Below are 56,985 nucleotides of genomic sequence, written 5' to 3' on the forward strand. Positions count from 1 at the left end.
GAGGTCGCCGGGCATCAGGCTGCAGGTTATGACAAAAATGGCGACCAGTATTACGACCTCATCAGTGCAGTGCATAAGTCCATTCGTGGCTCGGCGCCGGATGCCGCCCTCTACTGGTTTTGCCGCATTCTTGAAGGCGGCGGCGATCCCTTGTATGTGGCAAGGCGTCTTCTTGCCATTGCCTCGGAAGACATTGGCAATGCCGACCCCAATGCCATGACAGTCGCTCTGAATGCCTGGGACTGTTTTCACCGCGTCGGACCAGCCGAGGGGGAACGCGCTATCGCTCAGGCGGTGATTTACCTTGCCAGCGCGCCAAAAAGTAACGCCGTCTACACCGCCTTTAAGGCCGCCCGGGTCCTTGCCAGAGAAACAGGCAACGCGCCTGTGCCCAATCATTTGCGTAACGCCCCCACCAAGCTCATGAGTGAACTTGGCGTCGGCGAAGGTTATCGTTATGCCCACGATGAGGATGGGGCCTTTGCCGCGGGGGAAAATTATTTTCCCGAAGTCCTGCAGCACAGCCGAATTTACCAGCCCACCGCGCGGGGTTTTGAAAAGCGCATTCGAGATAAACTTGCTCATCTCGACGCACTGAATCAACAAAGTGGGCGAAAACGCTATGAATAACGTGCTCTATATTGCCGCGGGAGGTGCTATAGGTGCAGTTTTGCGCTATTCCATCTCGATTCTTGCGTTACAACTCTTTGGCACCGGATTTCCTTTTGGTACACTCATCGTCAACGTGGCGGGATCCTTTTTAATGGGATGCATATACGCCCTGGCGGAGCTCAGCCATATTGGTCCTGAGTGGAAAGCCCTGATTGGTGTTGGCCTTCTGGGTGCTTTAACGACGTTTTCCACCTTCTCAAACGAAACCTTGCTGCTGTTGCAGCAGGGTGAACTTGTGAAGGCGAGCCTGAATGTGCTTCTGAACCTGATACTTTGCCTGACCGTGGTGTATCTAGGGCAGCAGCTGATTTATTCCCGCGTTTAACTTATAAGACAACAAGTATGTTAGATACCAAATATCTCCGTAATGAACTGGAATTCACCAAAGAGCGTCTGGCCGCACGCGGCTTCGCGCTGGACATCGATCATCTCAAAGCGCTGGAAGAAAAGCGCAAGTCGCTGCAGGTCGCCACTGAAGAGCTGCAGGCCAGTCGCAACGCAATTTCCAAATCCATCGGTCAGGCAAAGTCCCGTGGTGAAGACGTCGCGCCCATCATGGCTCAGGTAGGTAACCTGGGTACCGAGCTTGAGGCCAAAAAAATCGAATTGGCAGCGCTGCTGGAAGAAATCAACGCCATTGCCATGTCAGTGCCCAACCTGCCTGATGAGTCAGTGCCTGTTGGGAAAGACGAAAGTGAAAACGTTGAAATTCGCCGTTGGGGCGAGCCACGCAGCTTTGATTTTGCAGTTAAAGATCATGTGGATCTGGGTGAAACCCTGGGTGGTTTGGATTTCAAGAGCGCGGTTAAGATCACCGGCTCACGCTTTATCGTTATGAAAGGCCAGATTGCCCGCATGCACCGCGCACTGGCGCAGTTTATGCTGGATCTGCATACCATTGAGCACGGTTATACTGAGGCCTATGTGCCTTTGCTGGTAAACACAGACAGTTTACTGGGTACTGGTCAGTTACCCAAGTTCAGTGAAGACCTGTTCAACCTCAAGCCTGCGACCGAAGAAGGTCAGGCACTGAGCCTGATCCCAACGGCAGAAGTACCAGTGACCAACCTGGTGCGTGATACCATCCTTGATGAGGCCGACCTGCCTATCAAGATTACCGCACACACGGCATGCTTCCGCTCCGAAGCCGGTTCATACGGTAAAGATACCCGTGGTCTTATCCGTCAGCACCAGTTCGACAAAGTGGAAATGGTGCAGATAGTTAAGCCCGAAAACTCCATGGATGCCCTTGAGCAAATGGTTGGCCACGCCGAAAACGTACTGAAAAAGCTGGGTCTGCCATACCGCACAGTGGTGCTTTGCACCGGCGACATGGGCTTTGGTGCCGCCAAGACCTACGACATTGAAGTATGGCTGCCTGCGCAGAACACCTATCGTGAAATCTCTTCGTGCTCTAACGTGAAGGATTTCCAGGCCCGCCGTATGCAAGCCCGCTATCGCAGCAAAGAAGACAACAAGCCTGCACTGGTTCACACCCTCAATGGTTCAGGTCTTGCGGTAGGTCGTACTCTGGTAGCGATTCTGGAGAACTATCAGAATGCCGATGGTACAGTTACCGTGCCTGAAGCCCTGCGCCCATATATGGGTGGTATTGAGCAACTCGGTTAATAACAAGACACTATTTTTCAAGGTTATATGGATAACGGTCAACGCTACTTACGTTGGCTTTCATACGTGGCAGTGATAGCGGTGTTTGTCGGTATCATGTTCGCTACCTTGGGGAAGGCCTTCTTGATTGTGTTAGATAACGTCTAACAGTTAAAAGCCCCGCAATAGCGGGGCTTTTTGTATTCTGTCTTAATCGGCGCCTGTTAAATGCACTTGGCAGGTTTGGGCAAACCGGCAATTTTGGTGGCTTGCTTGGCTGGACCTATCGGGAACAGGGTGTAGAGATATTTGGAATTGCCTTTATCCGGGCCAAACTTTTGCCCCATGGCTTTGACCAGCGCGCGGATAGCTGGGCTGGTTTTGTACTCCAAATAAAAATCCCGAACGAAGTTGACTACTTCCCAGTGGGCTTCTGTCATCACGATGGACTCAGACTCCGCCAGCACAAGCGCGAGTTCGGGGCTCCAGTCGTTAACCGACAGCAGATAGCCATTTTTATCGACTTCAATCTGCTGGCCCTTAAACAAAATCGAATCTACCACGTAATCACCTTGTCAAACGTTAAAGAGAGTTTTACCCAGTCGTGGTAATCAACCAACTTCGCATCAGGGTAACGTGCTGTAATCATGGCTGTCAGCCCCCGGGCATGGACATCTTCATCTAAAAAATACACAGTTTTGCCGGCAAGTTTTGCCTGCCAACTGGCATGAAGCAGGGAGCCTGTGGCATTGCCACTGATTATCAGCGCATCCTGCTTACCCGCATAGCGAAGGGCGAGGCGAAGACCGGCGCTTTGCGCAGATGAGCTTTGAATATGATGCAAAATCATCAGTACACCACCACTTCATCGACCGAGCCGAAATGTTCACGGATATCACTGTTTGTCAGCACTTGAACATCCAGGGGCAGAGCGCTTGGCGCTATCGCGAATTCCTTCAGGCTTTCCTCACACACGTAAAGGTTTTCGATATCGTAAAACTCCAGCGCACCAAAGGTGGCTATGTAGTCGCGGCAACCGATGGATTCCGGCTCTTGATTAGAGATCAGGTGCAGTACGCCTTCATCGGTGAACAGTAAACTGGTTTCTAAATCATAACTAGCTGCCAGCATGGCAAAATCCAGTGCCTCCCGGCCAGCAGCATTGCTGTGGGGCGACGTTGAAAACACAACACAGAGTTTTTTCACTGTCACTCCTTAGAAACAGATGAGCCGGTCGGCTTTGGCGATGCCACTTACCAACTCGCCCAGGCCGCCGTTAGTGAAATGTTCATCCACATTCCAATGACTGAGCCCTTGGGTTTCAGCTTCTTCTTTCGCCACCATGCCTCGTCTTAAGGCCGCAGACACGCAATTGACCAGTTCAACATTGTGTAGTTTGGCCAGTTTTTGCCAAGCCTGATACACGTTGAACTCATCGGATGCTGGCGAACCGAGGCTCGATGCGTTAAACACGCCATCCTGATAAAAAAATACCTGAAGAATGTGGTGGCCTTCGTCGATTGCGGCCTTGGCAAACCTGAGCGCGTGCACGGGCGCTGCGCTACCATAGGCTTTACCTGATACCTGAAGAATAAATGTGCTCATAATAAAAAAATGGCCCTCGAAGTGGGCCATTTTACCTTAACTCTGTGGAATGTTTAATCGTCGTTGTTCATGCCAAGAATGCGCAAAATAGCGAGGAACAAATTGAGGAAGTCCAGATACAGCGACACAGTGGCGCGAATATAGTTGGTTTCGCCGCCGTTTACGATGCGACTGGTATCAAACAGAATAAGACCGGTAAACACCAAAGCGGTTGCCCAGGACAGCAGCATGTACGCGGTGCTGTTGCCAACGAACAAATTAATCAGGCCACCAATCACAATCACAATTAAACCGGCGAACAAAAAGCCACCCATAAAAGAGAAGTCTTTTTTAGTGGTGAGGGCATACATGGACAAGCCGATAAAAATGGCTGACGTGAGGCCGAATGCTTGCATGATAAGTTCAGGGCCATTGGCCATGCCCGCATAGTGGTTCAGGATAAAACCGAGTGAAGCGCCTTCCATACCAGTAAAGGCAAATACCCAAAACAGACCTGCTGCGGTGTCGGCTTTACGCAGGGTGACAAACAGCAGAATGAATCCGCCGATGGCAAAACCCAGAGACATCAAAGGCGAAATGCCCATCGCCGTGGCAATCCAGGCGCACAGCGCTGAAAATGCCAGTGTCATGGAAAGCAACATATAGGTGTTTTTGATGAGCTTGTTGACTTCCAGTGTCGACTGCTTGGAAACCAGAATTTCCTGTGACATTTCAATGTCTCCTTAATGTATGACTATCTTGGCTATCATAACTGAATTCCCGGCGGAAACCACACTTATGCCAGCCATTCGCGGTGCAGCTTTTCACTGTCGCCGAGGTAATCAAGCACCCAACTGAGTGCAGGCGAGGGCGCATCACCGTTCCACGCCAGACAGCAAGGACTGGGCGCCTTTGGCTGCTCAAGTGTTTTTTCCATCAACAATCCGGCCTGAATAAAGGGCGCCGCAAGGTGTCTTGGCATGTAACCTATTCCCAAGCCGTTGGTGAAACAGTTAATGGCACGGATCCAGTCCGGCACAACCAGCCGACGTTGATTGTCCAAAAGCCAGGTCGTACGTTTGGGAATTTCCCGCGATGTATCTTCAAGACAAATGGAGGGGAATGGCCTTAGCATATCATCGCTTAACGGTGCCTCTATGGACGCAAGAGGGTGATTTTTAGACACCAAAAACGCCCAGTCGATAACCCCCATGTCCCGGTATTGGAATACGCCACCAACGGGAATGGCCGTTGTAGCGCCAATGGCAATGTGGCTGCGTCCTGTAGCAAGTGCTTCCCATACACCGTTGAATACTTCGATGCGTATGATTAACTCGACATCCTGAAAATGCCTGTAAAAATCAGCGATTAACACGCTTATCTTGTCTGCTCGGACAATGTTGTCCAGCGCGATGGACAGGGTTGGTTGCCAGCCATTGGCAATACGCTGTGTTCCGCGCTTGAGTTCATCCATTTGCGATAGCATGGCGCGGGCTTCACGGACGAAGTGCTCACCGGCTACCGTCAGACTCACGCTACGGTGATGGCGGTTAAACAGTACCACACCCAATTCGTCTTCGATTTGCTTGATTGCATAGCTGACCGCGGAAGGCACCTTGTGCAACTTTGCCGCTGCAGCGGTAAAACTACCGACCTGAGCAACGATATCGACCAACTCCAGCGATTGTTCCGACAGCATGGTGAATTTCCTGATGTAAGAAGGGCACTTTGCCATGAATTATTTTGGTTACAGTATGCAAAATTAACCGTTTCACAGCGGTAAAACAAGTTATTAGACTCCACGGCGCTAAGATAAATCTAAATCGTGGAGGTATGTTTGATTTCCAATTCACTGACTAAACGCAGAAGTTTAGTATTCTTCCCCTATCTTGCGCTGCTGAGTATGCTCGGATTTTTGGCCACAGACATGTATCTTCCTGCATTCAATCAGATTGAATCTAGTTTGAACACGTCCGCCAGTTTGGTGGCCATGACCCTTACCTGCTTTTTGGGTGGTCTCGCCATTGGGCAACTGGCATATGGCAGCCTTTGCGACAAATTTGGCAAGCGAAACACACTAATGGCTGGCCTTGGTGTATTTGCTGTAAGCAGCATTTTGCTGGGGTTTACCGAAAATATCAGTGTCTTTTTTGTGCTCAGGGTTATTCAAGCATTCGGTGCATGCAGTGCCGCCGTCATCTGGCAAGCACTGGTGATGGAAAAATTTGACGAAGGCGAGGCGAGAAAGGTGTTTTCGTCGATTATGCCCTTGGTTGCTCTGTCTCCAGCACTGGCGCCTTTGATGGGAGCCTGGGTCAGCGAGCAGTTTGGCTGGCGTGCCATCTTCATCATCCTGGCCATTGTTGGGCTATTACTGGCCGCCATGACACCAGCGCTGGCGAAAGAATCCCGCACTCGCAGCCAATCCGAGCCTATTCTTGTTAAGAACATCCTGAAAAACCGTGCTTTTCAGAATAACGTGGCGATATTTGGGGCCTGCAGTGCTGCCTTCTTTTGCTATCTGACATTGTGGCCTGCTGTGATGCAACACCATGGCTACGCTGCTGCAGAAATTGGGCTCAGTTTTATTCCTCAAACCCTGGCATTTATGCTGGGCGGGTTTGCCTGCAAAAAAGCATTGCACTCCCATAGCCCTGAAGCTATCAAGAACATGCTCATCACAGGGTTTGTGGTGTTGTCTCTGGTGCTTTTTCTGTTAACGCAACTCGGTGCGGGGATCCTGGCCGTGCTTTGGGTGTTTGCAGCCCTTGCCGCAATTAATGGTGCTGTTTATCCCTTGCTGGTAACTGACGCCCTGGCGCCATTCTCCAACAACGCTACCAAGGCTGCCGGTTGGCAAAACTTCCTGCAATTGGGTATGGCGTTTATTGCGTCAGCAGCTGTAGCCCTGATTGCCCATTGGTTTGAAAAGGCTATCGGCACCGGTATTCTCGTGTGCGCTGCCATAGTGCTCGTGGCGTGGTGGCGTATGAACTGGAGTACCTGGCGTGGTAGTTGGTGTTTCCCGGACCCCGCCAGAATGGGGGTCCTACGGACTGAAAAGCGTGAACATTCCGATAACGACACTAAAACGCACGGTGTCTGCAACGTCAGTAGTCAACAGAAAGACACTGACTGACAGAGGTGTCAGAGGTCACAGTGTAACGCTATTGGTTGCCATTTGGTTTATATGACCCCCTTGAGTAAGCTGCCCGGCTTTGGCTAGGCGCCTTACTCAATTTACTCAGGAATTGCGCTTTGTAGGGGCCATTCATATCAGAATAAGGATAAGTGTCTGAAGCTTAGGAAATGAGCGCTAAACGGAAAACCGACACTGATGCCGGACGTCGATTGGGCGGGTTGCCACGTTTAGGTTAGCAAGGTCTGTTAATCCGGTTTTGCGAGCTTTTGCAAAATACTACAGTGTGGATTTTCATCCCCACAGCAACTTTCTGCCAGCTCTGTGAGTATGAGCTGCATATGTTGCAACTCGCTGATTTTCATTTTTATGTCGTCCAGGTGCTGGGTTGCGAGTTGTTTGACCAATCGGCTTTCCCTGTTTGGGTCTTGCCACAGGCCAAGGAGGGATTGGATGTCATTCAATGAAAATCCCAGGTTTCGGGCTTGCCTGATAAATCTGAGCTGATTGATTTGCTCGTTGTTATACAGGCGATATCCCGAGTCAGTTCGGGGGGATTTCTTCAGTAATCCTGTTTGCTCATAGTGACGTATCATCTTGGTAGAGAGTCCACTCGTTTTGGCAGCCTCTCCAATAGTCAGTAGGGTACTCATCTTACACCTCCTAGAAGCTTTTACGCTGCAGGCGTAAAGCATTACTGATTACCAATACACTGCTACATGCCATAGCTGCACCAGCAATAACCGGGTTCAGATAGCCCATTGCCGCCAGCGGGATGCCCACCGTGTTGAATGCGAAGGCCCAGAACAGGTTTTGCTGAATATTTCTGTAAGTAGCAGATGCCAGATTAAGTGACGATGCAACCAACTCAGGATTGCCTCGCATCAGGGTAATGGCGGCAGCACTGACTGCCACTTCAGTACCTGTGGCCATCGCAATGCCAAGGTCTGACTGGGCGAGGGCAGGTGCGTCATTAATACCATCACCCACCATGGCTACCTTAAAGCCTTGTTGCTGATATTGTGCGACAGCCTCCGCTTTTCCCTGGGGCAATACTTCCGCCTGATAATTGTCCAGGTTAAGTTCTGCCGCTATCTGCGCTGCACTGTCGTTGGAATCACCCGTGAGCATCGCAACTTTGATCCCCCGTTGCTGGAGTGCTTTAACGGCTTGCTTTGATTCAGGTTTGGCTTTATCTGCAAAGCAGAATAAGCCTGCCAGAATAACCCCAGCATCAGTTAATTCGGCGAGCCAGGATATGGATGCGCCTTTAATTTGAATCTTGTCGGTGGGCAGAGACAGACCCAACTCGCGCATCCAGTGGCTACTACCAAACATTAACTTGCGACCGTGGATTTCACCTTTTACTCCTTTGCCGGCGACAACGGTGAATTGGGTTACTTCGGGTAGAGAAACCTGATGACGAATAGCGTAGCTGATAACTGCTTTTGCCAACGGGTGCTCACTGTGTTGCTGAAGCCCATAAGCATGTTCCAATAACACATTCTCTGCATCGTCAAAAGCCGTGATCTGAACGAGTTCGGGTTTGCCTTCGGTAAGCGTACCTGTTTTATCGAACACGACGTAGTCAATCTTGGTTGCTTGCTCAAGTGCAATGGCATCTTTAACCAATATGCCGTGTCGTGCTGCGGTGCCTGTTCCAGCCATGATGGCGGCAGGCGTTGCCAACCCCAGAGCACAGGGACAAGCAATCACCAATACTGCTACAGCATGCAAAATACCCTGTGACCAATCCCCAAAATATAAACCCCATGTCAGTACGGTGATTGTCGCGATTAGCAGGACAACTGGTACAAAAATGCTGCTGATTTTGTCGACCAGAGCCTGAACAGGTGCTTTGGCGCCCTGGGCCTGCTCTACCAAACGGATGATTTTAGATAGGGTAGATTCAGAGCCCACCGCAGTGGCTTTTATCTCCAACACGCCGTCAAGATTTACTGAACCACCGGTAACTTTTTGGTCTAGAGATTTATGCAGTGGAATACTCTCACCACTGATTAGTGCTTCGTCAACATGGCTGCTTCCCTTGATAACCAGGCCATCCACGGGAATGCGATCGCCGGGTAGCACTTTTACCACGTCACCTGAGACCAGCTGTGCGGCAGGCATTGATTGCCACTGCGCATCACGTAATACCGTCGCTGTAGTTGGTTTTAAATTTTCAAGCGCATGCAATGCGTCAGTAGTCCGGCGTTTTGCCCTTTTTTCCAATAATTTTCCGAGCAAGACCAGAGTGAGCACCGCAGCACTGCTTTCAAAATACAGGTGTGGCGCACCATGGTGACCGTCAAAGCTATACCAGAGGTATAACGACAAACCATAAGCAGCGCTGGTACCAATGGCAACCAGGAGGTCCATGTTACCGCTACCGGCTTTCAGTGCGCTCCAGCCAGCTTTATAGAAGCGTGAACCAAAATAGAATTGTACTGGTGTCGCAAGCAGCCATTGCCAAAAAGCGGGCAGCATCCAATCAGCCCCAAACAACATACCTATCATAGGGAGCACTAAGGGTAGGGTGAGGATGGCTGAACCAATGACAGGCCAACTGTCTTTCTGATAGAAAGCGAGGCGTTTGTCCTGCTTTGGTTCTGATTGAGCAGGCTCGTCTGCGGTAATGAGTTCATACCCCGCATCTCTGACAGCGGCAACTAACGTATCATTGGTAATGTTTTCCAACAGCGAGATGCTTACCTGTTCTGTTGCCAGGTTGACGTTGGCGCTGCCGACTCCGCTTATTTTCATCAACGCCTTTTCAACGCGCCCTGCACAGGACGCGCAGGTCATTCCTTTTACCTCAAATTGACGTGATTCCAACTCAACATCATAACCGGCGTTAATAATGGCCGACTTGATATCACCAGTGCTGGCGACACCTTCGATAGTTGCAGTTTCTGTGGCAAGGTTAACCGTGGCATTAACAACGCCGTTTACCTTAAGCAGTGCCTTTTCTATGCGTGAGGCGCAGGATACGCATGTCATCCCCTTGACTGCAATGTGCATGGTTGTTGACATTTCCTTACTCCTGATTGGGATTGTTGTTGCGATAGTTAAAGGCTAAACCTTGCCATTATGGGAAGGTCAAGTGGTCAACGCAAAAAGTTTCAAAATCTATTGACATTACCACAGTGGCAACTCTTATCGTGACAATCAGACTTACAACCGGAGATATAAAATGATTGAATTTAATGTAGAAAATATGACCTGCGGACATTGTGCTGGAGTAGTAAATAAAGCCATTGTACAACTCCAGTCCGATGCCAGGGTTGAAGTTGACCTGGTGGCAATGAAGATAAAAGTGTTCAGCGGTCTGACTTCAGACGAAATTATCGAGGCATTGGAAGAGGCAGGCTATCCAGCGAGCGAAGTCAAAGCCACTTGCTTTAGTCCTCAGAATTCTTTCCATAATTGACACTAGAGGCCACTTCAGGTGGCCTTAATTCTCAATTTGCAGCTCACTTGGAGTAGGCAGGCAAAATATTCAACCTGGACAAACTAAATATACGAAAGTAATTGGTGAGTTAGGAATGGACTGGTCGGTGAGATGTCGCTGTCCGCGTCGTTAAACTGAGTTATTTGACTTGTTGGGCCAAGTGTTCTGTAGTGGCCAATGCTGAAAAACATCTATTCCCAAATTTGCTTAGTAGTAGGAGTGGTCGCGGCCTGCATATACAGTTCGAGGGAAGAGCTAAGTCCTAAGTCCGTGAAAGTGGTAATAAGTAAAAATGGTATTTAACATAATATACATTGTGCGCATTTAGATGTGGCGCTGTTTACGTGCTTGGGGCTTTGGCTCTGCTGTCGTCCTCATTAATCCATGGCTGTAATAGCTACATTTAACATAAGGCCTCAACGCGTTAGTCGTACATCAGCGCTGATTACTGATAAAACAAAACCGTAGCTCTAAACCGCTAGCACCAGATAAGCACTGCGCCCAATCAACGATACCAAGGTGTGCGCGCTAACCAAAGCCTTCTCACGCTGCTAATCCCTATGTTTACTGCAAGCATGCAGGCATCCAGTGCATTCATCTTGCGATACCTCGTTATCACTTTCCAAAGGTCCGCCGTTTACAGGCAATTCGTTACACCGCTGGGCGTCGTGCACATCAGATTTTCCAACGACGTTCGCTGTGGTAATTAACTGTGCGGTCTTTTTACAATCTACCCGTTGTTTACAGGCCCATAGGCAAAGCTGCCAAAGTTGCTGTTTACTCTCTGCATCGAGGCACTTTATGTCGGCGGCACAGAGCTGACCTTCATAGAGAAGTTGTGCCAGCACAGGCACAGGAACACCAAGATTGACGTACTTCATGCCTCCTCCTTTTTCATAGCTAAAAAAACACAAATGAGAATAGTTATCATATATAGATTTTGCCTCTCTGTTAAAGGAAAAAATCCACTTACATGAAATACTTGATCTACACTCAAATGGAACAAACCTACCCGCGTTTTTAGCTTGAGGCCTGCGAATGCTCATTGATATGGCAAAGAAAAGTCCCTTGTTTTCGGGCAAAAAAAAGGTTGAATCAGAGGATTCGGGTCCAGCATGGAAGATCCTGGTTGTCGACGATGAGCCCGATGTCCACACAGTGACCAAACTCGCCCTGTCCAGATTCAAATTGGAAGGCCGCTCTCTGGCTTTCATCAACGCTTACAGCGGGGAGCAAGCCAAAGAAATTCTCAACAACGAAACCGACGTGGCCGTAGCCTTTATCGATGTAGTGATGGAAAGCGACCACGCTGGCCTGGAGTTGGTACGCTGGATACGTGAAGAACTTAAAAACCGAACCATGAGAATAGTACTGAGGACTGGCCAACCCGGTCAGGCCCCTGAAGAAGACGTTATTGTCAATTACGACATTAATGACTACAAAGCCAAGGCCGAACTTGACTCTCGCAAACTCGTGACCAGTGTTTACTCTTCCCTGCGCTCCTACCGCGACATTATGGAAATCGAACAGTCACGTCAGGTTCAGTTCAAGCACCGTAAAGGACTTGAGCGGGTGCTGGAAGCCACTTCAGGTTTGTTCGAACTCAGAACCTTACACAAGTTTGCCGACGGGTTACTGACCCAGGTGGCAAGCCTGTTGAATCTTGACACTGAAACCTTGCTTCTTTCCTGTAATGCCATGGATGCCATCAGTGGAAAAATCGGTGCCCACGACCTTGAAATCCTCGCTGGCACAGGGCAATTTGCCGCCCACCATGACCGAGCCCTCGCACCCAATATTCTGGCACTACTGAAAGAAGCGCTTTCACAGAAACGATGCCTCTATGAACAGAACTGCTTCGTCGGATACTTCCCCACCAAGAGTGGGTTAATCAATCTGCTGTATATGGACGGTATCGACAGAATAAGTGACCTTGACAAGCAGCTTATTGATATTTTTGCAATAAATGTTGGTGTGGCTTTTGAGAACCTACTGTTGAACCAGGAGGTAGAAGACACTCAATCAGAACTCATTTTACGTTTGGGTGACGTTGTAGAAAGCCGCTCGAAGGAAGCGGCGAACCACGTCAAACGCATGGCCGCCTACTGCCATGAGCTGGCTCTGCTGGCAGGGCTTGCAGATCATGAAGCTGATTTATTGAAACGAGCCGCGCCAATGCACGATATTGGCAAGATAGCCATTCCAGATGCTGTGCTTTTGAAACCCGGCAAGCTGGACAATGACGAGTGGCAAATCATGCGGCAGCACCCGGTGATCGGGCATCAAATTTTGGCGAATTCAGAGCGGCCTATTCTCAATGCTGCCGCGACTATCTCGTTGCAGCATCACGAAAAATTTGACGGCAGTGGTTATCCTGGAGGCCTCAGAGGAGATGATATTCATATTTACGCACGCATAGTGGCCATTGCTGACGTGTTTGATGCCCTGTCCCATGCCCGCTGCTACAAAGAAGCCTGGCCACTGGACAAGGTTTTGGAGGAAATGAAAAATTGCTCAGGAACCCACTTCGATCCTGTATTGCTGCAACTCTTTATCGATAACGTTCAGACCTTCGTTGCCATCAAAGAGTGCTGGAGAGACAGCGGCGAGTGATATCAGTCGTTATCGGCGAGAAAATCAAACCAAATCTGCTGTGACTGGCCGGCCTCGTTTGACACACTAAGCCAAAGTCGCCACACCATATAGTCACTGGAACAGCTGCCGTACACAGCGGTAGCGTTAAAGGTGTTTTCATCCATTTGTTGCCACTTTAACGGGATGACGCCCATAAACATGTCTCTGCCCTCAATCCGGCTACTGGCAATAACGAGTTTATCCGTGCTTTTTAATTGGAAATTCAGTGGTTTTTCACTGGGGGCATTTGCAGGACTCAAACTTAGCCTGATGATATTTTCACCAAGAGAATGTTGGCATTCCCCCGCATGAAAATCACATAATCCAGGTTCTTTCACTGACCTTTGGGTGGAAATTTGATTCTGATCACATCCCGACAGGAAAATCAGGCTCAAAAGCATGCTCGCCAGTGCGAGATTACGTACGCCTAGCACAATAAATCACCTTATGCTGCAAGATGTTAACATTCTATTGTTCCGATTGATCCAGATCAACAAACCCACGGCCATCCAGGTATCTTTTTTGACACAGCTCAAGTATCATTGCAAAGCCTTGCGGTTGGTAACAATTCCGCAGGCACAGGCATTGACAGCCAGTGTACAGCCCGATAGGGAACGCGCTGAATGTCATTTAAAAAAAACCGGTAGAGCTCGTCTTTACTCACATTACAAGTAAAAGTAATAAGCAGTGGAAGCACTATGATGAACCATTCCCAGCCACACGGCGCTGATTACAATTACACTGTCGTGCGCCAATTCGCTTTAACCACAGTTCTGTGGGGCATTGTTGGTATGTCCGTCGGTGTACTGATTGCGGCTCAGTTAATCTGGCCCCAGCTGAACTTCGATACCCCTTGGTTAACCTACAGCCGCTTGCGGCCATTACACACCAATGCGGTGATCTTCGCGTTCGGTACCTCAGCGCTTTTCGCCACCTCCTATTATGTTGTTCAACGTACTTGTCAAACCCGTCTGTTTGCGCCAGCTTTGGCGTCATTCACCTTCTGGGGTTGGCAAGCTATCATTCTGGCTGCCGCCATCACTCTGCCACTGGGTATTACCAGCGGCAAAGAATATGCCGAGCTGGAATGGCCAATCGACATCGCTATCGCCGTTGTATGGGTCAGCTATGCGATTGTGTTCTTCGGTACTATCGTAAAGCGCAAGACTTCCCACATTTATGTGGCGAACTGGTTCTTCGGTGCCTTCATCATCACGGTAGCTGTTCTGCACATCGTAAACTCCATGGCTGTGCCTGTTAGCCTGTGGAAGTCTTACTCCATTTATGCCGGTGCGGTAGATGCTATGGTGCAGTGGTGGTATGGCCACAACGCCGTAGGCTTCCTGCTGACCGCTGGCTTCCTGGGTATGATGTACTACTTCGTGCCTAAGCAAGCGGGTCGTCCAGTTTACTCTTACCGTCTGTCCATCGTGCACTTCTGGGCACTGATCGCACTGTACATCTGGGCCGGTCCTCACCACCTGCACTACACTGCCCTGCCCGACTGGACTCAGTCTCTGGGTATGGTGATGTCACTGATCCTGTTCGCACCTTCATGGGGCGGTATGATCAACGGTATCATGACCCTGTCAGGCGCCTGGCACAAACTGCGCACTGATCCAGTGCTGCGCTTCCTGGTGGTATCTCTGTCCTTCTACGGTATGTCTACCTTCGAAGGTCCTATGATGGCCATCAAGACAGTAAACGCGCTGTCTCACTACACTGACTGGACCGTGGGTCACGTACACTCTGGTGCCCTGGGTTGGGTAGCCATGGTGTCTATCGGTTCTCTGTATCACCTGATCCCTAACCTGTTCGGTCATGGCCGCATGTACTCTACCTCTTTGGTAAACGTACACTTCTGGCTGGCCACTATCGGCACCGTGCTGTACATCGTTGCCATGTGGATCTCCGGTGTAATGCAGGGTTTGATGTGGCGTGCAGTGAACTCGGACGGCACCCTGACCTACAGCTTCGTAGAAAGTCTGGAAGCCTCTTATCCGTTCTACTTCGTACGTTTCCTGGGCGGCTGCTTCTTCGTAACCGGTATGCTGATCATGGCTTACAACGTATTCCGCACTGTGAAGGCACCTAAAGATTCACTGCCTGCACTGTCTGAAGCCAAAGCTGCATAAGGAGTAGACACGATGAAATTCAACCATGAATTAATTGAGAAAAACATCGGTTTGCTCGGTATCTTCACCGTGCTGGTGATCAGCATCGGTGGTCTGGTGCAAATCACACCTCTGCTGTTCCAGAAAGATACCACTGAGCCAGTAAAAGGCCTGCGTCCTTACACTGCACTCGAGCTCGAAGGCCGTGACATCTATATCCGTGAAGGTTGTTACAACTGTCACAGCCAGATGATCCGTCCCCTGCGTGCTGAAACTGAACGTTACGGTCACTACTCTGTAGCCGGCGAATCTGTATGGGATCACCCCTTCCAGTGGGGCTCCAAGCGTACTGGTCCTGACCTGGCCCGAGTAGGCGGTCGTTACAGCGATAAATGGCACGAAGTTCACCTGATTGACCCTCGCGCTGTGGTTCCTCAGTCAAACATGCCTGGCTTCCCATGGCTGGCAGACAACAAGCTCGATGGCAAGTTGACTGCACAGAAAATGGAAGTCTTCCGTGGATTTGGCGTTCCCTACACCGATGCTGACATTGCCAACGCTCAGAAAGCCGTAGAAGGCAAAACTGAGATGGAAGCCATCATCGCGTACTTGCAGTCTCTGGGACACGCACTCAAATAAGGAGGCAACTATATGGATTACGGCACATTACACGGGATTGTAACCATTGTTGTAATGCTGACCTTCGTCGGTATATTTGCTTGGGCATATAGCTCCCGTCGTAAAAAGAGTTTCGACGAGGCTGCTAACCTTGTGTTCTCCGATGAGGAGACCAAGGCAATGAAGGACTCAGGAGAGCAAAAATAATGTTGATGAGTAACTTCTGGAGTATGTGGATTAGCATACTCACTATCCTGGTGATCATAGGCTGCTTCGTGCTGCTGAGGATCTGTTCCAAGAACACGACGCCTGATATTAAAGAAGGCGAGTCAATGGGCCACAGTTTCGATGGTATCGAAGAGCTGAATAACCCACTGCCTAAGTGGTGGAGCTACATGTTCTACATCACTATCGTGTTTGGTGTGATTTATCTGGCGCTGTATCCAGGTCTGGGTAACTTCAAAGGTTTCCTGGGTTGGAGCAGCTCTAACCAGAGCATTGGTACTGAGCAAGGTATTAAAGCCGACTCTAAAGCCGCCATTGAAAACGCAGCCAAAGAAGGTCGCTGGGTTCAGTACGATGTTGAAGTGAAGAGTGCTGACGACAAATACGGTCACATTTTCAAAGAATACGCGGCAACGCCACTGGAAGAACTGGTGAAAAACCCAGAAGCGCTGAAAGTGGGGGGTCGTCTGTTCCTGCAAAACTGTGCCCAGTGTCACGGCTCTGACGCCCGCGGTAGCACTGGCTTCCCTAACCTGACCGATGCCGATTGGCTGTACGGTGGCGATCTGGCTACCATCAAGGCCAGTATCATGAATGGTCGTCGTGGCATGATGCCTCCAAAGGGTGGCTTGCCTATCGATGACAGTGAAATCCCAGGCCTGGCTGAGTATGTCGTCAGCCTGTCCGGTGGTGAGCACGATGCTGCGCTTGCCGCTCAAGGTCAGGGTTCTTTCATGAAGGGCTGTTTTGCCTGTCACGGTATGGATGCCAAAGGCAACAAGTTCATGGGCGCGCCTAACCTGACAGACAACGTATGGCTCTATGGCAGCAGCCGCGGCAAGATTGAAGAATCAATCAAATTCGGCCGCGCCGGCGTAATGCCTGCATGGAAAGACGTTCTGGGCGAAGAAAAAGTCCACGTCATCACTGCCTACGTTTACAGCTTGTCTAACAAGTAATTAACGTCAGTAAAATCAAGGCCCCGAGATAATATCGGGGCCTTTTTTTAAGTGATAACTCAGACATTAAACGATAGAATATCGCTAACGAATCGACCTTTGGTATTACACAATGAATGAGCAGCAAGCCTGGTATAAGCAGTTCTGGCCCTGGTTTTTAATTATCCTTCCCATGTGCGCCGTGATCGCAAGTTTTGCCACCCTGAAAATTGCCATGGATAACTCTGATTCGTTGGTAGCCGAGGAATATTACAAAAAGGGCAAGGCCATCAATATGGACCTGTCTAAAATCCAATATGCGCGCCAGATTGGTATGCAGTTTTTGGTCTCGGTTAACGATGGCGCCATCACCCTCGAGCAGCATGGCGGCCCAGCCTATGACGCCGCGCTCAATACCAGCTTTTATCACCCTACCCTTGCCGATCGCGATTTTGCCGGTCTGCTTACCCAGGATGCAACCAAGCTTTATCGTATTATTCCTTCACAACCAATTTCAGGTTTTTGGGAAGTTCGCATTGAGAGTTTCGATGGCAAGTGGCGACTGCAAAAGCGTCTGGAACTTGCTGAGGGCAAAGAGCACTGGCTGAACTGAGTCAGATATGTCCAAGCAACCCTGTTTTCACTGTAACGAACCTGTCTTGACCGGCAGCCAATTCATCACCCAAATCGATGGCGTTGATCAGGTGATGTGCTGCCCAGGATGTCAGGCGGTTTCCCAGGCCATCGTCGATGCTGGCCTGCTTTCCTATTACAAATACCGCACCGAGCCCGGCAGTCGCCAAACGGCGTTGATCCCCGAAAGCCTGAATCATTTCAGCGCATACGATTTGCCAGAAGTACAGCAGGATTTCGTTCAGGAACGGGATGGCCGGGAAGAAGTCACGCTCAGCATCGATGGCATTACCTGCGCTGCCTGTGCCTGGCTGATTGAACATAAGCTACAAAAGCTTGACGGCGTCGAGCGTATTCAGGTGAACTCCACCACCCAGCGCGCGTTTATTCGCTGGCAACCGGCTTTGGTGAAATTAAGCTATATCCTGTCCGCCATCGGCAGCATAGGCTATAACGCCGCGCCCTTTCAGTTAGACGACCAGGAAGTCATCAGTAAACGTAACAGCCGCCGCTTTTTGCTCCGGTTGGGGCTGGCGGGTTTCGCCACCATGCAGGTGATGATGTTTGCCCTGGCACTTTATGCCGGCTACTTTACCGATTTGGAAACTGAGTTTCGTGATTATTTCCGCTGGGTCAGCATGATATTTGCGGCTCCTGTGGTGTTCTACTCGGCGCAACCATTCTATTTCAGCGCCATACGCGCCATCCTGAGTGGCAAGCTCAATATGGATGTATCCGTTTCCATTGCCATTTGCGGAGCCTATATCGCAAGTTGCGTCGCCACCATTCAGGGTACGGGTGAGGTCTATTTTGAATCTGTGTCCATGTTTACCTTTTTCTTGCTGCTTGGCCGCTATTTTGAGCAGAATGCCCGTCAAAAGGCTTCTGTCAGCTCAAGCAACTTGCATAAATTGGTGCCCCTCACTGCGTCACTCGTTACCGCGCAAGGAATAGAAGAAGTCCCTGCCAAGAAGCTTCAGGTCGGCGACATCATTTTGGTCAGCCCGGGTGACGTGGTCGCAGCCGATGGCAAGATAGTGGAAGGCATATCCGGCATTAATGAATCCATGCTTACCGGAGAGCAGCTGCCGATATCCAAGGCGCCGGGAGCAGAAGTGTTTGCAGGTACCATCAACCTGGAACAGCCCATCAGAGTGGAAGTCACCGCCATAGGCCAGGACCAGCTGGTTGCAGAAATTATCCGACTGCAGGAGCTTGCTTCCAACGCCAAACCGGCAATAGCACTGACGGCAGATAAGCTTGCGCGTTATTTCTCGGCCACCATACTGACCATTGCCGCCATGACCTATGTTGTGTGGCGTCAATTTGCACCCGAAGATGCCTTTTGGGTAACACTTTCTGTGTTGGTTGCGACCTGCCCTTGCGCACTAGCCCTTGCCACCCCTACCGCTGTGACCTGTGCAACCGGACTCTTTACCCGATTGGGGATCATTTCCCGTAATGGCAGTGTCTTTGAGAAACTTCCCAAGATAAAGACGGTGGTATTTGATAAGACAGGAACTCTCACCTGTGGCAGTTTCAGTTTTGGCGATATCAAACTGTTTGAGGGGTTGGAGAAATCCCGTGCACTGGCTATCGCTTCAGCGTTGGAGCAAGGATCCTTGCATCCCATCGCAAGATTGTTTGCCAGGATACCGACAAAACTCGAGGTCACCAGGCAACATCATCTGGTTGGGGCCGGCGTTGAGGGTATCATCGAAGGTATCCGTTATCTCATTGGCAGTGCCGAATACCTGAAGGTGCCATCAGAAATGATTTTTCCGGGGCAATGGGTGTATCTGGGTACCAGAAACAATGTGCTGGCGGCTTTTGAGATCCAGGACAAGCTGAGAGACGATGCCAAAGAGACCGTTGCCGCCCTGAAAGCAAAACACATCGAACTGCAGATAGCCAGCGGTGATACCTCGGCTCATCTGCAGCAGGTGGCATCAACGCTCGGTATAACCAAGGTAAATGGCGGTCTCAAGCCAAAAGGCAAGCTTGAGCTGGTCGAGTCCCTTCGGAGCAACAACACACTGGTTGCTATGTTCGGTGATGGCATTAATGATGCGCCCGTGCTCGCAGGTGCCGATTTATCGGTGGCCATGGGCAGTGGCAGCGCCATAGCCAAAAACAGTGCCGATCTTATTTTACTCGGTGACCACCTGCACCGATTTGTTGAAGCCATGAATATTGCGGTGAAAACCAACCAAATAATCAGGCAGAATCTTGCCTGGGCATTGGGGTACAATATGCTCATCTTACCCCTTGCCGTCACCGGCCATGTTGTACCCTATATCGCGGCCATAGGCATGTCTGCCAGTTCCCTGATTGTGGTGGGTAACAGCCTGAGGCTACTGAGGTTAAAACCATGAGTATCATCTACATCCTCATTCCCATTGCCATGTTGTTTGTGCTGATTGCAGTCGGGGTCTTTTTTTGGGCTGTCCGAACCGAACAATTCGACGATCTAGACCGCCAGGGCGCGTCAATCCTGTTTGAAGAAGAAACCCCTAAAGCGCCACTCTCTGGCAAGTCTTCTTCAAACAACAATGAAGCGGACAAGCGCTGATGGACTACAGCCTTTCAGGCGCCTTTTTGGTCGGATTGATGGGCGGAGTTCACTGCTTTGGCATGTGTGGCGGCCTGTTGGGTGCCTTTTCCAGCCAAATCCCAGCGCCGCCCCGTCATGAAAACCCCCTCGCCCATCGGCTCGGCTTCCTTTTGTCTTACAATAGCGGCCGTATCGCCAGCTACACTCTCGCTGGCGCCATCGCCGGTGGTGCCTCAGGCGGCTTAAGCCTGCTGTTTGATGCGGGCCATCTTACGCTGTTTCTGCGTTTTCTGGCCGGACTCATGATGATTCTTCTGGGGTTATACGTTGCCAAAATCTGGTCTGGTGTTGTGTTCATCGAAACGCTCGGCAAAGGACTGTGGCGTGTAATTCAGCCTTTTGGAAAACGCCTTCTGCCCATAGACACCCGCGCCAAAGCCGTTCTTGCTGGCAGCGTATGGGGCTGGTTGCCCTGCGGTTTGGTGTATTCCACCCTGACCTGGTCTGTCGCCAGTGCCAATCCACTGGATGGTGCCCTTATCATGCTGTTTTTCGGTCTGGGCACCTTGCCTGCACTCCTGAGTGTGGGCGTGGCGGCAAAGTCGCTGATGGGGTGGTTACAACGCCGTGCTGTTCGCTGGTTATCGGGTGCACTGCTCATAGCCTTTGGGATTCAAACCTTATATATTGGTGTCGCCCAGCTTGGCTAGCCCGGCAGGTGCAATTGAGTTAACATGTAGTTAATCAACAGGTTTGGGAACGAATAATGCCAATCGAACAAAACAAACATCGCCGCCCCGCCGCCACCGGTTGCACCATCCATTGCCACGATTGTAGTATGGGAACCCTATGTATTCCGTTCACGCTCAACGCCAACGAATTGGATCAATTGGATAATATTATTGAGCGTAAAAAGCCTATCCAGAAAGGCGAGCAAATTTTCAAATCCGGCGACTCTCTCAAATCTCTGTATGCCATTCGTTCCGGCACCATTAAAAGCTATACCATCACCGAACAGGGTGACGAGCAGATAACCGGTTTCCATCTTGCCGGTGATGTTATCGGTTTCGACGGTATTCATGCCAACACTCATCAAAGTTTTGCCCAGGCGCTTGAAACCTCCATGGTGTGCGAAATTCCCTTCAATACGCTGGACGAACTCTCAGGTTCCATGCCCAAGCTTCGCCAGCAGATCATGCGTTTAATGAGCAATGAAATTATGTCGGATCAGGAAATGATCCTGCTGCTCAGCAAGAAGAACGCTGAAGAGCGTCTGGCTGCATTTATCGCCAACCTTGCCACCCGCTATGGTAACCGCGGTTTTTCCCAGCGAGAGTTCCGTTTGACCATGACCCGCGGCGACATAGGTAATTATCTGGGGTTAACAGTAGAAACCATCAGCCGTTTGTTGGGGCGTTTCCAGAAATCCGAACTTATCGAAGTCAAAGGCAAGTACATCACCATCATTGACTTCGCTGGCTTGAATACGCTGGCAGGCAATGCCCGTATCGCAAGATAAAAGCAAGTCATTGATCTAAAACAATGCAGCATAGCCTGTCCGGTTCATTATGATAGATGAATGACAGCTAATCAGGAGGCCGCCATGAAGGAATATAAAAAGTTACTGGTCGTTGTTGACCCTACCAAAGACAAGCAGCCTGCTCTGGAGCGCGCTGTTGCGCTTGCCGAAAAGAACCAGGCCTCGATTACCGTTTTCCTGTCCATTTTTGATTTTTCCTACGAGATGACATCCATTTTGTCGGCTCACGAGCGTGAAGCCATGCGTAAAGGTGTTATCGACCAGCGTGTTGCCTGGCTTGGTGACCTGATTGCGCCTTTTATCCAGGATGGCATTGATATCCAAACCCAGGTTGTTTGGCACAACCGCCCGTTTGAAAGCATCATCAATTATGCCATTGAAGGTGGTTTTGACCTGATTGTGAAAGGCACTCACGAGCACGACAAACTCAAAGCCGTTATCTTCACCCCCACCGACTGGCACCTGATGCGTAAAGCACCTGTTCCCGTGTTGCTGGTGAAAGAGCACGACTGGCCTGTTGGGGGCAAAATCCTTTGTGCCGTAAACGTCGCAACGGAAGATCCAGAGCACCAGGCGCTTAACGGCAAAGTCATAGAGTACGCACAGAACCTGGCTGCTCAGTTTGATGCCAAAGTACATTTGGTCAACGGCTATCCAGGTACACCGGTCAACCTCGCCATCGAACTGCCTGACTTCGACGCCCACAGCTATAACGAGTCCATTCGCATGCAACATGAGCAGCGGGTGCAGTATCTGGCAACGAGTTATGGCATTCCTGTTGAGGCTTGCCATGTCAAAGAAGGCTTACCAGAAGACGTTATCCCCGAGCTTGCAGTGGATCTCGATGCAGAGCTGGTAATTTTAGGTACCGTCGGGCGTACCGGCCTCTCCGCCGCGCTTATCGGCAACACTGCCGAGCACGTCATCGACAGCCTTAACTGTGACCTGCTTGCCATCAAACCCGATGGATATAAATCACCGCTTCAGGAAGGCTAACGCTTTACCCTAAGCCGCTAAGCTGGAATAATACGCGCCCTGAAACCTAGGTTACCGGGCGCTTTTTTATGTCAGATGTAGTGCAAGACGAACTTTCCAAGAAACAAACTACCCGCCTCAACAAACTTCAAAAGCGACTTCGCCGCGAAGTTGGCAGCGCTATTGCTGATTACAACATGATTGAAGAAGGTGACAGAGTCATGTGCTGTCTGTCCGGTGGCAAAGACAGCTATGCCATGCTGGATATTCTGATCAATCTGCAGCAACGTGCCCCTGTTTCTTTTGAAATTGTGGCCGTTAACCTGGATCAGAAGCAGCCAGGCTTCCCTGAGCATGTGCTGCCTGCCTACCTTGAGACCCTGGGTGTGCCTTTTCATATTCTTGAGAAAGACACTTATTCCATCGTTAAAGACAAGATCCCGGAAGGCAAGACCACCTGTTCTTTGTGTTCACGCCTGCGTCGAGGCACCCTGTATGGATTTGCCCAGCGGATTGGTGCCACCAAAATTGCTTTGGGGCACCACAGGGACGACATTATTGAGACCCTGTTCCTGAACATGTTCTATGGCGGCAAAATGAAAGCCATGCCGCCCAAGCTGTTGTCGGACGATGGTGCCAACGTGGTTATCCGCCCCCTCGCCTATTGCCGCGAAAAAGACATTGCCGAGTATGCCGAGCTGAAGCAGTTCCCCATTATTCCCTGTAACCTCTGTGGATCTCAGGAAAACCTCAAGCGTGCTGCGGTAAAAGACATGCTTAAGCAGTGGGACCGTCAGCATCCTGGTCGTATTGAAACCATCTTTACTGCCATGCAGAATACTGCACCTTCCCAGGGCGTCGACCGCGAGCAATTCGACTTTGTCTCGCTCAAACAGGATCCCAACGCGGAATTTCGCGGTGATGTAGCAGAAGCTGATTTGCCCGCCTTTGACTTTATGGACACGGCAAACAGTGGTCATATCAATCTGGACGATGCCAGCAAACGTCAGGGCACCCGCATCGATGTGGTATCGACCTTTACCCCCTGATAGCTGACATTCCCTCCAAACTAACTGGGGAATGTGACATTAAAACACGCAAAAAAGCCCGCGTTAAGCGGGCTTTTTCATGGGACATCATCAGCAAATTCTATTGGTGCTATTTGGTTTGTGCGTACCAAGGGCTGACTATCTGTGGTGCGTCTGAGAAGCTAAGTTGAGAAATACCGTCCAGCTCTTCACTCGTCAGGATAAACGCTTTTGACAGTCGCTTTTCGCTACCATCCACCGTGGCTAACCGACCTTCTTGGGCAAACTCAAATCGAATCCCGTTTGAAGGGCGGGCAAAGTACTTCATTGGGAAGCCCTGCAAAGAGGCCTGCAAGCTGTCCATTTCCGATTTAAGTGCCGCAAGCATGTCGCCGGAATACTGCTTTTGGGGAACCCGCTCTCTTACTTGCAGGCTTAACCCACACGTTGACGCGTCGCCATCTGTTTCTATGTTAACCAGCGCCCTTGCCAGCTTTAAATCATCGTCAAAGGGCACAAACAACCGCTGGTCATCCGTAATGGTAAGCGGAAAGCGTTTAGACTCAGTGGTAATTTCGCCCTTCACTATCTTGCAGCCTTCTTTCATGGGCACCGAAAAGGTAAGTTCCGTTCTTGGGAAATCGCCCTTTTTAACCAGCTTCAATCTGTCATGAAATCCGCTGTACTCCAACGAAACGGTCGTGGCGAATGCCGGGGCCGACAGCATCAGACTGGACAGCAGACAGAGTTTGATTCTCGGGTTCATCTTGAGGTTCCAGGTAGACTTTATTGTGCCGCAGCATCTGCAGCAATTCATCGACGTAGGCTTCACGTCGCTCGGAATAATTGACCAGGCCATACACCAGTGCATCCGCCGCAGGTTCTATGCCCTTGGCTCGCTGCTCTGCACGAATGGCGCGAAAAAGTTTATAAGCCGAATGTGTATTCAGGTTATTGATATAAGAGGCAATGGCATCTTCCACCGTATTAAACACTGTCACTTCGTGACTCATGTCCTGGGCTCTGGCCGAAGGCACCATGCCGCAGCCCTTGGTGTAACACCACTGACCGAAAAGATTCAGTCCTTCACGGGCAAATCGCGAACTGCCCCACCCGCTCTCATTCGCGGCCTGCACCAGCACTAGCGATTCAGGAATTATATCGATGCGTTTTAGGAGGCTCTGTGCCAATTGTTTGGTCTGAGTGGTGTTCCACTCTGAGATTTGTTCTGATTCAAGTACGCCGAACTCAACGCCCAACGCAGCTAAACGACGCTGTTCCTTTGCTGATAGAGGCTTTCCAGCTTCGAGTTTCAGCATTATTTCACTGACAAAACGCCTTTTCTTCAGCGTAGCGCGATTGATGTCCTGCACTATCGGACGTAAAAATTCGAAAAATGCACTCTTTTTCTCACCCACGTCGGCGTAGGCGTCGAAATCAGGCAAGCGCGTTGTCTGTGAAAGCATAGGTAATACTCTCAAAGACTTACCTTTTTCCTCGAGGTCCGGGATCAGGCTGACTCTCAGAAGCAGAATCACCATGAAGCAGAGCGCGAAGGCAAGAATAAGTGTTGATATTTTTCCGGTTTTCAAATAGTTACTCTCATTGTGGCAGCGAGTCGCTGTTCGCGGACAAAATTATATGTGATCCTGTTCCCATCGCAAAATTTATGACTGTATAATCTGAGCGATTTGCCTAAACTGGTTGGCGTATGTAACCGACAAGGGGTGTCGGTGTTGTAAATGCATCAAGGAAGCTGATATGGACATATTGCAATTCAATGAATATCGTAAGGTCGTCGCAATCGGTGGTGGACACGGCCTTGGACGAGTGCTTTCCAGTCTTTCATTTCTTGGTCCCAGACTGACAGGCATTGTGGCGACCACGGATAACGGAGGCTCCACAGGTCGTCTGCGCGCACAGCACGACTGCATTGCCTGGGGCGATCTTCGTAACTGCCTGTCTCAGCTGGCTGATAGACCCTCTGTCGGCTCTTTGCTCTTTGAATATCGATTTGAAGGTGAGTCGGAGCTCGGTGGCCATAACCTTGGCAACCTCATCCTCTATGCCCTGGACCAGCTGTGTGTTCGTCCGTTGGACGCAGTGAATCTCATCCGTGGCATGCTGAAAATAGAATGTAAACTTATCCCCATGTCCGAACAACCTACGCACCTGGTTGCACTGGAGGCCTGCGGCAATAAGGTGTTTGGTGAATTGGATGTGGACAGGCTTGAGAGCCATCCAATTGCCCTGTCCCTGGAACCCCTGGTCGAGCCCACCAACGAGGCTTGCCTTGCCATCGAAGAAGCGGATTTGATTGTGCTCGGCCCGGGAAGCTTTTTGACGTCAACCTTACCGGCACTGCTCCTTCCCAAAGTCGCAGCATCAATTCGCCGAGCAAATGCCAAAGTGATTTTGATTGATAACCTCACCGCAGAGGTTTCCTCAGCCGCAAACCATTTAACGCTCAAGGAGCGTATCGAATGGTGTCATCAACTAATAGGTAAACCGGTTATTGACCGGGTTTTGTGTCACGCTGAACAGGAATTCACCGACGGCATCTGTCATTACCAGCCTCTTCGCAGCAAGCATCATCAAGGTTTGCATGATACTCAGGCGCTTGCCAAAGCCATTATGGCGCCTGTGGGTCGCAAACGTTTGATAGCCTAGCGACGAGAGGGGTTTGATTAAAAAAGGCTGCACCTGGCAGCCTTTTTTTTCACATCAATTTGTTTTGTAAAATCAGAGCACTGCTGCAATCGCGCTGCAAATAACCGGCATATTGGTTTTGGTCATGCCGGCAACGCTTATTCTGCCTGAACCCACAATGTACACACCATGTTCAGCTCTGAGGGCTTCCACCTGCGCCTTATTCAGTCCAGAGAAGCTGAACATCCCCATCTGACGGCTGATAAATGAAAAGTCCTGTGTTACACCGGCTGCTGCGAGACTCTCAACGAACAAAGTACGCATTTCGGCAATACGTTCGCGCATTTCTGCCAATTCTTGCTCCCATGCCGCTTTCAGTTCCGGGCGACTTAAAATCGTACTCACAATCAGTGCACCGTGAGCCGGTGGATTCGAATAATTGGCACGAATGGTACGTTTGACCTGACTGAATGCCACCTTGGCTTCCTCTGCCGTTGCAGCAACCAGAGTCACTGCACCAATGCGCTCGTTGTAGAGACCAAAGTTTTTGGAGAAAGAATTGGCAATAATCAGTTCTGGCACCATGGATGCGACCAAACGCAGACCTTCCGCGTCTTCTTCTATACCACGCCCAAAGCCCTGATAGGCAAAATCAAACAGTGGAACCAGACCTTTGGCTGCACAAAGCTCGCCCACCTTTTGCCATTGCTCGAGCGTCAAATCAATTCCGGTTGGGTTGTGACAGCAGCCGTGTAATAACACCAGATCTCCCTGATTGGCTGCTTCGAGTGACCTCAGCATGGCATCAAAGTCGATGTCATGGTTGGCTGCATCATAGTATCCGTATTCTTTTGTGGTGAGGCCTGCCGTTTCAAAAATGTTTTGATGGTTCGCCCAGGTTGGATTACTCACCCAGATCACCCGGCTTGGTGTGTTTCGTACCACAAACTCTGCCGCAACACGCAGCGCGCCGGTACCACCCGGAGCCTGTGCTGTCACCGCCCGTTCTTGGTTGGTGACTGTGTGGGTTGCACCAAAGAGCAGCTCCTGGACAACCTTGTTATACAAGGTTACGCCCTCAATCCCCAGATAGTTTTTGGTGTTCTCTTCAGCGAGCAGGATGGCTTCAGCTTGCTTCACCGACTTTAGTACCGGGGTCTGCCCTGCTTCGTCTTTATAGATCCCAACCCCAAGATTGACTTTATCGGTCCTGGGATCAGCCTTGAAGGCATCGGTCAGACCTAAAATCGGATCGGCGGGTGCGGGTACAACCTGGGAAAATATCATGGGATCTATCCTTTAGAATGGAAGTAATGAAAACCGCATATTTATAGCATTGCTGCTAATCGTAATGTAGCGCTGGCTAAAGATTCTCGATGAAAATCTTTAATAGATGAACATTCATCAAAAAATGCGATAAAAGTGTGATGATATTAGATTGGTGAAGCTGAGGTTTTTGGAGCTTTAAAGTGGAGGCGCGACCCGGAGTCGAACCGAGATCGACGGATTTGCAATCCGCAGCATAGCCATTCTGCCATCGCGCCTTATTGGTCCCTTGAGAAGCTGGAGCGACATATCGGGTTCGAACCGATGACCTATACCTTGGCAAGGTATCGCTCTACCAACTGAGCTAATGTCGCGTCTCTTGGGGTGACGGTGTTCCCGTCAGCGAGTTGCATTCTACCTTGTTACCCTTCTCAGTCAATGGCTTTTTTACTATTGTCAGTCCGTATGCTGCATTATTGTGCTACCCATAAAAAAGCCCGGCATAGCCGGGCTTTTACTGCGCTTTTTCGTTATTCAGACAGAGGCAGAGACTGGTGATTCAGACCCAGCATTTTCTGCATCACGCCTACTACCTGGCAGCTGTAACCAAACTCGTTGTCATACCAAACATACAGAATGGCACGCTTACCGTCAGCGATGGTGGCCTGTGAGTCCACTACACCGGCGTAACGAGAGCCAACCAGGTCGCTGGACACGATTTCAGTGGAGTTGGTGAAATCAATCTGGTTTTGCAGTGGTGAATGCAACGCGACGTCCAGCAGATAGTCGTTGATATCATCTTTGCTGGTTTCGCTGTTCAGGTTCAGGCTCAGAATGGCCATTGACACGTTTGGCGTCGGAACACGAATAGCGTTACCGGTCAAACGACCAGCCAGCACAGGCAGCGCCTTGGCAACGGCCTTGGCAGCACCGGTTTCAGTGATAACCATGTTCAGCGGGGCGCTGCGACCACGGCGATCGGCCTTATGGTAGTTATCAATCAGGTTCTGGTCGTTGGTATATGAGTGGATGGTTTCCACATGACCGTTTTCGATACCGTACTTATCGTTGATGGCCTTAAGCACCGGGGTGATGGCGTTGGTGGTGCAAGATGCGGCAGAGACGATAGTGTCTTCATCGAGAATATCGTTATCATTCACACCGAATACGATGTTCTTGATGTTACCTTTGGCAGGCGCAGTGAGCAGTACCTTGGCAGCTCCTGGGCTCTTCAGGTGCAGTCCAAGACCTGCTTCGTCTTTCCACACACCAGTGTTGTCTACAACCAACGCATCTTTAATACCATACTTGGTGTAATCCACTTCTTCCGGGCCGTTGGCATAGATGATTTGGATGTAGGTACCGTTGGCAATCAAGGCATTGTTTTCTTCATCGATTTCAACAGAACCGTTGAAAGGACCATGAACTGAATCACGGCGCAACAGGCTTGCACGCTTCTCCAGATCGCCAGCACGGCCGCCACGGATAACGATGGCACGCAGACGCAGTTTGTTGCTGCGGCCAGTACGTTCAATCAGCAGACGCGCCAACAGACGGCCAATACGACCGAAACCGTAAAGAACCACGTCTCTTGGTTCTACTTCATCAGCGTGATCAATGGCGCTGGCAAGTTCTGAGGCCATATAGGCTTCTATTTCGCTGGCGTCGCTGTGGTTACGCCAGTAGTTAACGGCGAGTTTGCCGATATCAACTTTACACTGCTTCACTGCCAGCTTGCTCAGCACCTCAATAAAGGGGAAGCTTTCGCGCAAACGCAGTTTGTCACCCACGTGGCGACGCACCAGACGGTGAGCCTTGATAATATCAATGGTAGAGGCGTTCAGCAGAGGCTTGCCATAGACAACAACTTCTACACCTTGGTTGCGATACAGTTTACCCAGCAGAGGTTGCATGGCCTCGGCCAGTTCAAATCTTTCTTGCCAGCTTTGCAGGTGTTTATCAGCACTCATGTACAGGTCCTTTATCTCACTTTTCTATATTTATTTACAGAAAGGTTTGAGTAACAAACAGAAACGACCATAATCAGTTTTATCCGGGACCCAGGTCCCATTTCAGGTCGGCGCTATTGTAATGAAACTTCCACCGCCTTGCCAGAAAGATATTTTCGCTAAGTTTGTAATTTTATTAGAGAAAACACAGTGAAAAGTCATAGACAACGACCTTTTTTTGTAATGTTTACATCATTTGCATTTGTCACCGGTGCTTTTGTGCTTTTTGGCTGTGATAATGGCCGAAACTCAGACACGATCTGTAAAAATAATCCTGAACTTTGCGAAGACCTGCATAAAGACAGTTGGTGCCGATATGAGAAAGGGGACCTTATCCGCCAGCGTTTCATCCTGAAAACTACCCCCAACCCCACAGGTAAACAAATTTACGACCAGCTCAGATTTCTCGAGGTGTATTCAAAATGCATTGAGTTGGCTTCAGGGGTACAACACAAGGTTAACGTTCAGCGCACCAATGACAGACTACGCGCCTTTGGTATAAGTGTGCAGAACCTGGAAGAATTACAGGAATCCACCAAGGGCAGCCAAGATCCTTACCTCGCCTACTACCACTGGTCCCGACTCGACGACGCGAAAAGTCTTGCCGTGCTCATCAAAGCCGAAAAGGAAGGACAGATTTCTGATCCGGAGCTTTTATCCAAGCTGGCGATTTACTACCTGAAGACTGACGCCGCCCGAGCCAAAAAACTGTACCTTGATGTGCTGGGCATGGTCGATGCAGACCATCTTGATCCGGACTGGTTACTTGGGCTTGCCACAGCCTCACGCACTCTCGGCGATTTAGACGGCAGTTACCTTTACTCCAGGGCCAACATAGCGCTGACCAAGCAAAGCGTTAATGAGGCGCAAATGCTGGCGCTGCTGACGGGCGATAAGACCAAGGCGGCCATGCTTGATAGCGAAGCAGAACAGTTGGCCAAAGCGGTCAGTTCCGGAAATTTTGCCGGTAGTGCGATTGAGAAACGCCTGAGGGCCGAGATAGATACAGAACGGGCAAAAATCGAGCCAGTCGCTCCTTTAGCACAGGATTGACTGCCCTGATTTTTCAAAAAGCGAGACCGATGTAAAAATATAACGATTCTTGAGGTGAAAAACGGGTTAAAACTGGGATTTAACTTGACGAAATCGAACAATTTGGTAATTTTACTACCAGATATCGTTTATAATCACTGAGGGATATGAAATGACTATCCGCGTAGCAATTAACGGCTATGGCCGTATCGGCCGCAACGTACTGCGTGCTCTGTACGAAAGCGACAAAGACTACCCAATCGAAATCGTTGCCATCAACGATCTCGGCGACGCCTCCATCAATGCTCACCTGACCAAATACGACTCTGTACACGGTCGTTTTAACGCCAAAGTTGAAAACGATGCAGAAGCCATTTACGTCAACGGCGACAAAATCCTCACCTTCTCTGAGCGTGACCCAGCCAAGCTACCATGGGCCGACCTCAAGGTTGATGTGGTATTTGAATGTACCGGTATCTTCACTTCCAAAGAAGCCGTACAGCCACACCTGAATGCCGGTGCCAAGAAAGTCATCATCTCAGCCCCCGGCAAGAACGTGGACGCCACCGTAGTTTACGGTGTTAACCAGCAGGTCTTGACCAGTGACATGACAGTTATCTCTAACGCGTCATGTACTACCAACTGCCTGGCGCCTTTTGCCAAGCCACTTAACGATGCCATTGGTATTGAGTCAGGCCTGATGACCACCATCCACGCCTACACCAACGACCAGCGTCTGTCTGACGTGTATCACAGCGACCTGCGCCGAGCCCGTGCTGCTGCCATGTCCATGATCCCAACCAAGACTGGCGCTGCAGCTGCCGTAGGTCTGGTGGTTCCTGAGCTGCAAGGCAAGTTCGATGGTCTGGCGGTTCGCGTACCTACTGTGAACGTGTCTCTTGTTGACCTGTCATTCATCGCCTCTCGTGACACCACAGTAGCCGAAGTGAATGACATCATCGAAAAAGCACTGGCTGCCGATGAAGTTCTGAGTCAGGTTCTGGCGGTAAACAAAGAGCCTCTGGTGTCTATCGACTTCAACCATAACGCCTATTCTTCCAACTTTGACGCAACCCAAACCCGAGTGAGTGGTCGTCTGGTGAAAGTGATGGCTTGGTACGACAACGAGTGGGGCTTCAGCAACCGTATGCTGGACAACGCCGTTGCATTGATGAACGCCAAATAAAACGTTCTGATAGTGAAGAAGGCCCTTAGGGGCCTTTTTTGTTGTCTGCTATCGGTAAACTCATCGATTAGCCTGTTATCCTCACTTGCAGGATCCCATGCACATGTTGCAACAAGCGCCGTTTGCCTTGTATCTACCGGATACTTCAGTGGACACCCAAATTAAGCCCAGCCGAAGGGGGCGTGGGATCACTCTGTTCCTTATAGGAGGTCATTTTAAATATTACGGGTCACCCGTTTGCCCTCCCCTCCATTTGTATGACCTTAATGCATTCATCTTTTTAAAGGGATAGGCGCCTGATTGGAAGATAAAAAAGCCCCGCATTAGCGAGGCTTTCTTTGTTTAGGTTAGGTTAGGTTAGTTGAGGCCAGCCAGCGCTTCTTTACACAGGCTGGTGATCCTATCCCAGTCGCCTGCTTCCATTGCATCTGTGGGGGCAATCCAGCTGCCGCCAATGCAATCCACGTTCTTCAACGCCAGATAATCACGGTAGCTTGACGGTGTGATGCCGCCGGTCGGGCAAAAACGAATGTCGGCCAGTGGCCCCTGGAAGGCTTTGAGGGCATTAACGCCACCTGAGGCTTCAGCCGGGAAAAACTTAAAGTGACGATACCCAAGCGCCATGCCGGCCATCACTTCAGAAATACTGGCAACACCTGGAATGAGTGGAACCGTACCTTCCATGGCGGTTTTAAGGAGCTCAGGATACGCACCGGGGGTGATGATAAACTGCGCGCCAGCCTCTACTGCCTGACGAAGTTGCTCTTCGTTGAGTATGGTTCCTGCACCCACGAGGGCTTCTGGTACTTCAGCGGCGATTTTACTGATAGCATCCAGTGCACAGGACGTGCGCAGCGTGACCTCCAGTACGCTGATACCACCGGCTACCAGAGCTTTCGCCAGCGGCACCGCATGCTCCAACTTATTGATCACCATAACAGGCACAATCGGACTGCGCTTAAAAATATCTTGTGGTTGTAAAGACCAGTTATTCTCAGACATCGGTTGTATCCTTTCAGGCTCAATAAAGTTCATCGATTGCTTCGGTGCAACGGGCACCGGTTTCGGGACTGCTGAGATTTTGTCTGAGCGCGCCGAAAAGTTCCCTGCCCATGCCATAACGGGACTTTCTTAATTCCACCGGTGCGGCAGTGCGGCTTTCAAGCTCGGGAGCCGAGACCAGCAAGGACAGTTCACCGGTAATGGCATTGATACGGATAAGGTCACCGTCCTGAACCTTGGCGATAAGACCGCCATCCAGAGCCTCAGGCGTAAGGTGGATTGCCGCAGGTACTTTGCCTGATGCACCGGACATACGACCATCGGTCATCAACGCCACTTTAAAACCGCGGTCCTGCAAGGTACCCAGGATGGGGGTTAGTTTGTGCAGCTCAGGCATGCCATTAGCTTTGGGTCCCTGACCTTTCACCACAACCACACAGTCTCTATCAAGCTCACCGGCTTTAAAGAGGGCATCCAGTTTGTTCTGATCATCAATGACCACCGCTGGGGCTTCGACGATACGATGCTGCTCCTGGACTGCCGAGACTTTGATAACGGCGCGACCAAGGTTGCCTTTCATCAGTTTAAGGCCGCCATTTGACTGGAATGGCTCTGCAACACCGCGCAGTACCTCTTGGTCCAGACTGGTAACAGGACCATCAACCCAGGTGAGCTGACCATCAATGAGTCTTGGCTCCTGGGTGTAACGGCGCAGACCGTAGCCTGCCACTGTATTGACATCTTCGTGGATAAGACCTGCATCCAGCAGTTCTTTCATCAGGAAGGCCATACCGCCCGCCGCATGGAAGTGATTGATATCCGCGTGACCGTTGGGATAAACACGGGCCAGCAGAGGAACGGCATCAGACAGCTCGGAAAAGTCATCCCAGTTGATGATGATACCGGCGGCCCTGGCCGCAGCCACTATGTGCATGGTCAGGTTGGTTGAACCTCCGGTGGCAAGCAGCGCAACTATGCCGTTAACCACGGATTTTTCGTTGACTATCTCACCTATGGGTGAATACTGCAGCCCGTTTTCGGTCAGGCGACAAACCTGCTTGGCGGCCATTTTGCTGAGTTCGGTTCGCAGTGGGTCGTCCGGGTTCACAAAGGATGAGCCTGGCAGTTGCAGCCCCATCACCTCGAGCACCAGTTGATTGGAGTTGGCAGTACCATAGAAGGTACAGGTACCGGCACTGTGATAAGAGCTTGCCTCGGCTTCGAGCAAGGCTTCGCGGTCCACCTTACCCTCAGCGAATTTTTGACGCACACGGGCTTTTTCCTTATTGGGAATGCCTGAGCGCATGGGCCCCGCAGGTACAAACAGCATTGGAAGGTGGCCAAAACTCATTGCACCAATCAGCAAGCCGGGCACGATTTTGTCACACACCCCAAGCAGCAGCGCGCCATCAAACATGTTGTGGGATAAGCCTACGGCGGTCGCCATGGCTATCACCTCACGGGACAGCAGCGACAGCTCCATCCCGGGTTGGCCCTGAGTTACACCGTCACACATGGCGGGTACGCCACCGGCCACCTGGGCAACACTGCCTACTTCATTACAGGCGGCTTTGAGCAGCTCAGGATAATGTTCATAAGGCTGATGGGCAGACAACATGTCGTTAAACGCAGTCACAATGCCAATATTGACCTTGGTGAGTTGGCGCAGCGACTGTTTATCTTCTGCGCCACAGGCGGCGAAACCATGGGCCAGGTTGCCGCAACTCAAGGCAGAGCGATGAACCTTTCCACTGCGGGCTTCCTGCAGCGCGGCCAGATAAGCACTGCGACTTTCTTTACTGCGTTCGATGATCCTGTCGGTCACCGATTTGACTACGGGGTGCATAACTTGCCTCCTTAAGCGCTCCAATACACGTCGACCGGGGTTTTGTGTTGACCCAATACCACTCGAATTGGCATCGCTTTTATATCGTCGCTTTCGAGCGCCTGACGATAGACGCTGAGCTTTTGTTCGCCCACCAGATGCAAATAGATTTGGCGGCTGTTGAGAATCGCTTTTTTGGTCAGAGTGATCCGCTCATGTGGCGCCGTTCTTGGTGTCACGGCTTCACACAAAGCGTCACTGTCCAGTGCCCGCATCAGGTCGTCAGAGCATGGGAACCAGGAACAGGTGTGTCCATCGTTGCCCATCCCCAATACAACCACATCGAACGGGCGTGGCACGTTGGCCAGATGTTCAGAAGTCATGGCTGCGCCCTCTTCTGCACTGGCAAACATATTTTTAAGGCCGCGAAATTTGGCTGATGCGGCACGGTTTTGCAGCAAATTTTCACGCACCAGACGCTCGTTGGAGTCCTTATGGGCGTTGTCTACCCAGCGCTCATCGGCGAGCGTAACAAAGACCTCGTTCCAGTCGATGGCTTTATTGGACAAGGCCTTGAACAGTTTGAGCGGCGTGGAGCCGCCACTTACCACCAGGCTCGCCTTGCCGCGGGCATCCACCGCATCCTGCAGTTGGCGCGCGATACGGTCTGCCAACTGGGTTTCCAGCGAATCAGTGTTATCGAATGATTTGAATACCGCTTCTTTCAGCACCTTGGCCTCCTTATTCATCCCAGGAACGCCCATCTTTGGTGATGAGCGCTACCGAGGCCACCGGCCCCCAGGTGCCCGCAGGATAGGCTTTCGGTCTTTCGTTACCCGCTTCCCACGCCTGAATGATGCCATCAACCCAGGTCCAGGCCTGCTCTACTTCGTCGCGGCGAACGAACAGCGCCTGGTTACCGAGCATGGCTTCCAGCAGCAGACGTTCGTACGCATCGGCAATGCGCTCGTTTTTAAAGGTGTCAGAGAAGCTGAGATCTAACTTGGTGGTTTGCAGACGCGTCTTTTGCTCCAGACCCGGCACCTTGTTCATCATCTGAATTTCAACACCTTCATGGGGTTGCAGACGAATGGTCAATTTGTTCGGTGGCAGATTACGGTAACTGGAGCGATACAGGTTGTGCGGTGGATTTTTAAAATGCACCACAATTTCTGAACTTTTGAACGGCATACGTTTGCCACTGCGCAGATAAAATGGCACACCGGCCCAGCGCCAGTTGTCAATATCCACACGCAGTGCCACAAAGGTCTCGGTATTGGAATTAACGTTTGCGCCTTCTTCCTCGAGATAGCCTGGAACCGGGCTGCCCTTCAGGAAACCCGCAGAGTATTGGCCACGTACCGTGTTTTCGTTGACGTTATCCATGTTGATTGGGCGCAGCGACTTAAGCACCTTTACCTTTTCATCACGGATAGAGTCGGCATCCAGGTTTACGGGTGGATCCATGGCGACCAGTGTTAGCACCTGTAACAGGTGGTTTTGGATCATGTCCCGCATCTGGCCGGCTTTATCGAAATAACCCCAACGACCTTCAATACCCACTTCTTCTGCAACGGTAATCTGCACATGATCGATAGTGCGGTTATCCCATTTGGACGCAAAGAGTGAGTTGGCAAAACGCAGTGCAATCAGGTTTTGTACCGTTTCTTTACCCAGGTAATGGTCGATGCGATAAACCTGGTTCTCATTGAAGTATTGAGATACCTGGTTATTGATAACTCGGGAAGATTCGAGATCTGAGCCAATTGGCTTTTCTAGGACAACGCGGGTATCGGGGAAAATCAGATTTTGTTCGTGCAGACAGCGGCAGATATCGCCGAAAATGGCAGGAGGAGTAGCAAAGTAATTAACCATGACCCGCTTTTCAGGTTCAAGCAGCTCATGGAATGCACTGTACCCTTCTGACTCGGTGAAATTGGTACCGACATAATGGCAGCGGCTGACGAATCTTTCGATAGTGGTTTCGCAGAGGGGATCTTTAACGAAGGTGGTCAGTGCCGTCTTAACCAGCTCACGAAATTCTTCAGTAGAGAATGCATCTTTGGCAACACCGATGATCTTGGTGTCGTTGTGAAGCAGTGTTGCCTTATCCAATTGGTATAAAGAGGGAAGCAGTTTGCGCCTCGCCAGGTCACCTTTGGTACCGAAAAGGACAAAATCACAAGCTTTTGCCCCTGATGTTGTATTGCCCATTGCTGCAAGCTCTCCTTTGTAATCGGCTTCGCCGTATGCTGGACGGCCAGAAGCCCTTTTGTTGTAATATAACAACAGAATCTGATTTATGCATCCATATTTTGCAAATTCGTCTACACCGTCTTACTAGGCAGTTAAACAAGAATTCTGTTATTATTTTTGTGCTTAAATTACTGTTGGCAGTAATAAGTTGGTGTGAAATCACCGCGAAAACTGTAAGCGGCAAACCACTTTGTGATCCAGGCAGCAAATTGAAACGCTGTGATCAGAAAATAAAAAAATAACACCTTCATCAATAGCGGACGTACGCGTATGAATACCCTAGAAAAGGTCCAGAAAAGTCTAAACCAATTCAGCAAGTCAGAACGCAAAGTTGCCGAAGTGATTCTGGCCTCTCCCCAAACTGCGATTCACTCCAGTATCGCTACCCTGGCCAAAATGGCCGATGTGAGTGAGCCTACGGTTAACCGTTTCTGCCGTCGCCTTGATACCAAGGGCTTTCCTGATTTTAAGTTACATCTGGCCCAAAGTCTTGCCAACGGCACACCCTATGTCAGCAGACACGTGGAAGAAGATGACTCGCCAGAGTCTTACACCACTAAAATCTTCGAATCTTCAATGGCTTCCCTTGATACTGCACGTCAAAGCCTCGACATGCAGGCGATCAATAAAGCAGTAGATATTCTGACACAGGCCAAAACTATTTCGTTCTTCGGCCTTGGCGCTTCGGCTGCTGTGGCCCACGATGCGCAAAACAAATTTTTCCGCTTCAATGTACCTGTCATTTGTTTCGATGATGTGTTGATGCAGCGCATGAGTTGCATTAACAGTAACGAAGGTGACGTAGTGGTGCTTATCTCTCACACTGGCCGCACCAAGTCACTGATTGATATAGCAAGACTTGCTCGCGAAAATGGCGCAGCCGTGATAGGCATTACCGCCAGAAACTCACCCTTATCAGTTGAATGTACCTTGTCGGTCACCATGGAGGTGCCGGAAGATACTGATATGTACCTGCCAATGGCGTCCCGCCTTGCACAATTGGTCGTAATTGATGTACTCGCAACTGGATTTACCTTAAGACGCGGTCCAAGATTCAGGGACAGCCTGAAGCGCGTAAAAGAAGCATTGAAAGAATCCCGGATCAATAAAGACCCGATCCTGTAAGTTGATTCCAACCCAAATTTGGTAGTCAGACACAGTGCTGGCTACCATTTACCCGCCTAAAACCGGCGGTTTCTCACAAAAATAAAAAGCTTGAGATAGATCATTTTGTTTGTAACTTTCCTACATAATGCGCCAATGTCTGTTAATATAGTCTTCAGATTAACTTGAAACTTAACGGAGTAACTCATGTTCCGCAGAACCAAAATCGTTACTACCCTTGGCCCAGCCACAGACCGTGACGATAACCTGCGCCGCATCATTGCGGCTGGTGCTAACGTAGTCAGACTTAACTTCTCCCATGGTTCACCAGAAGATCATCTCGAGCGCGCAACCCGTACCCGTGCCATAGCCAAAGAGCTCGGCGTGCATGTTGCTATCCTTGGTGACCTTCAGGGGCCGAAAATCCGTGTATCCACCTTTAAGGACAACCGTAAAGTACAGTTGGCCTTAGGTCAGGAATTTATCCTGGATGCGGAGCTGGCCAAGGGCGAAGGTGACGAAACCCAGGTAGGTATCGACTATAAGGAGCTGCCGGACGACGTCAGCATCGGCGATATCCTGATGCTCGACGACGGTCGTGTTCAGCTGAAAGTTGAACGCGTGGAAGGTCGCAAGGTGTTTACCACTGTGACGGTTGCCGGTCCATTGTCTAACAACAAGGGCATCAACAAGAAAGGTGGTGGCTTGTCTGCCGCGGCACTGACCGAAAAAGACAAAGCCGATATCATCACCGCAGCCCGCATTAACGTTGATTACCTGGCTGTGTCTTTCCCTCGCAGCGGTGCAGACCTCAACTATGCCCGTGATCTGGCGAAAGCCGCCGGCTCCAATGCCATGATTGTTGCCAAGGTTGAACGTGCCGAAGCTGTTGCCTCTGATGAAGCCATGGATGATGTAATCCTGGCATCCGACGCTGTGATGGTTGCCCGTGGCGACCTGGGCGTGGAAATCGGTGATGCAGCACTGGTAGCCGTGCAGAAAAAGCTTATCAGTCGCTCCCGTCAGCTGAACCGCGTGGTGATCACTGCGACTCAAATGATGGAGTCGATGATTACCAGCCCAATGCCAACCCGCGCCGAAGTGATGGACGTGGCAAACGCAGTGCTCGATGGTACTGATGCAGTGATGTTGTCTGCCGAAACCGCCGCCGGTGACTTCCCGGAAGAAACCGTACGCGCCATGGCCAATGTGTGTGTGGGCGCAGAATCTCATCCCAGCGTAAAAGTGTCCAAGCACCGCATGGATGAGCGTTTTACGTCGGTTGAGGAAACCATCGCGCTTTCAACCATGTACGCAGCAAACCACCTGGACGGTGTAAAAGCCATTATCGCCCTGACTGAATCCGGAGCGACTGCACAGCTGATGAGCCGTATCAGCTCCTCATTGCCCATCATTGCCCTGTCGCGTCACTCAACCACTCTGGCTAAGATGGCTTTGTACCGTGGTGTTCAGCCTGTGTATTTCGACTCTACATCCTTCAGAGCGGATGAAGTTGCTGCCCAGGCGCTCGAAGCGGTACGTGCTGCCGGTTACCTCGGCAGTGGTGATATGGTGCTCATGACCAAGGGTGATGCCATGGAAACCATCGGTGGTACCAACACCTGCAAGGTACTTATTCTGCCCTAATGGCGGTTGGTCATCTTGTCTTTATAACCCGGCGTAAGCCGGGTTATTTTTTACCTTCTATTCTTGTGGGAATTCTTTTGTCCAACTGCCACCGAACTCCTCACAACCATGACCAAACCCACAGTTCGGCTCAATAAAAAAGGTACGCATTGGCGTACCCTTTTCTTCTATTTAAACCTGCTATGGCTGAACTAACACAGGTTGTTTTACCTGTTACAAGGCACTGAACTCGTCAACATTGACAGCGGCCAGGCGCAGTTCGTCAGCCTTCAGTACTTTATCGTGCTCTTCCTGACTGATAACGCCTTGTTCAACCGCTTGACTGAGCAATGCGGCACTGACGCCTTTGCCTTTCAACTTGCCTTCTTTTTGAGCGGAACGCAGTTTTTTGTATATGCTACGACACTCGTATTGTGCCAGGAAGGCTTCTTCAACTTCGGCAATACCGCCCTTGTCGCCATCGAATGATGGGCACAGGAACGTCAGACGCTCACGGGCCGGGCCGGGTTTAAGCATGGCCTCCACGACCTGAGTAGCCAGTTTGTCAGACGGGCCTTTGAAGTGGTTACCGAGTGGGAACACCAATGCGCGCAAGAGCCAACCTACCGGACGCAGCGGAAAGTTTCTCAGTGCATCTTCCAGTGCCTTCGCGGCCTTCATCAGACGGGTCTGCATCACATAATGTACAGTGGGCAAATCATCATGTTGGCGGCCATTGTCTTCAAAAAGCTTCAGCGTAGCCGATGCCAGATACAGCTCAGACAACACATCACCCAAACGGGCAGAGAGCATTTCACGGCGCTTGAGTTCGCCACCCAGGATAAGCATGGCCATATCAGTCATAATGGCCAGCGCTGCCGACATGCGGCCCATATGTTGGTAATAACGTTTGGTATCCCCACTTACAGGCGACTGGGCAAAACGGCTGGCAGTCAGCGCTGAAAACAGACTCGACAAGGCATTGCGGGTCGCGTAACCCATGTGTCCGAGCAGCAAATCGTCAAAGCGCTCCAGGGCTGCATCTATGTCTTCCATTCCGGCGGCTTCCATTTCAGCCAGCACATAGGGATGGCAGCGTGTAGCGCCTTGCCCGAAGATCATCAGGCTACGGGTGAGGATATTGGCTCCTTCAACCGTAATAGAGATTGGATTGGCCATATAGGCATGACCCAGATAGTTTTTGGGTCCCAGCTGGATGCCTTTACCGGACTGAATGTCCATGGCATCGTCCATCACTGCCCTGCCCATCTCTGTCATATGGTATTTGGCAATGGCCGTCACCACAGAGGGTTTTACTTTAAGATCAATTCCTGTAGTGGTTAAACGCCGTGCTGCTTCCAACTGATAGGTGTTACCTATGATGCGGGCCAACGCTTCCTGCACACCTTCAAAGTGACCGATGGACATGCCGAACTGTTTACGCACATAACTATAGGCAGTGGTGGTTTTGGTGGTCACATGACCCGAGGCAGTAGCCAGCGCAGGCAGTGAAATACCCCGACCGGCCGACAGGCACTCAACCAGCATACGCCAGCCTTTACCTGCATACTGAGGCCCACCGATTATCCAATCCAACGGAATAAATACTTTGTCCCCCCGGGTAGTTCCATTCATAAAGGCCATGTTCAGTGGATTGTGGCGATTACCGATTTCAACGCCGGGATGACTGGTTGGAATAAGCGCACAGGTAATGCCGATATGTTTCTTATCTCCCAGCAGACCATCAGGGTCTTTCATTTGAAACGCGAGACCCAACACAGTCGCAACGGGCGCCAGGGTAATATAGCGCTTGTTCCAGGTCAGTTCGACGCCAAGAACCTCGTTGCCATTAAACTCGCCGTTTTTGACCACGCCGACATCGGGAATTGCGCCCGCATCAGAGCCCGCTTCAGGTCCGGTCAGGGCGAAACAGGGAATTTCTTCGCCTTTGGCAAGCGAAGGTAACCAGAAATCTTTTTGCTCCTTGGTACCGTAATGAGTCAAAAGCTCACCGGGCCCCAGCGAGTTGGGTACCATCACGGTTACCGCAGCGCTGACACTGCGACTGGCCAGCTTGGCAACAATGGTGGAGTTGGCATAGGCCGAGAAACCTTTACCACCGTACTTTTTCGGAATAATAAGCGCGAAGAAGCCTTCTTTCTTGAAGTAGTCCCACAGCTCGGGTGGCAGGTCTTTGCGGTTATGAACGATGTCAAAATCGTCAATCATCGACAATGCGGTCATTACCTGATTATCGAGAAACTCTTTTTCCTCAGCTGACAAGGTTGGTTTGCCATAGGCGTGCAGGGCTTCCCAATTGGGTTTGCCGCGGAATAATTCACCTTCCCACCACACATCACCGGCTTCCATGGCTTCACGTTCGGTGTCAGAAAGCGGTGGCAACACACGTTTAAAAAAGGCAAAAACCGGCTGAGTGATAAACTTCATCCGTAAATCTTTCACCGCGAACAACACTATCACCGCTGCGATTATCAATAACAACAAGATGGTCATGGCAATTACTCCTGTTATGCCTTGCTGACCGGGACGGCAACGCCGGCGGCCATATAGGGAATGACTTTACGGATAACAGACTCTATGTCGTTCTGTTCTTTGAAGTCGGCTTCAGCAATTTCCATCAGGGCATCGGAAGAGGCCATGGTGAAGACGACTGTTCCCAGGGTGAAGTGTAGACGCCAAAACATCTCTGCTGGCGGAATGTGAGGCGCGCTCTGGCTGACGACCTGAACAAAACGGTCCAGGTGCTCACCATAATGAGTAGTAATAAACCAGCGTAAATGGCCCTGGCTTTCAATATAACCACGGCCAAGTAACTGTAGAAAAATTCGGGTGCCTTCTGTTCGCACCTTGTTAAGGTCCAACAGCGGCCTCACCAGCGCCGAGAAAATAGTCTCAAGTGAGGCGTTTTCGTTGTTTTGAACGAGCTTTGTCAGCTCTGTTGATGCGCCAGGCATAAACACGTCGAGATAACGGGCAAGCACAGCACGAATAAGCTCTTTTTTGGAGCCGAAATGGTAGTTGACCGAGGCCAGGTTCACTTCAGCCTTACTGGTAATGAGCCTCAGGGAGGTCTCTGAAAACCCCCGCTCCGCGAACAACTTTTCCGCTGCGTCAAGAATTCGGGTTTTGGTGTCGGATCGATTCGCCATTCCGTGACCTATGATTAATTTAAAACACTCGTTTAAATTAATCATAGGCCAGTGCCTTGTCAAACGAAATCTGAACAGCTGTTTACATTGTCCGAAATTAAGTTTGAATTCACATAGTAATTTTTGTGTGTGCTCGTTAGACTTTCGCCGTTCAATAATAACAAGGATGCAACCTGATGACCCAAGCCAAGACCCAAACGAAGGTTCACACATTGTTACGCCCCGCCAAATTGGCCTTGGGTGTAGCCCTTGCACTCGGCCTCAGCGCCTGTCAGGACGAGCAGCACTCAGTTGCTGTTAATAAAGACGTTGCTGCAGTTACTGCGGTGTCCTCTAACGTATCCACCCAGGATGCGATTGATTTTATCAATCAGGCGGAAGCCGAGCTTGCCGCGCTGTCTCTAGAGGCTAACCGTGCAGAGTGGATATACAGTAACTTTATCACCGAAGACACAGCATCCTTATCGGCCGCAGTTAACGAAAAGGTGACCGCCACGTCGGTACGTTTAGCCACTGAAGCTGCCAAATTTGCGGAAGTTGAGCTTGATGCCGTGAACGCCCGTAAGCTCAATATGCTCAGAAGCGCACTGGTTCTGCCCTCGCCACTCGATCCTGCAAAAAATGCCGAGCTGGCCGGTATCGTTGCCCAGCTCAACGGCCTCTATGGCAAAGGCAAATACTGCTTTGCCGATGGTCGCTGCCTGACCCAGCCAGAGCTCTCTGCCCTGATGGCCGAATCCCGTGACCCTGAACTCTTAAAAGAAATCTGGGCTGGCTGGCGTGACATTGCCAAACCCATGCGTCCGCTGTTCGAACGCGAAGTGGTACTTGCCAATGAAGGAGCCAAAGACCTGGGCTTTGCCAATTTGTCTGAGCTGTGGCGCAGTCAATACGATATGGCGCCTGATGCATTTTCCACCGAACTTGACCGCCTCTGGGGTCAGGTAAAACCGCTTTATGATTCGCTGCATTGTTATGTGCGTGGTGAGCTCAACGCGCAATACGGCGACGATGTGGTGCCAAGAACCGGTCCAATCCCGGCACATCTCCTGGGTAACATGTGGGCCCAGCAGTGGGGCACCATTTACCCTCTCGTTGCACCAAAGGATGCTGACCCAGGCTATGACGTGACAGCCCTGCTTGCCAAACAGGGTTACGATGAGCACAAAATGGTGCAGCAGGCCGAGAGCTTCTTTACTTCACTGGGTTTTGACAAGCTCCCCGATACCTTCTGGAGCCGTTCATTATTCGTGCAGCCCAAAGACCGTGATGTCGTCTGTCACGCCTCTGCCTGGGATTTGGATAACGCGGATGATATCCGTATCAAGATGTGTATCCAGAAAACCGCAGAAGACTTTACCGTGATCCACCACGAGCTGGGCCACAACTTCTACCAGCGTGCTTATAAGAATCAGCCTTTTATCTTTAAAAACAGCGCCAACGATGGCTTCCATGAAGCCATTGGCGATACGGTCGCCCTGTCCATCACACCCAAGTACCTGCAGCAGATTGGTCTGCTGGATACGGTTCCCGATGCGTCAAAAGACATTGGTCTGCTATTAAAACAAGCCCTGGACAAGGTCGCTTTCCTGCCCTTTGGTCTGATGATTGACCAGTGGCGCTGGAAGGTATTCAGCGGTGAAATCACGCCTGCGAACTACAACCAGGCATGGTGGGATCTGCGCTTGAAGTATCAGGGTGTGATGGCGCCTGTTGCGCGATCAGAAGCCGATTTTGACCCGGGTGCAAAATACCACGTGCCGGGCAATGTCCCTTACACCCGTTACTTCCTGGCTCACATTCTCCAATTCCAGTTCCACCGTTCCCTGTGCGACGTGGCCGGTGACCAGGGCCCGGTGCATCGCTGCTCGATATACGGCAACCAGGAAGCCGGCGCCAAGCTCAATCAAATGCTGGAAATGGGTTCGAGCAAGCCCTGGCCCGAAGCGTTGGCCGTGGTGACTGGAAAACAGGAAATGGACGCCAGCGCCGTACTCGACTATTTTGCGCCGCTGAAAACCTGGCTCGACGAGCAAAACACCCACGCCAATCGCCAGTGTGGTTGGTAAGACATTAAGTGAGCCGATGCTGACCTAGACTTCTCTGCTGCCTTTCGGTGGTTAAGCACAGGAATGACAGTCAGCCGCACCATCATTGGTCAACATAAAAAGCCCGGTAACAACCGGGCTTTTTATTATTTCTATTCTTTCTATTCTTTCTGTTCGTTGGGGACCTGATTTTCTTACGGCATGGGTGCCTTGTTGCGGGAGTGGTAACTCAGCGGCGGGCCCCTTTACGATTGGTCTCCCGACTGTGCACCTTTGCGGCATCTGATTTACGCAGCATCACATACAGGGCTCCTGCGCCCCCTTCTTCTTTTATTGCTGAGTGATAGGCACTGACATCTTCAAGACGGCTAAGCCAGGTGCAAAGGGCTGATTTCATCAATGCTTCAAACGGCTGATTACCTGAACCTTTTCCAGGTATAAGCAAAAGGTTCCGATCACCTCTAAAAAGGGCAGAATCTATCAGGCCAAGCAGCACCTCACGCGCCTCTTTCAGCTTTAAACCGCGGAAGTCATGCCGGACTTTTGCTTCATAGCGACCCAGTCGAAGTTGTTTTAATACCGCCTCCTGCACCCCTTCACGGCTGAAACTCACGACCTCAGCCCCTTTTACCCGAGTCAGCTCAGCGGGATGGATGGGCAAGAGTTCAAGTCGCTCGTCGCTGTCGGCGGCTTCTCGACGTATTTTCGCCGCCTCATCGTCACAGGTACTCTGCAGAAAATGGTGTCTGTCAGCCTCTTTAAGTGGGATCACATCGGCCATTTCCGCCATGAATAAATCCAGTTCTTCACGCTGCACGCTGCTATCCTCTAACGCTGGAAGTAACACACTTTGTAAAGATATGCCGCTTGGGTTGCGGCCTCTCATACATTATATTTGGCCCATAATAGCGTTATTTAAGTAAAACAGATGAGAATTTTTCCGATATTGTTGAGCCTGATGCTCTCGTTTGCTGTTTTGGCAAACAACGCCCCGCAAACGAAAGATGACATTGCCATCAATAAAACCTATGACCTCTTTTCTGAGGCCTTCGACAAGCTGAATGCTGCCCTGATAGGCGAGGCATACACCGAGAGTGCCTGCTATATACCCGAGCGTCACGATAAAGAAATTATTCGCGGACGCGATGCCATTGTGTCTGTTTATGAAAAGTTTTTCGGCAAAATCCGCAGTAAAAATGCCCGTATCGAAGTGGATTTCCGGGTGATAGACCGCAGTCGCGCAGGCGATTCAGTGACGGATGTTGGTTATTACCTTATTCGATTCCATCCGGCCAGCGACACCGGTGAACCCGTCAGTGAATACGCAGGCAAATTTGTCACTGTCTCCAGAAAGCAAGCCGATGGCAATTGGCTCCTGTCCATCGATTCCAGCAACCGCTCAGAGCCCAGGTTTTATTACCAGACACAGCCTGTGGGTGAACTCTATTTCGGACAAAGGTTCATCTCACCCGATGTTGCCAAAAAACCCTAACCTCTGATCTGACAGCTGAGTAGTAAGATTATGTCCACTCCCTGCCCTTGCGGCCTCGCAAGCTATCACAGCTGCTGCGAGCCCTTCCACTCTGGCAACAGGCACGCCCAAACGCCGGAATCCTTGATGAGGTCTCGCTACAGTGCGTTCGTGCTTAACTTGTGGGGCTATTTGATTGCAACCCATCATCCAGGCCATCTTCATGGGCTTAACGAATCCCAGCTGGCCGAGGGCCCACATCCAGAGTGGCGAGGTCTCACTGTACACGAAAGTAAAAGTGATACCCTCAGCGGAGAGGTGTTTTTCACCGCCTGGTACCTTGAAGCCGGCAAGCTAGATGGCATTTGTGAACGTTCATCATTCGTTTTCGAGCAAGGTAAATGGTTCTACACCCACGGAAAGCAGTATGCACCTAAGCTTCCCGGAAGGAATGACACCTGTGTATGTGGCAGCGGTAAAAAGCTCAAACACTGTTGTTTGAGAAGTCAGTAGCTTTAAAAATGACAAAAGCGCCCATGGGCGCTTTTTTAATGCACGGTAATGAGCCGGTCCTGACCGATAAATTTTGAGAACTCTGCTTCACGCAATGCCGGGCTATAGAGGAAGCCCTGTGCCTGATGGCAAAGGTTGGCCGCTAAAAACGCCTCTTGTTCCGGGGTTTCGACCCCTTCTGCGGTCAGTGACAGATTCAAGGCCTTCGCCATGGCGATAATGGCGCTTACAATTTCCTGACTTTCCCGGCTGATAGTGAGATCGGAGATAAACGAGCGGTCAATTTTAATCTTACTGATGGGAAACTGTTTTAAATACCGCATTGAGCTGTAACCGGTACCAAAGTCATCAATGGCAAGCCCCACCCCGAGTTCAGCGAGTTCCTGACACAGGTTGGTGGCATAACGGATATCTTCCATCAACTCGGTTTCAGTAATTTCCAAAATCAGCGTCTTGGGCTTGAGGCGATAACGGGTAAGCAACTGCCATACCTGCTCATAGAGATTACCGCTGAAAAACTGCCTCGCGGACACGTTCACGTGCATGGAGATGTCCAGATTGTGATGCTGCCATAAGTTGAGCTGCCGACAAGCCGCTTCCAGCACCCAACTGCCGATGGCAGTAATCAGTCCCGATTGCTCGGCGATATCAATAAACGCCCCGGGATAAAGCACACCTTTTTTAGGGTGGTGCCAGCGGATAAGAGCCTCTGCACCTGTGTAGCGATCGTTTTGCAGATCGCGCAGCGGCTGATAATAAAGCTCAAATTGCCGTCCTCGAATGGCCGAGTGTAAGTCACGCTCAATCTGCGCATCGTCTTTAAAGGCGCTGAGCAGCGTGTTATTGAATATTTGAATCGCAGCACCCTGCTTCTTCTTGGCATATTGCACGGCAATGTCGGCACAGGTGAGCGGCGCAATCAGATTGCTGACCGAGGCGATATCGACAATGGCCAGCGCCGGTTTGGGATCAACCTGTTCCCTGCCTATCTGCACCGGTGCTGAAAGATGTTGATAAAGGCGATTGCTGATAAATTCGACTTCGGCACTGAGTTTTTCGCCAAGCAGCAAAATAGCAAATTCATCGCTGCCGACCCGGGCAATTTCTGTCGCCTTATTGATGTCAGAGAAATGCCTCAAACGCCGCGCAATCTCCATCAGCAGCGCATCGCCCTGCTCATGACCATAGGTATCGTTGAAGCGTTTAAAACCGACCAAATCTACCAGTAGCAATTGCCCCTGCTGAGTGCGGTCGAGTACCCGATTGAAATGGAGGCGGTTGTAGAGCCCGGTTAACGAACACCGCCAGGCAAGGCGCTCTAGCTCCTGTTGGTAGTTGTGCTGCTCGGAATTATCTTCACAAGTGACCAGCACATAATAATTACCACGCTCGGTAACAAACTGACTTGCCTGATAATTCAGCCAGTAGTCGCGACCATCATAGCGCTTGAGCTTAACCTCTCCCTTGGCGCTGAGACCACGAAACACCCGTCCGAGTACTTCTTCTGCCAGCCGTGGGTGCTGAGTGAAAAAGTCCAGTTGCCTTAGAGAGCGGCCAATAACCTTTTCTCTTGGTACACCGGTAATGTCACCGTGTGCCTTATTGACGTATTCGACGGTTTCGGTGTGCAGGTTAATCAGCATGAACACCTGCTCAGACTGTTCCACTGCACTCTTAAACAGTGAGAGCTTTTCTTCTTTGTCGTAGGTATGACGGGTCGCCAGCGCCAATGCCAGCTGATCTGCCACCTGGCTTGCGATATGAAGCTCGCTGTCGCTCCAGCGCGCACCTATGCTGCGCTCAAGGCTCAGTACACCTTCAATGTGACCGTTTATCCGGATAGCCACTTCGAGGGCAGAATGGACGCCATTGGGAGTAAAGTAGCAGGACGCCAACTCAACGAGTCTTGGGTCATTGGCCACATCAAAAGCATCGATATGGCGTCTGCTTTCAAGTTCTTTCAAATAACGTGGACAATCGCTGATTTGAGCAGGGCGCCTGGCACTGGGTTCCAGTCGGTGTTTGCCGAAGTGTGCAACCTGATATTGGCTGGAGAGCAGTGCATCAAACGCCCACACGCTGGCGTCACAAAGCCCCAGTGTTTGACACAGGAGCTCGGTAGCCAGTTCGGCGGTTTTTTCGAAGTCACCTTGCTGCTTGGCAGCAGAGTGAACTATTTGATCGACCAGAAATTGATATTTACGCCTTTTCACTCAGTTCCCTAAATCCCAGGGTGCGGGAAATGACGGACGTCTGTGCGCCCTATTCTAAATTATTGTTATTTTTTATTGGTTTTCGACTGTACATCAGCTGATTAGTTTGTAGCAACAGCGCGTACAATTAAATTTTCACAGTCCCTGTTCCAATTGAAAAATCATTTTTTCCGCGGCCACATCAAAGGTAATTCTGAGGCAAACTCCTGCTTCAGTGTGGTCTATCTGCCCAGAGACATTGGCAAACCGTTTTACCGCCAAATCGCACAAATGCCGTGCTTTGGTATCTGCATCCTTGCCTGAAAACTCCAGGGTCAGTTCTGTATCTTCTTCTGCTATTACGGCACCTATATCGACAAAGCTGCCACAGTCGGTACAGGTATCGTTAACGCTGGATGCTTGATTCGCTTCAATGGCTTTCATAACGCCAAACTCCTTCGTGAAGACATATTCAGGTTAAATTAGTGCAACTACAGAAAATTATAGGCAAATTTGCAAAATCAAACCCTGTCTTGCATCAAACCATTGCCATCAGGTTTCGATTGTCTGCGTGCTCCATCAGTTTTCCGAGTGCACGCTGCGCTTCAAGGATGTCGTTAAAATGTTGGTGTGTGGGTAAGGCCGGCCGCGCGTCAGAATAGTAGCGACGCTGCACAGTGTGTGAGCAGTTATTCAACGCAATTAACATATCAGCAGGAAGGTCGCCGCGGATGACGACAGGTTCGGGCAAGAGTGCCTGACTTAAATGAAATGCCTTTTTACCAAAGGTTCTGAAGACACCACTGTTATCCATACAGTCTTCAGCCCCGGGTTTGGCGACCAGAGGCTGTTGGGGTGGCAGCTCAAAATGTTTTTGCAGCTTTTGCTCAACCGATTCGTCGCCGGATAAGCAAAACTCTGCAAAATCACGGGCATCCTGGGACAACATTGCCAATATCAAGCCAAAATCGCCCCTGCGCCCCTCTTCAACAGCACGGGCAAGGCGGTCTCCTACTTGACTTTCATTGACTAAACCAGCAGCAATCTGCATAAAAAAACATCACAAAAACAGGTCGTTGTCATTTAATCGACCAATCGGCGCCTAACTTTAGCCTTTTTTGCAAATTTAGCCTTTACATGACTATCGATTCTGCTTACTATGGCCGCCGCTGATGAGGAGGGGTTCCCGAGTGGCCAAAGGGATCAGACTGTAAATCTGACGGCTCCGCCTTCGAAGGTTCGAATCCTTCTCCCTCCACCACTTCAGCAACGCAAAAAATGTAAAGCAAGAAACTCGTGGAGGGGTTCCCGAGTGGCCAAAGGGATCAGACTGTAAATCTGACGGCTCCGCCTTCGAAGGTTCGAATCCTTCTCCCTCCACCACTTGTTTCTTTCACTTTACGCCATGATGGAGGGGTTCCCGAGTGGCCAAAGGGATCAGACTGTAAATCTGACGGCTCCGCCTTCGAAGGTTCGAATCCTTCTCCCTCCACCATCTTCTTTGCCTTGGCCGGCAGAATCTGTTGTAACTCACCTCGCAAGTCTTTAATCTCCAAATGCAATAATCTCTGTCAGTTTTGATCCTGACGCTGTGAAATCCTGTTGATTTTTCATATTATCCAAGCTCGTATTGCAAAACACAGGACTCCCCATGAGCCTCCCCATTTGCACTAATTGGGTAGCCAATGCCATCGGCAAAATTGAAGCCGACTTTCAGCGCAGCGCCGACACCCACCTGATTAAGCTCGAATTACCGATGCTCGACGGCATCGATATCTATTTAAAAGACGAAAGCACCCACCCCACCGGTAGCCTCAAACATCGTCTGGCCCGTTCATTGTTTCTGTACGCACTTTGCAATGGCTGGATTAAAGAAGGTACGTCGGTCATCGAGTCCTCATCCGGCAGCACTGCGGTGTCTGAGGCCTATTTTGCCCGCCTGCTCGGTTTACCCTTTATTGCGGTGATGCCAAAGAGCACCGCCAAGCGCAAAATCGAACAAATTGAGTTTTACGGCGGACGTTGCCATTTTGTTGAACATTCCAGCGAGATTTACGCCGAGTCAGAGAAACTCGCCAAAGAACTGGGTGGCCACTACATGGATCAGTTCACCTACGCCGAACGGGCCACCGACTGGCGCGGCAACAACAACATTGCCAACGCTATTTTTGGCCAGATGGAGCGCGAACCCCATCCCATCCCCAGCTGGATTGTGATGAGTCCCGGCACCGGTGGCACCTCGGCGACCATAGGTCGCTATATCCGCTATCAGCGCCTCGCCACTAAATTGCTGGTGGTCGACCCGCAGCACTCGGTGTTTTACGACTACTTCAAAACCGGTGACGCCGGTATTACCTGTGAAAAAGGCAGCTGTATTGAAGGCATTGGTCGCCCCAGGGTGGAGCCTTCCTTTATTCCAGGCGTGGTGGATGAGATGCTTAAAGTCGCGGATGTGGACTCCATCGCCACCATGTATTGGCTCGAAGCCTTAATCGGCCGTAAAACCGGCCCCTCTACAGGCACTAACCTCTATGGCGCACTGAAACTGGCTTCCCAAATGAAGGCCCGCGGCGAAACCGGCAGTATCGTTACGCTTATCTGCGATCCGGGCGAACGGTATCTGGATACCTACTACAACAGCGACTGGGTAAGTTCGCACATTGGCGATATCACGGCAGCAAGTACGGCGCTTGCCGCCTTCAGTGAAAGTGGCAAGCTGTGAGTTCCTGATGCCCCAATAAAAAAGCTCCCTCGGGAGCTTTTTTATTGGCACGACCGAAATGAGCGATTTACCAAATTAATCGATATTCAAATACTTGTGGGTTTGAATAGACAGACGCCAATTACGTGCAATGCAGGTTTTCATGGCAAGCTCGGTGGCGCGGGGCTTTTGGCTGATAGGCTGCAAACAAATGGTTTTGCCGCTGGTATCTATGCCTTCGAGCAGCGCATCGAGCTCATCGATATGCGCATCTGTGGCCACCGGATGTTTGATTTCATTGGCGCGAACGAGGGCCTGTTTCAGCACCGGGTAGCCACCTTTCATATTGATCTTGGGCGATACAGTCACATAGGTGCGGTCGGAGCAGTGCACCTCAAAGGTCCCGCTTGTTTCTATCTGGCAATGAAATCCCTCTGCTTCAAAGCCTTGGGTCAAATCGGTTAAATCGTGCATACAGGGCTCGCCGCCGGTGATCACAACCAATTTGGCGGTAAAGCCCTTTTGATTAAATGCAGCAACCAAAGATGAGGCAGAATGCATAGCCCAGCGGCCTATGCTGCCGTCCACCTGAATGACATCCGCTGGCGCCACTTTACTTTGCTCGAGTACATCCCAGGTTTGGGCGGTATCGCACCAGGGACAGGCTACCGGGCAGCCCTGCAGGCGCACGAAGATAGCGGGCAGACCCGTATGGCTGCCTTCACCCTGAATGGTTTCAAAGACTTCGTTGATGGGATACTCGGTCATCAGGACTCGCTCAGTTGGTGTCGTTGCCATGGCTGGGCAACGACTGACATTCAATTCGGCCGGCTGTTATAGAAGATTTCAGCCGCAGATTCAAGGGAACTTTCACGCGCCGGAAACCAGCTACTTTGATGCAGAACAGTTGCTGGGATACACTATATCCCCAAAAGTTTAACTCAGTATCGGTTTTTCCATGTCCAAAGCAGTTGTCGTGTTCAGTGGTGGTCAGGATTCCACTACCTGTCTGGTGCAGGCTCTGTCTCAATTTGATGAAGTGCATGCCATTACCTTCGATTATGGTCAGCGCCACAGTGAAGAAATTGAAGTCGCCAAAGCGCTGACAAGCGAGCTTGGCTGTGCGTCCCACAAAATAATGGACGTGTCTTTGCTGGGCGAGCTTGCCATCAGTGCCCTCACCCGTGACGCCATCCCGGTTTCCCACGAACTAATGGACAACGGCCTGCCCAATACCTTCGTACCTGGTCGCAATATCCTGTTTTTAACCCTGGCTGGGATTTACGCCTATCAGCTCGGCGCCGATACAGTGATAACCGGCGTATGTGAGACCGACTTTTCAGGCTACCCCGATTGCCGCAATGACTTCATCAAAGCCATGGAGCAAGCATTGAACCTGGGGATGGACAAGCAGCTTAACATCCACACGCCGCTGATGTGGCTCAATAAAGCCGAAACCTGGGCGCTTGCCGACCGTTACGGCAAACTCGAACTGGTACGTAACCACACCCTGACCTGTTACAACGGCATCCGTGGCGATGGTTGCGGAGACTGCCCTGCCTGTCACTTGCGTAAACGTGGCCTTGAGGACTACCTGAGTAATCGCGATGCAGTAAACGCTGAGCTAACCAAGAAGACAGGCGCCAATTGAGTCCAACGCCACTCTCAAATCTATTGCCATCAATAGACAAGCAGCTGGTGATGGTTGGCGCGCTCTTGTCAGCGCTGTGCGCCGCGCTCTATTTATTGCCCATTGATTCACAGCTTAACTGGCAACGAAGCCAAATTGGTGCAGGCGAATATTGGCGCCTTATTAGCGGTAATCTGCTGCACACCAATCACTGGCACCTGCTGATGAACCTGGCAGGGTTCTGGGTGATTTTAAGCCTGCATCATTTTCATTACCGTGCAACCGGGCTCCTGTTGCTGCTGTTTGCACTCTGTCTTGGTGAAGGGGTTGGCCTGTACCTATGTTACCCAAGCCTTCACGCTTATGTTGGCCTGAGCGGTATCTTGCACGGCCTCTTTGCCTTCGGCTCCCTGATGGATATCGAGCGCGGGCTTAGATCCGGCTGGCTGCTCCTGCTTGGTCTGGGGTTGAAAGTAGGATACGAGCAGTATTTTGGCGCCAGCAGCGATGTGGCAAGCCTGATTGGTGCCAGAGTCGCCACCGAATCGCATCTGGTGGGCGCACTGGTTGGCACTGTGCTGGGCGCAGCCTATCTGGCGGTGAGGAAATTGAAACAAGCTAAGGTTTATGGGTAAATCGGGATGCCGCTTGTATCTAATACTGAAAACGCGCCACAAGGCGCGTTTTCCATTGTTGGACGTGCAGGCTGCTGCGTCAGGGGTGACGGCAAGCTCAAGCTTCCAGCAACTGCTGGCGTAGCCCATGGATTTCATCCCGAAGCGCAGCAGCCTGTTCAAATTCCAGATCCCGGGCGTGCTGATGCATCTGTTTTTCAAGCGCATCTATGGTTACGGCAATCTGATGCGGGTCTTGCCTCATCGACGGTTTACCTACATCCCTGCTTCGACCTGATGCCTTGACGGCGCCGCGGCTTGGCGCAGACCTCTCACCTACGTCCATCACATCGGTGATTTTCTTCACCACGCCGCGGGGGATGATGCCGTGCTCCTCGTTGAACTGCATCTGCTTGGTGCGGCGCCGCTCCGTTTCCGCCATGGCACGGGCCATGGAGTCAGTAATACGGTCGGCGTAGAGAATCACTTTGCCATTCACGTTACGGGCTGCGCGGCCTATGGTCTGAATAAGCGAACGTTCGGAGCGCAAAAAGCCTTCTTTATCGGCATCGAGAATACACACCAGAGACACTTCCGGCATGTCGAGACCTTCCCTGAGCAGGTTAATGCCTACCAGTACATCGAACACCCCGAGCCGCAGATCGCGGATGATTTCCATCCGCTCCACGGTATCAATATCCGAGTGCAGATAGCGCACTTTAACGCCGTGTTCATCGAGGTAATCGGTGAGATCTTCTGCCATCCGCTTGGTGAGTGTGGTCACCAGCACCCGTTCATTGACTGCCACCCGCTTGGCAACTTCTGAGAGTAGGTCGTCAACCTGAATGGCCACCGGGCGTACTTCCAGCTCGGGGTCAATCAGACCAGTAGGGCGCACTACCTGCTCGGCGATATCATCCCCGCTTTTCTCCAGCTCATACTTCCCGGGCGTGGCCGAAACGAAAATCGTCTGCGGCATCAGGGATTCAAACTCTTCAAACTTAAGGGGCCGGTTATCCAGTGCCGAGGGCAAACGGAAACCATACTCCACCAGGGTGGTTTTACGAGAGCGGTCACCCTTATACATGGCACCAATCTGCGGCACAGTGTTGTGGGATTCATCGATTATCATCAGACCATCGGCAGGCAGATAGTCCAGCAGGGTTGGCGGCCCTTCCCCTTCGGCACGGCCCGACAGATAACGGGAGTAGTTTTCAATCCCCGAGCAGTATCCCAACTCTGTCATCATTTCCACATCATACTGAACCCGCTCGGTAATACGCTGAGCTTCAATGAGTTTGTGGTTATCCAAAAACTGCTGTTTGCGCACCCTCAGTTCGTCTTTAATCTGGTCAATGGCTTCGAGGATTTTCTCACGCGGCGTCACATAGTGGGTTTTTGGGTACACGGTGGCACGAGCCAGACGTTTGGTGACCTGCCCCGTGAGTGGGTCAAATTCGCTGATGCGCTCAATCTCATCGTCGAACAATTCAACCCGGATGGCATCCCGCTCCGAATCCGCCGGAAAGATATCAATGACCTCTCCACGCACCCTAAAGGTGCCCCGCTGCAAGTCGATGTCGTTACGGCTGTATTGCAGTTCACTGAGGCGTCTTAAGATGTCGCGCTGGCCCATAAAGTCACCCTGGCGCAAATGCAGCAACATCTTCATATAAGAGTCTGGATCACCCAAACCATAAATCGCGGACACAGACGCGACAATGATGACATCACGGCGTTCAAGTAAGGCCTTGGTCGCCGACAGACGCATTTGTTCGATATGGGCGTTTACCGAGGCATCTTTCTCAATAAAGGTATTGGATGCCGGCACATAGGCTTCCGGCTGATAGTAGTCATAGTAAGAAACGAAGTATTCCACCGCATTATTGGGAAAGAATTCTTTCATCTCCCCATAGAGCTGCGCCGCCAGTGTCTTATTGGGCGCCATGATAATGGTCGGGCGCCCCAGGGTGGCAATAACATTGGCCACGGTAAAGGTCTTGCCAGAGCCTGTTACCCCGAGCAAAGTCTGACAGGCGAGCCCTGACTCAAGCCCATCAATCAGTTTGGCGATAGCTGTAGGCTGGTCACCTGCGGGTGAATAGTGGGAAGAAAGTTGAAAAACTTGCTCAGACACAGAAAAGTTTGTCCTTGTTAAGCCGGGCACCTAGTGTAAACCAGTGCACCTTAGACGCCAACAGCACTCGGTCAGCAGGATATGCTCCTTAGCTAATACAGTATTTTGTAACTCACTGACATACCACTACAGGCTGGTGCCTTTTGCTTATTTGGTACGTGAGTACGGCATTCGGCAACAAATTCATGCACACTTTTTATGTTGTCGTGTCTCTACAATTTTCACCCGTAATGGTTTTACAATCCATCTACTACCACAAACAACTTGACATTGATTTTATTGAATATTTTGTCATCGCACTGTGAAGGTGCATTTTAAGACAAATCCAGATTACATGCGGGTTTGCGGCATCATTTATCATGAAACTCACAGGCTTATCCACAGAAATTGTGGAAAAGTACCTGAAACCCTGACGGGGCGTGGCTTTGGTTAGGGTTCCTCTGGGGAGGGCAATCCGAGAGGCTGTTTGTAATTAAACTACATCTGTAATTGCCTCATCCGTGCATTTGCGCACCTATTCTTAATAGCTCGGTGTTTCTGATGCTACTTTCCGCTCTGGAATGAGAGTTTCGCGCAGCAAAACAGTCACTTGCTGGGCAAAAGCTGTACACTGTGTCGATTTTCGCATCACGATGCACATTAGATGAGCACTTAACGACTTAATCACACTTTTTTTGGTTTCCAGCGTTGACTCATCAAGCCACCCGTTTTACTATGCGCTCCGTTCTCAGCGAGCAGTTGTTTTACAACGATTCCCCTGTAGTTCAGTCGGTAGAACGGCGGACTGTTAATCCGTATGTCACTGGTTCAAGTCCAGTCAGGGGAGCCACTCACTGAAACG

The 56,985-nt window shown here is 50.7% G+C and carries 54 protein-coding genes and 6 tRNA genes (1 of these 60 running past the window's edge); 32 read left to right on the top strand and 28 right to left on the bottom strand.

The window, feature by feature from the left end:
- The 3 genes in view from SAMA_RS09255 to serS are tightly spaced (at most 17 nt apart) and all read left to right on the top strand, a layout consistent with a single transcriptional unit that may run on beyond the window.
- Positions 1 to 630, top strand: the final stretch of a protein-coding gene (locus SAMA_RS09255) for a replication-associated recombination protein A (RefSeq protein WP_049757994.1). It extends 648 nt beyond the left edge of the window; 630 of the gene's 1,278 nt are visible here — the last part of the coding sequence; its start codon lies beyond the left edge, outside the window; it ends in the stop codon at positions 628 to 630.
- The gene (gene crcB, locus SAMA_RS09260) at positions 623 to 997 is read left to right on the top strand and encodes a fluoride efflux transporter CrcB (protein ID WP_011759888.1); all 375 of its coding nucleotides are present in this window, start codon (positions 623 to 625) and stop codon (positions 995 to 997) included. The genes SAMA_RS09255 and crcB overlap by 8 nt, the downstream gene beginning before the upstream one ends.
- A 17-nt stretch (positions 998 to 1,014) precedes the next feature.
- A complete protein-coding gene (gene serS / locus SAMA_RS09265; RefSeq protein ID WP_011759889.1) occupies positions 1,015 to 2,301 on the top strand; it encodes a serine--tRNA ligase in 1,287 nt (428 codons plus the stop codon).
- Between the two features lie 203 nt (positions 2,302 to 2,504).
- On the opposite strand, the gene SAMA_RS09270 is transcribed toward serS, so the two are convergent.
- The 6 genes from SAMA_RS09270 to punR all read right to left on the bottom strand — a co-directional run bounded on the left by SAMA_RS09270 (position 2,505) and on the right by punR (position 5,563).
- The gene (locus tag SAMA_RS09270; RefSeq protein ID WP_011759891.1) at positions 2,505 to 2,843 is read right to left on the bottom strand and encodes a TusE/DsrC/DsvC family sulfur relay protein; all 339 of its coding nucleotides are present in this window, start codon (positions 2,841 to 2,843) and stop codon (positions 2,505 to 2,507) included.
- The gene (gene tusB / locus SAMA_RS09275) at positions 2,837 to 3,130 is read right to left on the bottom strand and encodes a sulfurtransferase complex subunit TusB (RefSeq protein WP_011759892.1); all 294 of its coding nucleotides are present in this window, start codon (positions 3,128 to 3,130) and stop codon (positions 2,837 to 2,839) included. The genes SAMA_RS09270 and tusB overlap by 7 nt, the downstream gene beginning before the upstream one ends.
- Positions 3,130 to 3,486: a sulfurtransferase complex subunit TusC gene (tusC, locus tag SAMA_RS09280; protein WP_011759893.1), complete on the bottom strand. Its 357-nt coding sequence runs from the start codon at positions 3,484 to 3,486 to the stop codon at positions 3,130 to 3,132. The genes tusB and tusC overlap by 1 nt, the downstream gene beginning before the upstream one ends.
- Before the next feature lie 9 nt (positions 3,487 to 3,495).
- On the bottom strand, positions 3,496 to 3,885 hold the full coding sequence (gene tusD, locus SAMA_RS09285) for a sulfurtransferase complex subunit TusD (RefSeq protein ID WP_041410310.1): 390 nt from the start codon (positions 3,883 to 3,885) through the stop codon (positions 3,496 to 3,498).
- Between the two features lie 53 nt (positions 3,886 to 3,938).
- Positions 3,939 to 4,595, bottom strand: coding sequence for a Bax inhibitor-1/YccA family protein (locus tag SAMA_RS09290; RefSeq protein ID WP_011759895.1), 657 nt, complete (start codon positions 4,593 to 4,595; stop codon positions 3,939 to 3,941).
- A 65-nt stretch (positions 4,596 to 4,660) separates the two neighbouring features.
- Positions 4,661 to 5,563 (bottom strand): DNA-binding transcriptional activator PunR, encoded by a 903-nt coding sequence (gene punR / locus SAMA_RS09295; protein WP_011759896.1) that lies wholly within the window; start codon positions 5,561 to 5,563, stop codon positions 4,661 to 4,663.
- 138 nt (positions 5,564 to 5,701) lie between these two features.
- Here punR and punC point away from each other — a divergent pair, with 138 nt between their 5' ends.
- Positions 5,702 to 7,003, top strand: coding sequence for a purine nucleoside transporter PunC (gene punC, locus SAMA_RS09300; RefSeq protein WP_011759897.1), 1,302 nt, complete (start codon positions 5,702 to 5,704; stop codon positions 7,001 to 7,003).
- Positions 7,004 to 7,251: 248 nt separating this feature from the next.
- On the opposite strand, the gene cueR is transcribed toward punC, so the two are convergent.
- Both cueR and SAMA_RS09310 read right to left on the bottom strand, forming a co-directional pair.
- Positions 7,252 to 7,656 carry a Cu(I)-responsive transcriptional regulator gene (gene cueR, locus SAMA_RS09305; protein WP_011759898.1) on the bottom strand — a complete coding sequence of 135 codons (405 nt, stop codon included), beginning with the start codon at positions 7,654 to 7,656 and terminating at the stop codon, positions 7,252 to 7,254.
- Between the two features lie 10 nt (positions 7,657 to 7,666).
- Complete coding sequence (locus SAMA_RS09310; RefSeq protein ID WP_011759899.1) at positions 7,667 to 10,036, bottom strand: heavy metal translocating P-type ATPase; 2,370 nt, start codon at positions 10,034 to 10,036, stop codon at positions 7,667 to 7,669.
- A 160-nt stretch (positions 10,037 to 10,196) separates the two neighbouring features.
- Here SAMA_RS09310 and SAMA_RS09315 point away from each other — a divergent pair, with 160 nt between their 5' ends.
- The gene (locus tag SAMA_RS09315) at positions 10,197 to 10,433 is read left to right on the top strand and encodes a heavy-metal-associated domain-containing protein (protein ID WP_011759900.1); all 237 of its coding nucleotides are present in this window, start codon (positions 10,197 to 10,199) and stop codon (positions 10,431 to 10,433) included.
- Positions 10,434 to 11,005: 572 nt separating this feature from the next.
- On the opposite strand, the gene SAMA_RS09320 is transcribed toward SAMA_RS09315, so the two are convergent.
- Positions 11,006 to 11,335 (bottom strand): hypothetical protein, encoded by a 330-nt coding sequence (locus SAMA_RS09320; protein ID WP_011759901.1) that lies wholly within the window; start codon positions 11,333 to 11,335, stop codon positions 11,006 to 11,008.
- Between the two features lie 157 nt (positions 11,336 to 11,492).
- Here SAMA_RS09320 and SAMA_RS09325 point away from each other — a divergent pair, with 157 nt between their 5' ends.
- Entirely contained in the window at positions 11,493 to 13,067 is a 1,575-nt protein-coding gene (locus tag SAMA_RS09325) for a DUF3369 domain-containing protein (protein WP_011759902.1), read from the top strand.
- Between the two features lie 2 nt (positions 13,068 to 13,069).
- Here SAMA_RS09325 and SAMA_RS09330 read toward each other — a convergent pair whose 3' ends face one another.
- Positions 13,070 to 13,483 (bottom strand): hypothetical protein, encoded by a 414-nt coding sequence (locus SAMA_RS09330; RefSeq protein WP_408640215.1) that lies wholly within the window; start codon positions 13,481 to 13,483, stop codon positions 13,070 to 13,072.
- 303 nt (positions 13,484 to 13,786) lie between these two features.
- On the opposite strand from SAMA_RS09330, the gene ccoN reads away from it, so the two are divergent.
- The 11 genes from ccoN (at position 13,787) to ttcA (ending at position 23,734) form a co-directional block, all read left to right on the top strand.
- Entirely contained in the window at positions 13,787 to 15,223 is a 1,437-nt protein-coding gene (ccoN, locus tag SAMA_RS09340) for a cytochrome-c oxidase, cbb3-type subunit I (protein ID WP_011759904.1), read from the top strand.
- A 12-nt stretch (positions 15,224 to 15,235) separates the two neighbouring features.
- Entirely contained in the window at positions 15,236 to 15,841 is a 606-nt protein-coding gene (gene ccoO, locus SAMA_RS09345; protein WP_011759905.1) for a cytochrome-c oxidase, cbb3-type subunit II, read from the top strand.
- Between the two features lie 12 nt (positions 15,842 to 15,853).
- A complete protein-coding gene (locus tag SAMA_RS09350) occupies positions 15,854 to 16,027 on the top strand; it encodes a CcoQ/FixQ family Cbb3-type cytochrome c oxidase assembly chaperone (protein ID WP_011759906.1) in 174 nt (57 codons plus the stop codon).
- A gap of 5 nt (positions 16,028 to 16,032) precedes the next feature.
- A complete protein-coding gene (ccoP, locus tag SAMA_RS09355; RefSeq protein WP_041410312.1) occupies positions 16,033 to 17,004 on the top strand; it encodes a cytochrome-c oxidase, cbb3-type subunit III in 972 nt (323 codons plus the stop codon).
- Between the two features lie 112 nt (positions 17,005 to 17,116).
- Positions 17,117 to 17,596: a FixH family protein gene (locus tag SAMA_RS09360; RefSeq protein WP_011759908.1), complete on the top strand. Its 480-nt coding sequence runs from the start codon at positions 17,117 to 17,119 to the stop codon at positions 17,594 to 17,596.
- A 7-nt stretch (positions 17,597 to 17,603) separates the two neighbouring features.
- Positions 17,604 to 19,991, top strand: a complete 2,388-nt coding sequence (locus SAMA_RS09365; RefSeq protein ID WP_011759909.1) for a heavy metal translocating P-type ATPase — start codon at positions 17,604 to 17,606, stop codon at positions 19,989 to 19,991.
- Positions 19,988 to 20,188 (top strand): cbb3-type cytochrome oxidase assembly protein CcoS, encoded by a 201-nt coding sequence (gene ccoS, locus SAMA_RS09370; RefSeq protein WP_011759910.1) that lies wholly within the window; start codon positions 19,988 to 19,990, stop codon positions 20,186 to 20,188. Before SAMA_RS09365 ends, ccoS begins: the two co-directional genes overlap by 4 nt.
- On the top strand, positions 20,185 to 20,880 hold the full coding sequence (locus SAMA_RS09375) for a sulfite exporter TauE/SafE family protein (protein WP_041409781.1): 696 nt from the start codon (positions 20,185 to 20,187) through the stop codon (positions 20,878 to 20,880). The genes ccoS and SAMA_RS09375 overlap by 4 nt, the downstream gene beginning before the upstream one ends.
- A gap of 56 nt (positions 20,881 to 20,936) precedes the next feature.
- Complete coding sequence (gene etrA, locus SAMA_RS09380) at positions 20,937 to 21,689, top strand: electron transport transcriptional regulator EtrA (RefSeq protein WP_011759912.1); 753 nt, start codon at positions 20,937 to 20,939, stop codon at positions 21,687 to 21,689.
- 84 nt (positions 21,690 to 21,773) lie between these two features.
- Positions 21,774 to 22,706, top strand: a complete 933-nt coding sequence (gene uspE / locus SAMA_RS09385) for a universal stress protein UspE (RefSeq protein ID WP_011759913.1) — start codon at positions 21,774 to 21,776, stop codon at positions 22,704 to 22,706.
- A gap of 68 nt (positions 22,707 to 22,774) precedes the next feature.
- The gene (ttcA, locus tag SAMA_RS09390) at positions 22,775 to 23,734 is read left to right on the top strand and encodes a tRNA 2-thiocytidine(32) synthetase TtcA (RefSeq protein ID WP_011759914.1); all 960 of its coding nucleotides are present in this window, start codon (positions 22,775 to 22,777) and stop codon (positions 23,732 to 23,734) included.
- A gap of 109 nt (positions 23,735 to 23,843) precedes the next feature.
- On the opposite strand, the gene SAMA_RS09395 is transcribed toward ttcA, so the two are convergent.
- Both SAMA_RS09395 and SAMA_RS09400 read right to left on the bottom strand, forming a co-directional pair.
- Entirely contained in the window at positions 23,844 to 24,377 is a 534-nt protein-coding gene (locus SAMA_RS09395; RefSeq protein WP_232280481.1) for a DUF2987 domain-containing protein, read from the bottom strand.
- Positions 24,378 to 24,381: 4 nt separating this feature from the next.
- Positions 24,382 to 25,305 carry a glucosaminidase domain-containing protein gene (locus SAMA_RS09400; protein WP_157608322.1) on the bottom strand — a complete coding sequence of 308 codons (924 nt, stop codon included), beginning with the start codon at positions 25,303 to 25,305 and terminating at the stop codon, positions 24,382 to 24,384.
- A 169-nt stretch (positions 25,306 to 25,474) separates the two neighbouring features.
- On the opposite strand from SAMA_RS09400, the gene yvcK reads away from it, so the two are divergent.
- Entirely contained in the window at positions 25,475 to 26,383 is a 909-nt protein-coding gene (yvcK, locus tag SAMA_RS09405; RefSeq protein ID WP_011759917.1) for a uridine diphosphate-N-acetylglucosamine-binding protein YvcK, read from the top strand.
- Between the two features lie 72 nt (positions 26,384 to 26,455).
- Here yvcK and SAMA_RS09410 read toward each other — a convergent pair whose 3' ends face one another.
- The 4 genes from SAMA_RS09410 to SAMA_RS09425 all read right to left on the bottom strand — a co-directional run bounded on the left by SAMA_RS09410 (position 26,456) and on the right by SAMA_RS09425 (position 29,598).
- On the bottom strand, positions 26,456 to 27,649 hold the full coding sequence (locus SAMA_RS09410) for an amino acid aminotransferase (RefSeq protein ID WP_011759918.1): 1,194 nt from the start codon (positions 27,647 to 27,649) through the stop codon (positions 26,456 to 26,458).
- 183 nt (positions 27,650 to 27,832) lie between these two features.
- A tRNA-Cys gene (locus SAMA_RS09415) sits at positions 27,833 to 27,906 on the bottom strand.
- Between the two features lie 20 nt (positions 27,907 to 27,926).
- Positions 27,927 to 28,002: transfer RNA gene (locus SAMA_RS09420), tRNA-Gly, on the bottom strand.
- Between the two features lie 156 nt (positions 28,003 to 28,158).
- Positions 28,159 to 29,598 carry a glyceraldehyde-3-phosphate dehydrogenase gene (locus SAMA_RS09425; RefSeq protein ID WP_011759919.1) on the bottom strand — a complete coding sequence of 480 codons (1,440 nt, stop codon included), beginning with the start codon at positions 29,596 to 29,598 and terminating at the stop codon, positions 28,159 to 28,161.
- A gap of 222 nt (positions 29,599 to 29,820) precedes the next feature.
- Between SAMA_RS09425 and SAMA_RS09430 the strand changes: the two genes are divergently transcribed.
- Both SAMA_RS09430 and gap read left to right on the top strand, forming a co-directional pair.
- The gene (locus SAMA_RS09430; RefSeq protein ID WP_011759920.1) at positions 29,821 to 30,690 is read left to right on the top strand and encodes a DUF2989 domain-containing protein; all 870 of its coding nucleotides are present in this window, start codon (positions 29,821 to 29,823) and stop codon (positions 30,688 to 30,690) included.
- A gap of 151 nt (positions 30,691 to 30,841) precedes the next feature.
- On the top strand, positions 30,842 to 31,855 hold the full coding sequence (gene gap / locus SAMA_RS09435; RefSeq protein ID WP_011759921.1) for a type I glyceraldehyde-3-phosphate dehydrogenase: 1,014 nt from the start codon (positions 30,842 to 30,844) through the stop codon (positions 31,853 to 31,855).
- 357 nt (positions 31,856 to 32,212) lie between these two features.
- Here gap and SAMA_RS09440 read toward each other — a convergent pair whose 3' ends face one another.
- Genes SAMA_RS09440 through zwf form a run of 4 tightly spaced genes read right to left on the bottom strand, consistent with a single transcriptional unit; the run spans position 32,213 to position 36,896 of the window.
- Complete coding sequence (locus SAMA_RS09440) at positions 32,213 to 32,857, bottom strand: bifunctional 4-hydroxy-2-oxoglutarate aldolase/2-dehydro-3-deoxy-phosphogluconate aldolase (RefSeq protein WP_011759922.1); 645 nt, start codon at positions 32,855 to 32,857, stop codon at positions 32,213 to 32,215.
- Between the two features lie 19 nt (positions 32,858 to 32,876).
- Positions 32,877 to 34,703: a phosphogluconate dehydratase gene (gene edd, locus SAMA_RS09445; protein WP_011759923.1), complete on the bottom strand. Its 1,827-nt coding sequence runs from the start codon at positions 34,701 to 34,703 to the stop codon at positions 32,877 to 32,879.
- A gap of 11 nt (positions 34,704 to 34,714) precedes the next feature.
- A complete protein-coding gene (gene pgl, locus SAMA_RS09450; protein ID WP_011759924.1) occupies positions 34,715 to 35,413 on the bottom strand; it encodes a 6-phosphogluconolactonase in 699 nt (232 codons plus the stop codon).
- A gap of 10 nt (positions 35,414 to 35,423) precedes the next feature.
- Positions 35,424 to 36,896, bottom strand: coding sequence for a glucose-6-phosphate dehydrogenase (gene zwf, locus SAMA_RS09455; RefSeq protein WP_011759925.1), 1,473 nt, complete (start codon positions 36,894 to 36,896; stop codon positions 35,424 to 35,426).
- A gap of 312 nt (positions 36,897 to 37,208) precedes the next feature.
- Here zwf and SAMA_RS09460 point away from each other — a divergent pair, with 312 nt between their 5' ends.
- On the top strand, positions 37,209 to 38,063 hold the full coding sequence (locus tag SAMA_RS09460) for a MurR/RpiR family transcriptional regulator (RefSeq protein WP_011759926.1): 855 nt from the start codon (positions 37,209 to 37,211) through the stop codon (positions 38,061 to 38,063).
- A gap of 186 nt (positions 38,064 to 38,249) precedes the next feature.
- Positions 38,250 to 39,689 (top strand): pyruvate kinase, encoded by a 1,440-nt coding sequence (pyk, locus tag SAMA_RS09465; protein ID WP_011759927.1) that lies wholly within the window; start codon positions 38,250 to 38,252, stop codon positions 39,687 to 39,689.
- 213 nt (positions 39,690 to 39,902) lie between these two features.
- On the opposite strand, the gene SAMA_RS09470 is transcribed toward pyk, so the two are convergent.
- Together SAMA_RS09470 and SAMA_RS09475 are read right to left on the bottom strand one after the other, a co-directional pair.
- The gene (locus SAMA_RS09470; protein ID WP_011759928.1) at positions 39,903 to 42,182 is read right to left on the bottom strand and encodes an acyl-CoA dehydrogenase; all 2,280 of its coding nucleotides are present in this window, start codon (positions 42,180 to 42,182) and stop codon (positions 39,903 to 39,905) included.
- A 14-nt stretch (positions 42,183 to 42,196) separates the two neighbouring features.
- Positions 42,197 to 42,838 (bottom strand): TetR/AcrR family transcriptional regulator, encoded by a 642-nt coding sequence (locus SAMA_RS09475; protein ID WP_041410314.1) that lies wholly within the window; start codon positions 42,836 to 42,838, stop codon positions 42,197 to 42,199.
- Between the two features lie 176 nt (positions 42,839 to 43,014).
- On the opposite strand from SAMA_RS09475, the gene SAMA_RS09480 reads away from it, so the two are divergent.
- Positions 43,015 to 44,907: a M2 family metallopeptidase gene (locus tag SAMA_RS09480; protein WP_041409788.1), complete on the top strand. Its 1,893-nt coding sequence runs from the start codon at positions 43,015 to 43,017 to the stop codon at positions 44,905 to 44,907.
- A 208-nt stretch (positions 44,908 to 45,115) separates the two neighbouring features.
- Here the strand turns inward: SAMA_RS09480 and SAMA_RS09485 are convergent, their stop codons facing one another.
- On the bottom strand, positions 45,116 to 45,703 hold the full coding sequence (locus tag SAMA_RS09485; protein ID WP_049757880.1) for a Smr/MutS family protein: 588 nt from the start codon (positions 45,701 to 45,703) through the stop codon (positions 45,116 to 45,118).
- Positions 45,704 to 45,814: 111 nt separating this feature from the next.
- Here SAMA_RS09485 and SAMA_RS09490 point away from each other — a divergent pair, with 111 nt between their 5' ends.
- Positions 45,815 to 46,378: a YybH family protein gene (locus SAMA_RS09490; RefSeq protein WP_011759932.1), complete on the top strand. Its 564-nt coding sequence runs from the start codon at positions 45,815 to 45,817 to the stop codon at positions 46,376 to 46,378.
- Positions 46,379 to 46,408: 30 nt separating this feature from the next.
- Positions 46,409 to 46,870, top strand: a complete 462-nt coding sequence (locus SAMA_RS09495) for a YchJ family protein (RefSeq protein WP_011759933.1) — start codon at positions 46,409 to 46,411, stop codon at positions 46,868 to 46,870.
- Positions 46,871 to 46,905: 35 nt separating this feature from the next.
- Here the strand turns inward: SAMA_RS09495 and SAMA_RS09500 are convergent, their stop codons facing one another.
- The 3 genes from SAMA_RS09500 to SAMA_RS09510 all read right to left on the bottom strand — a co-directional run bounded on the left by SAMA_RS09500 (position 46,906) and on the right by SAMA_RS09510 (position 50,113).
- Complete coding sequence (locus SAMA_RS09500) at positions 46,906 to 49,083, bottom strand: putative bifunctional diguanylate cyclase/phosphodiesterase (protein ID WP_011759934.1); 2,178 nt, start codon at positions 49,081 to 49,083, stop codon at positions 46,906 to 46,908.
- 135 nt (positions 49,084 to 49,218) lie between these two features.
- The gene (locus tag SAMA_RS09505; RefSeq protein WP_011759935.1) at positions 49,219 to 49,506 is read right to left on the bottom strand and encodes a DUF406 family protein; all 288 of its coding nucleotides are present in this window, start codon (positions 49,504 to 49,506) and stop codon (positions 49,219 to 49,221) included.
- 94 nt (positions 49,507 to 49,600) lie between these two features.
- Positions 49,601 to 50,113 carry a VC2046/SO_2500 family protein gene (locus tag SAMA_RS09510; RefSeq protein ID WP_011759936.1) on the bottom strand — a complete coding sequence of 171 codons (513 nt, stop codon included), beginning with the start codon at positions 50,111 to 50,113 and terminating at the stop codon, positions 49,601 to 49,603.
- Positions 50,114 to 50,238: 125 nt separating this feature from the next.
- Here SAMA_RS09510 and SAMA_RS09515 point away from each other — a divergent pair.
- The 4 genes from SAMA_RS09515 to SAMA_RS09530 all read left to right on the top strand — a co-directional run bounded on the left by SAMA_RS09515 (position 50,239) and on the right by SAMA_RS09530 (position 51,784).
- Positions 50,239 to 50,323 (top strand) — tRNA-Tyr (locus tag SAMA_RS09515).
- A gap of 37 nt (positions 50,324 to 50,360) precedes the next feature.
- A tRNA-Tyr gene (locus tag SAMA_RS09520) sits at positions 50,361 to 50,445 on the top strand.
- A gap of 27 nt (positions 50,446 to 50,472) precedes the next feature.
- Positions 50,473 to 50,557: transfer RNA gene (locus tag SAMA_RS09525), tRNA-Tyr, on the top strand.
- A 156-nt stretch (positions 50,558 to 50,713) separates the two neighbouring features.
- Positions 50,714 to 51,784: a PLP-dependent cysteine synthase family protein gene (locus SAMA_RS09530; protein ID WP_011759937.1), complete on the top strand. Its 1,071-nt coding sequence runs from the start codon at positions 50,714 to 50,716 to the stop codon at positions 51,782 to 51,784.
- A gap of 75 nt (positions 51,785 to 51,859) precedes the next feature.
- Here SAMA_RS09530 and queE read toward each other — a convergent pair whose 3' ends face one another.
- Positions 51,860 to 52,531, bottom strand: coding sequence for a 7-carboxy-7-deazaguanine synthase QueE (gene queE, locus SAMA_RS09535; protein WP_041409790.1), 672 nt, complete (start codon positions 52,529 to 52,531; stop codon positions 51,860 to 51,862).
- 190 nt (positions 52,532 to 52,721) lie between these two features.
- Here queE and queC point away from each other — a divergent pair, with 190 nt between their 5' ends.
- Together queC and rrtA are read left to right on the top strand one after the other, a co-directional pair.
- The gene (gene queC / locus SAMA_RS09540) at positions 52,722 to 53,414 is read left to right on the top strand and encodes a 7-cyano-7-deazaguanine synthase QueC (protein ID WP_011759939.1); all 693 of its coding nucleotides are present in this window, start codon (positions 52,722 to 52,724) and stop codon (positions 53,412 to 53,414) included.
- A complete protein-coding gene (gene rrtA, locus SAMA_RS09545; protein WP_011759940.1) occupies positions 53,411 to 54,028 on the top strand; it encodes a rhombosortase in 618 nt (205 codons plus the stop codon). The genes queC and rrtA overlap by 4 nt, the downstream gene beginning before the upstream one ends.
- A gap of 97 nt (positions 54,029 to 54,125) precedes the next feature.
- On the opposite strand, the gene uvrB is transcribed toward rrtA, so the two are convergent.
- Positions 54,126 to 56,144: an excinuclease ABC subunit UvrB gene (gene uvrB, locus SAMA_RS09550; protein WP_011759941.1), complete on the bottom strand. Its 2,019-nt coding sequence runs from the start codon at positions 56,142 to 56,144 to the stop codon at positions 54,126 to 54,128.
- 753 nt (positions 56,145 to 56,897) lie between these two features.
- On the opposite strand from uvrB, the gene SAMA_RS09555 reads away from it, so the two are divergent.
- Positions 56,898 to 56,973, top strand: a tRNA-Asn gene (locus SAMA_RS09555).
- Positions 56,974 to 56,985: the final 12 nt, after the last annotated feature.

The sequence above is a fragment of the Shewanella amazonensis SB2B genome (genome assembly GCF_000015245.1).
Taxonomy (GTDB): Bacteria; Pseudomonadota; Gammaproteobacteria; order Enterobacterales; family Shewanellaceae; genus Shewanella; species Shewanella amazonensis.

Coding starts and splice junctions, on each gene's coding strand:
- crcB (WP_011759888.1), top strand. CDS start 623: ATGAATAACGTGCTCTATATTGCCGCGGGAGGTGCTATAGGTGCAGTT.
- serS (WP_011759889.1), top strand. CDS start 1,015: ATGTTAGATACCAAATATCTCCGTAATGAACTGGAATTCACCAAAGAG.
- tusB (WP_011759892.1), bottom strand. CDS start 3,130: ATGATTTTGCATCATATTCAAAGCTCATCTGCGCAAAGCGCCGGTCTT.
- tusD (WP_041410310.1), bottom strand. CDS start 3,885: ATGAGCACATTTATTCTTCAGGTATCAGGTAAAGCCTATGGTAGCGCA.
- SAMA_RS09290 (WP_011759895.1), bottom strand. CDS start 4,595: ATGTCACAGGAAATTCTGGTTTCCAAGCAGTCGACACTGGAAGTCAAC.
- punR (WP_011759896.1), bottom strand. CDS start 5,563: ATGCTGTCGGAACAATCGCTGGAGTTGGTCGATATCGTTGCTCAGGTC.
- cueR (WP_011759898.1), bottom strand. CDS start 7,656: ATGAGTACCCTACTGACTATTGGAGAGGCTGCCAAAACGAGTGGACTC.
- SAMA_RS09310 (WP_011759899.1), bottom strand. CDS start 10,036: ATGTCAACAACCATGCACATTGCAGTCAAGGGGATGACATGCGTATCC.
- SAMA_RS09315 (WP_011759900.1), top strand. CDS start 10,197: ATGATTGAATTTAATGTAGAAAATATGACCTGCGGACATTGTGCTGGA.
- SAMA_RS09320 (WP_011759901.1), bottom strand. CDS start 11,335: ATGAAGTACGTCAATCTTGGTGTTCCTGTGCCTGTGCTGGCACAACTT.
- SAMA_RS09325 (WP_011759902.1), top strand. CDS start 11,493: ATGCTCATTGATATGGCAAAGAAAAGTCCCTTGTTTTCGGGCAAAAAA.
- ccoN (WP_011759904.1), top strand. CDS start 13,787: ATGATGAACCATTCCCAGCCACACGGCGCTGATTACAATTACACTGTC.
- ccoO (WP_011759905.1), top strand. CDS start 15,236: ATGAAATTCAACCATGAATTAATTGAGAAAAACATCGGTTTGCTCGGT.
- SAMA_RS09350 (WP_011759906.1), top strand. CDS start 15,854: ATGGATTACGGCACATTACACGGGATTGTAACCATTGTTGTAATGCTG.
- ccoP (WP_041410312.1), top strand. CDS start 16,033: ATGAGTAACTTCTGGAGTATGTGGATTAGCATACTCACTATCCTGGTG.
- SAMA_RS09360 (WP_011759908.1), top strand. CDS start 17,117: ATGAATGAGCAGCAAGCCTGGTATAAGCAGTTCTGGCCCTGGTTTTTA.
- SAMA_RS09365 (WP_011759909.1), top strand. CDS start 17,604: ATGTCCAAGCAACCCTGTTTTCACTGTAACGAACCTGTCTTGACCGGC.
- ccoS (WP_011759910.1), top strand. CDS start 19,988: ATGAGTATCATCTACATCCTCATTCCCATTGCCATGTTGTTTGTGCTG.
- etrA (WP_011759912.1), top strand. CDS start 20,937: ATGCCAATCGAACAAAACAAACATCGCCGCCCCGCCGCCACCGGTTGC.
- uspE (WP_011759913.1), top strand. CDS start 21,774: ATGAAGGAATATAAAAAGTTACTGGTCGTTGTTGACCCTACCAAAGAC.
- ttcA (WP_011759914.1), top strand. CDS start 22,775: ATGTCAGATGTAGTGCAAGACGAACTTTCCAAGAAACAAACTACCCGC.
- yvcK (WP_011759917.1), top strand. CDS start 25,475: ATGGACATATTGCAATTCAATGAATATCGTAAGGTCGTCGCAATCGGT.
- SAMA_RS09410 (WP_011759918.1), bottom strand. CDS start 27,649: ATGATATTTTCCCAGGTTGTACCCGCACCCGCCGATCCGATTTTAGGT.
- SAMA_RS09425 (WP_011759919.1), bottom strand. CDS start 29,598: ATGAGTGCTGATAAACACCTGCAAAGCTGGCAAGAAAGATTTGAACTG.
- SAMA_RS09430 (WP_011759920.1), top strand. CDS start 29,821: ATGTTTACATCATTTGCATTTGTCACCGGTGCTTTTGTGCTTTTTGGC.
- gap (WP_011759921.1), top strand. CDS start 30,842: ATGACTATCCGCGTAGCAATTAACGGCTATGGCCGTATCGGCCGCAAC.
- SAMA_RS09440 (WP_011759922.1), bottom strand. CDS start 32,857: ATGTCTGAGAATAACTGGTCTTTACAACCACAAGATATTTTTAAGCGC.
- edd (WP_011759923.1), bottom strand. CDS start 34,703: ATGCACCCCGTAGTCAAATCGGTGACCGACAGGATCATCGAACGCAGT.
- zwf (WP_011759925.1), bottom strand. CDS start 36,896: ATGGGCAATACAACATCAGGGGCAAAAGCTTGTGATTTTGTCCTTTTC.
- SAMA_RS09460 (WP_011759926.1), top strand. CDS start 37,209: ATGAATACCCTAGAAAAGGTCCAGAAAAGTCTAAACCAATTCAGCAAG.
- pyk (WP_011759927.1), top strand. CDS start 38,250: ATGTTCCGCAGAACCAAAATCGTTACTACCCTTGGCCCAGCCACAGAC.
- SAMA_RS09470 (WP_011759928.1), bottom strand. CDS start 42,182: ATGACCATCTTGTTGTTATTGATAATCGCAGCGGTGATAGTGTTGTTC.
- SAMA_RS09475 (WP_041410314.1), bottom strand. CDS start 42,838: ATGGCGAATCGATCCGACACCAAAACCCGAATTCTTGACGCAGCGGAA.
- SAMA_RS09480 (WP_041409788.1), top strand. CDS start 43,015: ATGACCCAAGCCAAGACCCAAACGAAGGTTCACACATTGTTACGCCCC.
- SAMA_RS09490 (WP_011759932.1), top strand. CDS start 45,815: ATGAGAATTTTTCCGATATTGTTGAGCCTGATGCTCTCGTTTGCTGTT.
- SAMA_RS09495 (WP_011759933.1), top strand. CDS start 46,409: ATGTCCACTCCCTGCCCTTGCGGCCTCGCAAGCTATCACAGCTGCTGC.
- SAMA_RS09505 (WP_011759935.1), bottom strand. CDS start 49,506: ATGAAAGCCATTGAAGCGAATCAAGCATCCAGCGTTAACGATACCTGT.
- SAMA_RS09510 (WP_011759936.1), bottom strand. CDS start 50,113: ATGCAGATTGCTGCTGGTTTAGTCAATGAAAGTCAAGTAGGAGACCGC.
- SAMA_RS09530 (WP_011759937.1), top strand. CDS start 50,714: ATGAGCCTCCCCATTTGCACTAATTGGGTAGCCAATGCCATCGGCAAA.
- queE (WP_041409790.1), bottom strand. CDS start 52,531: ATGACCGAGTATCCCATCAACGAAGTCTTTGAAACCATTCAGGGTGAA.
- queC (WP_011759939.1), top strand. CDS start 52,722: ATGTCCAAAGCAGTTGTCGTGTTCAGTGGTGGTCAGGATTCCACTACC.